The organism is Shinella sp. 20P9.1.1 (genome assembly GCF_057798995.1).
The window spans coordinates 1-56,778 of the sequence record NZ_JBYOLC010000008.1 but is presented as its reverse complement, the minus strand read 5'-3'; the positions used below and the strand labels follow the sequence as shown (position 1 = coordinate 56,778).

The window sequence follows — 56,778 nt, the reverse complement described above, 5'->3', positions numbered from 1 at the left end:
CGCTCGCGCGCCTGGATTTGAGCAAAGATATTTACCCGGCTTTCGAGCCGCATACGCTGGTGGCGCCCGAACTGGGGCAAGATGCCGTCAGGCAATAGATTTTGATCGGAAAGGATCGCAAGACCATGTTGAAAGGCATTCATCCGCTGCTCGGGCCGGAGCTTCTGCACGCGATCAGGACGATGGGCCATGGCGACGATATCGTTATTGCCGATGCCAATTTCCCCTCAAGCTTTTTAGGCCCGAAGGTCATCCGTGCCGATGGTGTCGATGCCGTGGCGATCACCGAGGCGATCCTGACCCATATGCCGCTCGATACGTTCGTGCCTGAGGCGGCCTGGCGCATGGAAGTCGTCGGCGATCCCGCCGCGGTGCCAGAGGTTTGTGTAACGTTCCAGCAGCTGGTGAACCGGCTTGCCGGCGATTTCACCGTTCATTCGGTCGAGCGTTTCGCCTTCTATGAGATGGCGAAGAAGGCGGCCTATATCGTCGCCACGACGGAATTCCGCCTCTATGGCAATATCATTCTGAAGAAGGGTGTTCTGCACCCGCATGAAGTCTTCCGCGTCTAGCAGAATGCGGCTGTCACCGTTTGGGAGGACGGGGGACGATGGACTGGATCATTTGGAAACGTAGCTTTTTGCCTGACCATCATCCGCTTGCCAGGAAACCGGCTCGGGTGTAGCTTGCCGCAGAAAATGTTTTTTATCGATAAAAGGTCGAGTTGTTCGCTTCCTGCAACGCGATCCCCTCAAGGAGGACAGGAAGCATCTGAGAGGAGAAACCTGATGAGCATTGTAAGATCGCTTCTGTCCCGCCGCGCTTTCACGGCATTGGCGGGTGCCGCAGTCCTCGCCACCCTGACACCGGCCGCGTCCTTCGCGCAGGATGTCACCATCCCGATCATCGTCAAGGACACGACGTCCTTCTACTGGCAGATCGTGCTCGCCGGCGCCCGCCAGGCCGGCAAGGATCTCGGCGTCACCGTGCCGGAGCTCGGCGCGCAGTCGGAATCCGACATCAACGGCCAGATCAGCATTCTGGAAAACGCCGTGGCCGGCGGTCCTGCCGCCGTCGTCATCTCGCCGACGGAATTCAAGGCGCTCGGAAAGCCGGTCGATGAGGCAGCGAAATCCGTTCCGATCATCGGCATCGATTCCTCGGCGGATTCCAAGGCCTTCACCTCCTTCCTGACCACCGACAACGTGCAGGGCGGCCGCATCGGCGCCGATGGCCTTGCTGCCGCCGTCAAGGCCGCGACGGGCAAGGAAGAGGGCGAGATCGCCATCATCACCAGCCTGCCGGGCGTCGGCTCGCTCGACCAGCGCCGCGAAGGCTTCCTCGATCAGGTCAAGACCAAATATCCGGGCCTGAAGGTCGTGGCCGACAAATATGCCGACGGTCAGGCCACCACCGGCCTCAACATGATGACCGACCTCATCACCGCCAACCCGAACCTCGTCGGCGTCTTCGCCTCCAACCTCATCATGGCGCAGGGCGTCGGCCAGGCGATCGCGGAAAACAAGCTCGGCGACAAGATCAAGGTCATCGGTTTCGACTCGGATGAGAAGACCGTCGGCTTCCTCAAGGAGGGCGTGCTGGCCGGCCTCGTTGTGCAGGATCCCTATCGCATGGGCTATGACGGCGTGAAGACGGCGCTTGCCGTCTCCAAGGGCGAGAAGGTCGAGGCCTTCGTCGATACCGGTGCCAATCTCGTGACCAAGGACAACATGGCCGATCCGAAGATTGACGCCCTCTTGAACCCGAAGGTCAACTGACGGGAAAACCATGATGGTTTGACCCCGTCCCGCCCGGACGGCATCATCCGGGCGGGACGCTTTCCGCAGTCAGGGAGGAGAAAGCGATGAGCAGCCTCGAAGAGCTCAGCCATCGGCATGACGATCAGGCGAAATTCGCCGAATCCGACACCGTGCCGCGCGGCGCGCCGATCCTCGAACTGCGCGGTCTGCAGAAGAAGTATGGCCTCGTCGAAGCGCTGAAACCGGCGACGGTGACGTTCCTGGCCGGCGAAATCCACGCCATCGTCGGCGAAAACGGTGCTGGTAAATCCACGCTCATCAAGCTTCTGACCGGCGTTATCAGGCGCACGGCCGGCGAGGTCTTCTGGTGCGGCAAATCCGTCCAGCTCGCGACCCCTACCGAGGCGATTTCGCGCGGCATCAATGCGGTGCATCAGGAGGTCGTGCTCTGCGCGCATCTCTCCGTGGCCGCCAACATGTTCCTCGGCGACGAGATGAATCGTTACGGCCTGATGCGCAAGGGCGCGATGGAGCACGCCGCCCAGGCCGTTTTGGACGATCTCGGCTTCCAGCTTCCCGCCGGTGCCCTGCTCGGCAGCCTGACCATCGGCCAGCAACAGCTCGTCGCGACGGCCAAGGCTGCCATGCGCGGCATCCGCTTCCTCATCTTCGACGAGCCGACCGCTTATCTGACACGCCAGGAATCGGCCCAGCTCTTCCGGCTTATTCGCCGGCTCCGCGATCAGGGCGTCACCATCGTCTATATCAGCCACCGCATGGAAGAAGTCTTCGAACTGGCGGACCGCGTCTCGGTTCTGCGCGACGGCACCCATGTCGGCACGCGGCTGATCGGCGAGACCAACGAGGCCGAGCTGATCGCGCTGATGATCAACCGCTCGATCGAGCAGATCTATCACAAGGAGAAGGTCGTTATCGGCAAGCCGATCGTCGAAACGAAGAACCTGTCCGGTCCCGGTTTCGAAGATGTGTCGCTGACGGTGCGATCCGGCGAGATCGTCGGCCTCTATGGTCTCATCGGCGCCGGGCGCAGTGAATTCGCGCTCGGCCTTTATGGCCGCCAGCCGGTGAAATCGGGCGAAATCCTCTGGGAGGGCCAGAGGGTCGAGATTTCCAACGAGCGGGAGGCCATGGACCTCGGCATCGCGCTGGCGCCGGAAAGCCGGCGCGACCAGGGCCTCTGCCTCAACCTGTCGATCGGCCTCAACATCAACCTGCCGGTCTTCAAGCGGCTGAGTTCGGGCCTCATCATCCGCAAGGGCGACGAGGCCGGGAATGCCGACCGGCAGATCCGGGATCTGCGCATCAAGACGCCGTCACGCAGCGTGCTGGCGTCCGCCATGTCCGGCGGCAACCAGCAGAAGATCGTCATCGGCAAGTGGCTGAGCCACGGCGCAAAACTCTTCATTTTCGACGAGCCGACGGTCGGCGTCGATGTCGGCACCAAGGCGGAAATCTACCGGCTGTTCGGCGAACTGCTGAAACGCGGCGCCGGCATCATCCTGATCTCGTCCTACCTGCCGGAAGTCTATGAACTGTCCGACCGGTTGCATGTCTTTCGTAGCGGCCGGCTCGTTGCGAGCCACGACCATCGGGCCGGCACTCATGAAGACGTCCTGACCCAGGCAATTGGTATCTGAGCGCTACGCGAAAAAAGGGAGAAGAAACATGAGCGTGGACACGACGACGGAAAGCGCACCGGCACCGAGGAGGGGCCGGAACATCCTGCTCGGCCTCACCCTGTTCGGGCTCCTGGCCGCGCTCTGGCTGGCGCTCGGCCTGTCCACCCATGCCTTCTGGACTCCGGGTAACATTTCCAACCTGCTGCGCCAGGGCGCGATGACGGCGATCCTCGCCGTCGGCCAGACCTTCGTCATCATCACGGCCGGCATCGATCTCTCGGTCGGGGCGATCGTCGGCTTCACCAGCGTCATCGTCGCCTGGCTGCTTCAGGCAGGCGTGCCGCTCTGGGCCTCGATCATCCTGACGCTCCTGATGGGCGTGGCGATCGGCGCCTTCCATGGCTTCGGTATCGTGCGCATGGGCCTGCCGCCCTTCATCATCACCTTGGCGACGCTGACCTCGCTGCGCGGCATCGGCCTGCTCATCACCAACGGCTCGACGATCTCGATCAACCACGAGGGGTTTACCAACTTCTCCCGCATGGATTTCCTAGGCGTGCCGAGCCTGTTCTGGATGGTCATCCTGGTGGCGATCCCGGCCTTCGTCTTCCTGCATCTCTCCCGCTTTGGCCGCTATCTCTTCGCGGTGGGGTCGAACGGCGAGGCGGCGCGTCTGTCGGGCGTCAATGTCAACCGCACGATCTATCTCGCCTATATCCTCTCGGCCACCTGCGCGGCCTTCGTCGGTCTGTTGCTCGCCTCGCGCATCGGCATCGGCAATGCCACGCAGGCGGAAGGATGGGAATTGCAGGCGATCGCCTCCTCGGTCATCGGCGGCACCAGCCTGTTCGGCGCGGTCGGATCGGTGCATGGCCCGCTGCTCGGCGCCTTCATCCTCGCCACCATCAACAACGGTGCGAACCTTCTGAACGTCAACTCGTTCTGGCAGCGCATCATCACGGGCCTGCTGATCATCGTCATCGTCTATTTCGATCAGTTGCGCCGTCGCGGAAGCCGCTGAGATGAAAGCCGTCGTCTGCGTAGAACCCGGCCGCCTACAGGCGGTCGAACGGGAACGGCCTGCGGTGCCGCACGGCTGGGCACGCGTCGCCGTCAGCCATGTCGGCATCTGCGGCACGGATTATCATATCTTCGAGGGCAAACACCCGTTCCTCGAATACCCCCGCATCATGGGCCACGAGGTCTCCGCGACGGTCATCGAGCCCGGCGCAAGCGGTCTTTCCGCCGGCACGCCCGTCGTGGTGAACCCCTATATTTCCTGCGGTACCTGCGTCGCCTGCCGGAAGGGCAAGCCGAACTGCTGCACCGCGATCCGCGTGCTCGGCGTGCACACCGATGGCGCCTTCTGCGAGGAGATCACCGTTCCCGCCGAAAACCTTTACCCGGCTGAAGGCCTTTCGCTGGAGGCCGCCGCGACCGTCGAATTCCTGGCCATCGGCGCCCATGCCGTGCGCCGCTCGCTGGCGCCGGCCGGTTCCCGTGCCCTCGTCATCGGTGCCGGCCCGATCGGTCTCGGCACCGCCCTTTTCTCGCGCATTGCTGGCCATGACGTTACCTTGATGGACACGTCGCAAGAACGCCTCGCCATGGCGGCGGAGCGTTTCGGTTTCACATCCGGCCTTGTCGCCGGGGCCGCTGCCGCCCATGAGGTCAGCCGGGTAACGGATGGCGACGGTTTCGATGTCGTCTTCGATGCGACCGGCTACGGCAAATCCATGGAAGCGGCCTTCGGCTATGTCGCCCATGGCGGGGCGCTGGTGCTGGTCAGCGTGGTGAAGGACGAGATCCGTTTCTCCGATCCGGAATTCCACAAGCGCGAAATGATGCTGATCGGCAGCCGCAATGCGACGCGGGTCGATTTCGAGCATGTCATGGCAAGCATCCGCGCCGGCCATGTGCCGATCGAGGCGCTGGTGACCCACCGTACCACGCTGGACGCCGTGCCCGCCGATCTCGCCCGCTGGGCGACCGACAAGGCCGGCCTGATCAAGGCGGTCGTTTGCGTTGCGGAATGAAGCCGCCCGCTTGCACGCCCACCGAAGCGGCTGTGCTCCGTTCATGTCCGCGAAAGGTTCGCGGACGTAGGATGTTGGTGTGGAATGTTGCCACGCAGCGAAAACATGTTAGTGTTTTCGCAAGTGCGGAAACCGGGTGACAGGTGCGCGACTTAAGCCCGCGCCACGAAATGGGGTATCGCGTCCGATGTATTATCAGCTTTACGAACTCAATCATGCGATGATGGCGCCCTGGCGCGCTGCGGCGGACCAGATGCGGATCGCCTTCCGCAACCCGTTCAACCCGATCTCGCATACCTACTTCGGCCGCACGATGGCTGCAGGCTTCGAGGTTCTCGAGCGCACCACCCGGCGCTACGGCAAGCCGGCCTTTGATCTGCCCACCACGCCGATCGACGGCAAGAACGTCTCCGTTCACGAAAAGATCGTCTGGCAGCGCCCCTTCTGCAATCTCATCCATTTCGAGCGCTGTCTGCCCGCCGGCCACCGCAAGGACCCGAAGGTCCTGATCGTCGCGCCGATGTCCGGCCACTATGCGACGCTGCTGCGCGGCACCGTCGAGGCGCTCTTGCCGCATGCGGAAGTCCATATCACCGACTGGATCGACGCCCGCATGGTGCCGATCTCCGAGGGAACCTTCGATCTCGACGACTACATCGATTACGTCATCCAGATGCTGCACGCGCTGGGGCCGGATACGCATGTGATCGCCGTCTGCCAGCCGGCGGTGCCGGTGCTGGCCGCCGTTGCCGTGATGGAAGCCGACAACGATCCGCTCTCGCCCTCCACCATGACGCTGATGGGCGGGCCGATCGACACGCGCATCAATCCGACCGCGGTCAATAATCTGGCCAAGGAAAAGCCGCTCGACTGGTTCCGCGACAATGTCATCATGCCGGTTCCGTGGCCGCAGCCGGGCTTCATGCGCCAGGTTTATCCGGGCTTCCTGCAGCTTTCGGGCTTCATGTCGATGAACCTCGACCGCCATGTCGTCGCGCACAAGGAATTCTTCGCCCATCTCGTGAAGAACGACGGCGATGCGGCCGAAAAGCACCGCGATTTCTACGACGAATATCTTGCCGTCATGGACCTGACGGCCGAGTTCTATCTCCAGACCGTGGAAACGGTGTTCATGAAACACGCGCTGCCGAAGGGCGAGATGATGCACCGGTCGCGTCCCGTCGATACGACGGCGATCCGCAAGGTGGCGCTGCTCACCGTTGAGGGCGAGAACGACGACATCTCGGGCGTCGGCCAGACCAAGGCGGCGCAGACGATCTGCACGAACATCCCCGACGACATGCGCATGCACTACATGCAGCCGGATGTCGGCCATTACGGCGTGTTCAACGGCTCGCGCTTCCGCAAGGAGATCGCGCCGCGCATCCTGTCCTTCATCGAGACCCACGGCAAGGCCAACAAGGCAAAGCCGGTGCCGCGCGTCATCAAGGGCGGAAAGGCTGAAGCGGCCTCCTGATTTTTCAGGCTCGTTTCAGGTACTTGCCCGAATTCATGCGCCATCGTCTTGAACGCGGTGGGCGGTCTAACCACATCGAATTCACCGGAAACCGAGGTGGTTTCCGTCGATCGTGAGGAAGATTGCACATGAACCAGTCAGCGCTCATTCGTCCGGACTGGACGCCTGCGACCATCGCCCTGATGGTGCTGGGCTTCGTGGTATTCTGGCCGCTCGGCCTTGCCATGCTTGCCTACATCATCTTCGGCGATCGCCTGAGAAACTTCAAGAAAGACGCCAACGACAATCTCGACGGCATGTTCGCCTCCTGCCGCAGCAAGTTCCGCGGCGGCCGCGGCCACGCGTTCCGCAGCACCACCGGCAACGTCGCCTTCGACGACTGGCGTGACGCCGAACTCGCCCGCCTCGACGAGGAGCGCCGCAAGCTCGACGAGATGCGCGAACAGTTCGACGCCTATAGCCGCGAGCTGCGCCGCGCCAAGGACCAGGAGGAGTTCGACCGCTTCATGCGCGAACGCCGCGCCGAAGGGAAGGGCGACGTGCCCGGCTTTCCGGCGACCTGAGACCGTCAGGACCGATAAAGAAAGAGCCGGCGCCGCGAGCGCCGGTTTTTCGTTGAGGCATTTCAGCCGGCCTCGAATCGGCTATGAAAGGCAGCATGTTCTCCTTGGCTTCCAAGCCCCGAAAGGCCCTGAAGACGCCGCCGCCGCCGGAACGGCGCGAGCTTGACGTCAATGGCCGGCGTTTGCCGCTCACCATCAAGCGGGATTCCCGCGCTACCCGTCTGACGCTGCGCATCGAGCCGGGCGGCCGGGCGCTGCGCATGACGGTGCCGTCAGGCATTGCAGACCGTGAAATCCGCGATTTCCTCGATCGTCATCAGGGCTGGCTGATGACGAAGCTCGCCAAGTTCCGCACGACGAACGAACTGGCCGACGGCGGTTACGTCATGATCCGCGGCATCGCCCACCGCATCGAGGCGACCGGCCGGCTGCGCGGGCTCACCGAGGCTGTCGTTATCGATGACGAGGCGGTGCTGCGCGTCGGCGGCATGGAAGAGAGCATTCCCCGCCGCATCTCGGATTTCCTGAAGAAGGAAGCGCGGCTGGAACTGGACCGGCTGGTCACTGTTCATGCGGGCCGCATCGGGAAAAAGGTCAAATCGCTGACCTTGCGCGATACCCGTAGCCGCTGGGGCTCCTGCTCGGCAGATGGTGCGCTTAGCTTCTCCTGGCGCATTGCCATGGCCCCGCCGCATGTCATCGATTATCTCGCTGCCCACGAAGTGGCGCATCTCGAGGAGATGAACCACAGTTCGGCCTTCTGGGCCCTGTGCGAAAAGCTCTGCCCGGCGACGGAGGAAGCCAAACGCTGGCTGAAGCGCAATGGCAGCCTTTTGCATGCCCTGGATTTTGGCTGAACCAAAACTAACGGCGGTTGCCGAGCGCTTCGCTGATCTTCTTATCCGTATTGTACTGGCTGAGCGCATAGACCGCCCAGATGGCGGCCGGCAGCCAGCCGATCAGCGTGACCTGCAAAATCAGGCAGATAATGCCGGCAATCGGCCGCCCGATGGTGAAAAACACGAGAAAGGGCAGGAGGATGGCGATGATGAGCCGCATGGATGTCTCCGGTCTGTCGTTTCCTTCCATATGGGCAGCCTTGTCGGCCGTGCAAGGGTGGCGTTTCCAGTCCTCTTGCCGCCGTCTTTCGGCTCGACTCTTCCGGTGATTCGTGCGAACCCCTTGCCCATGAAACGCGACATTAAAATCTGCGGGCTGAAGACCGAAGAGGCCGTCGACAAGGCGGTTGCGCTCGGCGCGACCCACATCGGCTTCATCTTCTTTCCGAAAAGCCCGCGCAATATCGAGCCCTCCGACGCCGGCCGTCTGGCCGACCGGGTGCGCGGTCGCGTGAAGATTGTCGCGGTGACGGTAGATGCCGACAGCGACACGCTGGACGAGATCGTCGACCAGCTCTCGCCCGACATTCTCCAGCTGCACGGCAAGGAAAGCCCGGAGCGGGTGCTGACCGTCAAGGCGGTCTATGGCCTGCCTGTGATGAAGGCATTTTCGGTGCGCGAGGCTGATGATCTGAAGAAGATCGATCCCTATATCGGCATCGCCGACCGGTTCCTGTTCGACGCCAAGCCCCCGGCAGGCTCCGAGCTTCCGGGCGGCAACGGTGTCTCCTTCGACTGGGAACTCATGCATTTGCTTGACGGAAGCGTCGATTACATGCTTTCGGGTGGGCTGAACAAGGATAACCTCGCCGAGGCCATTCAACTGACCGGCGCGCCGGGCATCGATACCAGTTCGGGTGTCGAAAGCGCGCCGGGGGTCAAGGACCTCGGCCTGATGGAAGCGTTTTTTGAAGCGGCGAACAAGGCGGACGACAAGACCGCCGTCGCAGGGAGAGGCAAGTGAACCAGTCACCCAACCTGAATTCGTATCGCGAAGGTCCCGATGAGGACGGTCGCTTCGGCATTTTCGGCGGTCGTTTCGTCGCCGAAACCCTGATGCCGCTGATCCTCGAACTTCAGGCGGAATGGGACAAGGCCAAGACCGATCCGGCCTTCCAGGCAGAGCTGAAGCACCTCGGCGCCCATTATATCGGCCGCCCGAGCCCGCTCTATTATGCCGAACGTCTGACGCAGCATCTCGGCGGCGCGAAGATCTATTTCAAGCGCGAGGAGCTGAACCACACCGGCTCGCACAAGATCAACAACTGCATCGGCCAGATCCTGCTCGCCAAGCGCATGGGCAAGACGCGCATCATCGCCGAAACCGGCGCCGGCCAGCATGGTGTGGCCTCGGCCACCGTCGCCGCGCGCTTCGGCTTCCCCTGCGTCGTCTATATGGGCGCGACCGACGTCGAGCGTCAGGCGCCGAACGTCTTCCGCATGAAGCTGCTCGGTGCCGAGGTGAAGCCCGTCACGTCAGGCAGCGGCACGCTGAAGGACGCCATGAACGAGGCGCTGCGCGACTGGGTCACCAATGTCGACGACACCTATTACCTGATCGGCACCGCCGCAGGCCCGCATCCCTATCCGGAGCTAGTACGCGACTTCCAGTCGGTGATCGGCACGGAAGCCCGCGAGCAGCTGATGGCCGCCGAAGGCCGCCTGCCGGACATGGTCATCGCGGCGGTGGGTGGCGGTTCCAATGCCATCGGCATCTTCCATCCGTTCCTCGACGACAAGAGCGTCCAGATCGTCGGTGTCGAAGCCGGCGGCAAGGGCCTCGACGGCGACCTGCACTGTGCCTCGCTGACGGCGGGTTCGCCGGGCGTTCTGCATGGCAACCGCACTTACCTGCTGCAGGATGCCGACGGCCAGATCAAGGAAGGCCACTCCATCTCGGCCGGCCTCGACTATCCCGGCATCGGCCCCGAACATGCCTGGCTGCACCAGATCGGCCGCGCCGAATATGTTCCGATCATGGACGACGAGGCGCTGGAAGCCTTCCAGCTTCTGACCAGGCTTGAAGGCATCATCCCGGCGCTGGAGCCGAGCCATGCCATTGCAGAGGTGATCAAGCGTGCGCCCAAAATGGGCAAGGACCAGATCATCCTGATGAACCTCTCCGGCCGCGGCGACAAGGACATCTTCACCGTCGGCAAGATCCTCGGCATGGAGCTCTGAGAATGACTGCACGCATGGACAAACGCTTCGCGGATCTCGCCGCGGAAGGCCGCCCGGCCCTCGTCACCTATTTCATGTCCGGCGATCCGGATTATGCCTGTTCGCTGGAGATCATGAAGGCGCTGCCGAAGGCCGGCGCCGACGTCATCGAGCTCGGCATGCCCTTCTCCGATCCGATGGCCGACGGTCCGGCGATCCAGCTTGCCGGCCAGCGGGCGCTTGCCGGCGGCCAGACGCTTGCCAAGACGATCCAGATGGCCCGCGACTTCCGCAGGCAAGACGACGCGACCCCGATCGTGCTGATGGGCTACTACAACCCGATCTACATCTATGGCGTCGAGCGTTTTCTCGACGAGGCGCTGGACGCCGGTATCGACGGCCTGATCGTCGTCGACCTGCCGCCGGAAATGGATGACGAACTGTGCATCCCGGCACTCGCCAAGGGCATCAACTTCATCCGTCTCGCCACGCCGACGACCGATGAGAAGCGCCTGCCGGCCGTTCTGAAGAACACGTCGGGCTTCGTCTATTACGTCTCGATGAACGGCATCACCGGTTCGGCCCTGCCCGATCCCTCGCTCATCGGCAGCGCCGTCGGCCGCATCAAGGCCCATACGAAGCTGCCGGTCTGCGTCGGCTTCGGCGTCAAGACGGCTGAACATGCCCGCGCCATCGGCGCTTCGGCGGATGGCGTCGTCGTCGGTACCGCCATCGTCAACCAGATCGCCTCCAGCCTGACGGCGGACGGCAAGGCGAGTGCTGCCACCGTTGCCGGTGTCGAAACGCTGGTCATGAGCCTCGCATCGGGCGTGCGCGCGTCGCGCCTTGCGGCGGCGGAGTAAAGTTCCCACATGGGAACCACCATTATAACGGGAGTCTAGACCGTGAACTGGATCACGAACTACGTTCGGCCGAAGATCAACTCGATGCTTGGCCGCCCTGACCGGGATGTACCGGAAAATCTCTGGATCAAGTGCCCGGAAACCGGCGAGATGGTGTTCCACCGCGATCTCGAGGAAAACAAGTGGGTCATCCCGGCCTCGGGCTACCACATGAAGATGCCGGCCAAGGCTCGCCTCAAGGACCTCTTCGATGACGGCGTCTACGAGGCCCTGCAGCAGCCGAAAGTCGCGCAGGACCCGCTGAAGTTCCGCGATTCGAAGAAGTACAGCGATCGCCTGAAGGACAGCCGCGTCAAGACCGACCTCGAAGACACGATCGTCGCTGGCGTCGGCAAGTCGCGCGGCGTCAAGCTCGTCGCCGTCGTGCATGAATTCAACTTCATGGGCGGCTCCCTCGGCATTGCCGCGGGCGAGGCGATCATCAAGGCCTTCGAACGCGCGATCGCCGAAAAGTGCCCGCTCGTCATGTTCCCCGCCTCGGGCGGCGCGCGCATGCAGGAAGGCATCCTCTCGCTGATGCAGCTGCCGCGCACCACCGTCGCCGTGGAAATGCTCAAGGAAGCGGGCCTGCCCTATATCGTCGTGCTCACCAACCCTACGACCGGCGGCGTCACGGCCTCCTATGCCATGCTGGGTGATATCCATCTCGCCGAGCCGGGTGCCGAAATCTGCTTTGCCGGCAAGCGTGTCATCGAGCAGACCATCCGCGAAAAGCTGCCCGAGGGCTTCCAGACGTCGGAATATCTCATGGAGCACGGCATGGTCGACATGGTCGTCAAGCGCCATGACATTCCCGATATGCTGGCCCGTCTTCTGAAGATCCTCATGAAGAAGCCGGCAGCTGTCTCGGCCACCAACGGCGCCGTCGCCATCGCGGCCCAGTAACATGACCGGCGTGGTGGTCAGCGAAGCGGCAGCGGAGATCGAGAAACTTCTCGGTCTCCATCCCAAGGGCTTCGACCTGTCTCTCGACCGCATCACGCGGCTGCTCGCGGCGCTTGGCGATCCGCATCTGAAACTGCCGCCGGTCATCCATGTGGCCGGCACAAACGGCAAGGGCTCCGTCACGGCCTTCTGTCGCGCCATCCTCGAGGCCCAGGGCCTCAGCGTCCACGTCCATACCTCGCCGCATCTCGTCAACTGGCACGAGCGCTACCGCCTCGGTGTCAAGGGTGGCCGCGGGCAGTTCGTGGAAGACGCGGTTCTGGCGGATGCCGTGCGCCGTGTCGCGGATGCCAATGGCGGCCAGAAGATCACCGTCTTCGAAATCCTGACCGCCGTCACCTTCGTGCTCTTTGCCGAGCATCCGGCCGATGTCGCGATCATCGAGGTCGGCCTTGGCGGGCGCTTCGATGCGACGAACGTCATGCCGCGCCCGGCCGTCTCCATCATCATGCCGATCTCGCTCGATCATCAGGCCTATCTCGGCGATCGTGTCGAGCTGATCGCCGCCGAAAAAGCCGGCATCATGAAGCGCAGCGTGCCCGTCGTCATAGGCTTCCAGACGGAAGACGCCGCCCGCGACGTGCTGATCGAGACTGCCGAGCGGCTCGGCTGCCCGCATGCCGTCTATGGCCAGGACTTCATGGCGCATCAGGAATATGGCCGCCTCGTCTATCAGGACGAATTCGGCCTTGCCGACCTGCCGCTGCCGCGCCTGCCAGGTCGCCACCAATATGCCAATGCCGCTGCCGCGATCCGCGCGGTCAAGGCCACCGGCTTTCCGATTTCCGAACATGCGCTGGAAATGGGCCTCTCCCATGTCGAATGGCCGGGCCGCTTGCAGCGCCTGACGGATGGCGCCTTGGCGCGCATCGCCCCGCGCGCCAGCGAGATCTGGGTCGATGGCGGCCACAATCCCGGTGCCGGCCAGGTGATCGCCGAGACCATGGCGAATTTCGAGGAGCGCGAGGCCCGCCCGCTCTTCCTCGTGACGGGCATGATCAACACCAAGGACCCGGTCGGCTATTTCGAGCCCTTCGGCGGTCTGGCCGAGCGCGTCTTCACCGTGCCGATCCGCGGCTCCGATGCCGGCCTCGACCCGGTGGCGCTGGCCGAGGATGCCGCCCGCGCCGGCCTTGAAGCGGAAGCGTTCTCGACTGTCGCCGAAGCGCTCGCCGAAATCGGCCGCATCACGGCGGAAGATGCCGTGCCGCCCCGCATCCTGATCGGCGGTTCGCTCTATCTCGTCGGTGATGTCTTGGCCGACAATGGAACCCCACCCACTTGAAAACGCAAAAAGCCCGGCCGAAGCCGGGCTTTTTCATGTGGATCAGTCGGGCCGATCAGGCGGCGCTGGAAATCCAGGAGGCGAGTGCCGTCTTGGGCGCGGCGCCAACCTTGATGTCGGCCACTTCGCCGCCCTTGAACATGGCAAGCGTCGGGATCGAGCGCACGCCGAACTGGGCGGCCAGTTCCGGGTTCTCGTCGATGTTCAGCTTGGCGACCTTCACCTTGCCGGCGAGTTCCGTCGAGATTTCCTCAAGCGCAGGCGCGATCATCTTGCACGGGCCGCACCATTCGGCCCAGAAATCGACGACGACCGGCTCTGCGGAATTCAGGACTTCAGCCTGGAAGTTGGACTGGTCGACTTTTACGGTAGCCATGAGGCTCTCCTTGAACGGTGATTGTTGCATGGAATGTGATGCGCCGGGCTCTCGGTTTCAAGCCCTGAATTGCCGGGCCGGCACGATCCGTCCCGCCCGGTATCTCACTTTGCCGTGAGTTCGGCAAGGCTCGCATCGAGCAGCGCCGGCTCCAGCCAGAAGGTTTTCGCCGCCTCCGTATAGATCAGCCCGCAGCGGATTTCCGTCTCCGGATAGAGCGGCGTGAGGATCGCGCGATAGATTGCAAGCTGTGCCCGATGCTCGAACGGGATATCGGAAACGGCGGCCGGCGGCACGCGGTTCGTCTTGAAATCGACGATCTCGACGGCCCCTCTGCTGACGGCCATGCGGTCGATGCGGCCGGAGACCGCAAAATCCCGCCGACCCAAGGACAGCGTGCCCATGATCGACACTTCCGCACGCGCCGAAGGCGAAAAGATCGTTGTTAGGCTCTCGTCGCCGATCACCGCCAGCGCGGCCTCCACGAGCGAGGCACGGGCATGGTCCGGCCAATGCGCCACCGCCCGCTCCAGATAGCGCCGCGCCGCCGCCGGGCGCTCCTCCGGCGCAAAGGACGGCAGGATCTGCAGGAACCGGTGCAGGATGCGCCCGCGCTCCAGCGCCAGCCCGCTACCAGGCGCGCCACCGCCCTTGCGGCCAAATAATGCGGAGGGCACCAGAAGGTCGGCCGTGTCGGTCTCGATGACGGCGGCCGCACCCGAGGGGCTTAAGGGACGCGGCAACGCCTTCTGCGGCGGCAGCGGTTTGCCGAGCGCTTCGGGCAGCACCGCCTTCGCCCGTTCTTCGACGGCGGCCGTCGATACCGCGCCGATATCGGCAGCACCCGCCTCCCGCCAGGAAAGACCCTGCCAGCTTTCACCCGGTGTCGAGAACGCCGTCTCGACGCAACGGCTTTCGCCGGCGGCAAGGGCCGTGGCGATCATGGCATGCCACGTGTCCTTGGCTTCCTGCCGGCCGCGATAGCCGCAGACCACGAGCCGGTCGGCCGCGCGCGTCATGGCCACATAGAGGAGCCGGCGGTATTCCTCTTCCGCACTTGCCTTGATGCGCTCGGCATCGGCCTCCGTCAGTGCGTTGCCGAGGTCCTTCAGCGGCAGCCAGACCGGCAGGCCGCCGGCCAGAGGACCGCCCGCAAGGAAGCGCAGTTTCGGCATATGGTTGGCATTGAAGGGTTTGGAGCCGCCGTCGACGAGAAAGACGACCGGCGCCTCCAGGCCCTTGGCGGCATGCACGGTCATGATGCGGATCTCGCCGCGCGCTTTGTCTTGCTCCCGCTTGACCGTCGGCGCCTCCAGCTCCAGCGTGGAAACGAAGGCTTGCAGGCCGGGCAGGCCGTTTTCCTCCTGCTCCAGCGCGAAGGTCAGGAATTCGTCGATGATCTCGCCCGCCTCCGCGCCGAGCCGGGCGAGGAACGCCCGCCGCCCGCCACCGGCACCCAGAATGCGCGCGTAAAAATCATGCACGGATTGTTCGCGTGCATGGCTGATAAGGTCGGCAAGCCGGCGAACGATCGGGTCGAGTGCAGCATTCGTTTCCGCCATCTCCCGAAGCCGCATCCACAGGCTCTGCCGCTCGCCGCGCCGGGCGGCAAGCTCGAACACGGTCTCCTCGTTCAGGCCGAAGAGCGGGCTCTTCATGAGGGCGGCCAGCGAAAGATCGTCTTCCGGCAGCACGGCGAAGCGGCCGAGCGCCATCAGGTCCTGCACGGCGATATGCTTGGTCAGCACCAGCCGGTCGGCGCCGGCGACGGGCAGGTTGTGGCGCTGCTTCAGCGTGCGCGTCAGCGCATTGACGAAGGCGTCGCGCTTGCGCACCAGCACGATCACGTCGCCCGCCGCCATCGGCCGCGCCTTGCCCTTCTCTGTCACCGTCTCGCGGCCGATCCAGCTGGCCAGCGTATCGGCGATGCGCCGCGCCAGCACGTTGATCGGCGCTTCCTCCGCCACTGCGTCGAAGGGCGCTGTCCAGTCCTCCTCATCGAGACCCGGCGGGGCGGCAATCACCTCCCAGACATCGACCGCACCGGGCTCGCGCCCGCGATTGGAGGCATGCACGATCTCGTCGCCATCGGGCGAGAGGCCGCGCGCATTGGCAGGCTCCAGAAACACCTGGTCCACCGCCGACAGCACGTCGCGCGTCGAGCGGAAGGAGAGCAGCAGCCGGATCGGGCTAAAGGCCGCCTCCGCCATCCGCGTACGGCGGGAAACCTCCCTTCCTTCCTCGGCAAAGCGTTCCGGCCGCGCGCCCTGGAAGGAATAGATCGACTGCTTTTCGTCGCCCACGGCAAAGATCGTGCGCTCCACCCGCCGCGCCGTTTCGCCGGCGAAGAAATCGTCGGTCAAAGCCTTCACGATCTGCCATTGCCGCGGGCTGGTGTCTTGGGCCTCGTCGACGAGGATATGATCGATGCCCTGGTCGAGCTTGTAATGCACCCAGGCGCTCACCTTTTCGCGGGTGAGCAGCGTCGCCGTGCGGTCGATCAGGTCGTCGAAATCGAGCAGGCTGCGCGCCCGCTTCAGGTCCTCGTAGTCGCCGATCAGCCGTTCGGCGATGGTGAGCGCCGCCAGCGTCGCCTCGACCATGCGCAGGCGCCGCAGCCGCTCGGTGCAGGCGACCATATGGTCCTGCGCAGCGGTCAGCGCGTCCTCGAATTGCGGAAACTGTTTTTTCAGCGCAGCGGAGAAGAAGGCGGTGCCGATCTTCTTGGGCGATCCGTCCTTCGTGAAGAACAGTCCGTGAAGCAAGGCGCGGCGGGCTTCCGGATCGGTGAGCCGGCTTACGGACCGCAAACCGGCGGCCGAGGTTTTCACCGTATCGCTGCCTAGCGTCTCCGCCGCCGAGAGATAGGCTTCCAGCGTTGCACCCGAAAGACCGTCGAGCGGCCAGAAGGCGGCGAGGATGGTGTCAGCGGTTTCCGTCGCCGCGATCCCCGTTTCCCGCCGCAGCACGGCGCCCACGCCACCGTCCCGGTCCGCCTCGTCGATGAAGGCGCGGATCGGTCCGCGGGCGGCGACGATATCGGAGATCAGCTTTTCCAGGCCGGTATCGTCGGCGATGTCGAGCACTGTCGCAAAGGCGTCGGCCAGCGCGGGATCGTCCTCGTTTGCCGTCGCGGTCAGGAGCGTGCGGCGCGCATCGGCGAGCAGCACGGCGGCCGCACGGTCGTCGAGCACGGAAAAATGGCCGGCGACGTTGGCCTCCAGCGGAAACTGGTGCAGCAGTGCCTCGCAGAAGGCGTGGATCGTCTGGATCTTCAGGCCACCCGGCGTTTCAAGCGCTCTGGCGAAGAGACGGCGGGCCTCGGCGAGCTTGAACAGGTCCGGCCGCTTACCCTCGATGGCGGCGACCCGGTCGGACAGCTCTTCATCGGACAGCGTCGCCCATTCGGCGAGCCGCTCGAAGACGCGGTTCGACATTTCGGAGGCCGCCGCCTTGGTATAGGTGAGGCAGAGAATGGCCGAGGGCCGGCAGCCGGCGAGCAGCAGCCGGATGACACGCTGGGTCAACACATGCGTTTTGCCCGAGCCGGCATTGGCCGAAACCCAGGCCGAGCGGGCCGGGTCCGATGCCGTCGCCTGCTTCTGCGACGTCCAGCTCAGCCAAGCTGCGGGGTCGGCGGAGGCGGGGCGGTCTTCGGCTTCGCTCTCACGCATCGTCGCCCTCCCCACCGTTTTCCGCGGACGACCATTCGGCGACGCGCGCCAGATGGTCGTATTCGCCGCCATAATCGCGCTCCTGCTCGGGAATGAGCCGCGAGGCGAAGCCGAAACGGCCGTCGATCAGGCCGGTCAGCAGCTTTTCCAACTCGGCTAGAGCATCCTCCGCCAGTTCCACGGCCGATTTCGAATTGGTCTTGGCACCCTCGTTGTTGACCTGCTCTGCCTCGAACCGTTCGCCGGGTTTGAGGCGTACATAGAGAAGGTTTGCCGGCTCGCGCTGGCCGGGGCCGCGGAAGGCACTGCGGCGGATGGCGGCGGCTTCCAGCGCCAATTGCGGATCGAGCAGCGCGCGCGCCACCTTCAGCGACGGCGTGCTACCGGTCTTGTAGTCGAGGATATCGGCGCTGCCGTCGGGCAGGATATCGATGCGGTCGGCAATGCCCGTCAGGCGGATGCCGCCGATGGAAAGATCGAGCGAGGCCGGCACTTCCGTCAGGCTTTCGCGCACCTCAGGCGCGCGGTTCAGGTGCCAGTCGACGAAGGCGCGGGCGACGGCGGCAAAACGCGGCCGCCAGACGGCATCGATATGCGGGGGGAGCGCAATGGCGTCGAATTCCTCGTCGAGGATATGGCCGATAAGGGTCAGCGGCTCTCCGCTCCCCTCCGCACGCACGAAACGATCGACGATGCGGTGGTAGAGCGAACCGCGTTCGGCCGGTCCTGGATCGAGATTGAAGGGCGCGATCGGGTGCAGCCGCAGGATATGGCGGGCATAGATGGCATAGGGATCGCGACGCAGACGACCGATCTCGCTGAACGAGTATTTTTTCGGCTGCAAGTCCGCCGGCGGTTTTGGCGACGGGCGCGGCGCGGTCGACACGCTGGCGCTTTTGTCGATGTCGCCGGCCCAGTCGATGAGGTTTTTGCCGCGGCTGCGCAGGTCGGCGGCCAGCGTCGGCCCGCCGACGGCGAGCAGGCGTTGCAGCCAGCGGGAGGCCACGGTCGGCGCGGTGCCATTGCGCAGCGCCCGCGTCAGGACCAGCTTCGGCGTGGCGGCGGCCATCTGCAAGTCGTGGCCGAGCTGGCCGATGCGCCGCTCCGGCGGCTCCAAACCGATCTCCACCTTCATGATGCGCGAGAGGAAGGCGTCGTTCGCCGCCTGCCCCGGCCAGGTGCCCTCATTGAGCCCGCCGATCACGACGGTATCGACACTTTGCAGGCGCGATTCGAGCGCGCCGAAAATGAAGACGCGCGGATGGCGCATCGAGCGCGGCTTGACGCTTTCGCTCGCCGCCAGCGCCTCGATGATATCGCACCATTGCGGCCCGTCGGCCTCGATCTGCCCGTCCGTCTCCATCACGCTCTTGAGAAGATTGGCGAGGCTGTCGCCGGCCTCGCCCGACCAGAGGGCGGCGAGATTGTCGCGTTCATCCACCGCCACCGCTTCCAGCGCGCGGCCGGTGCGCTCGGCCCAGTCGGAGAGCGGCAGTTTCGAGGAGAAGCGTCGCCCCGTGCGGCTTTGCTGCACCAGCACGCCGGCTAGCGGCTCGACGGCGGCGGCGACGCGGCGCGTCAGATCGCGCGCAAGCGGGATCGCCGTCTCGGGCAGCGCGGTGCGCCAGACCGGCGGATGGCGATCCCCAGCCTGCCGTTCGAGGGCGGTCTCCAGCAGCGGCTCCAGCGCCGAGATGTCGATTTCCGCCGTCCCGCCGCGCAGCGCCGTCAGCTCCAGCGCGGTCACGGCCGCGCTTAGGTCCTCGTTTCGAAGCCCGAACCGGGCAAGCGGATGTTTCAGAAGCGCGACGAGCGGCACCGGGTCGCCGGGGCGCAAGGCTGCGTCGGCCAGAAGCCTGAGCAGGGTGCCTTGCGGGGTGGAGAGCAGCGGCGTGCCGGCCGAATCGTCCGCCTCAATGCCGAACCGGGCGAGTTCGGCGGCAACACGCCGGCCGAGCTTCCGATCGGGCGTGATCAAAGCCGCTTGGGCGTCTTCGCTGTCTTCAAGCGCAAGCCGCAGCGCAATGGCAATCGCCAGCGCTTCCTCGCGCTCATTGGCCGCCTCGACGAGGGAGACGTCGCGGAACGCTGCGACCATCCGGTCGGCATCGAGCGCGCCACGCACCTCGCCCCAGCCGGCCGTCGCCTGCGTCGGCAGGAAGGCGCTGGAGAGGAGTTTCGAGCGGTATTCCAGATGGTCGGGGGGTGAGCCGAGCGGTTCCACGTCGTTGCGCGTAGAGCCCATGCGGGCGAGCAGGCGGTGAAGGCCATATTGCGGATGGCTGCGCGCGGCGGCATCCGGCTTCTGCCCACCCTCCACGCCGCCCTGGTGGCCGACGAGCAGCCATTCGGCGTCCGACATGAAGCGGTCGAGCCCCGGCAGGATCACCACGCCGTTCGGCAGCTTCGCCACGGCGGCGATCAATCCCGCGGTTGCCGGAATGGAGCCGGTCGAACCGGCGATGATGACAGGGCCTGCCGGCGGCGAATGGCTGTAGCGTTCGGTTTCGGCATGCAGCGTCGCATTACGCCGGAGCGACGGAGAGGAGCGGCTAAGCTCCGTCAGGCGCGCCGGCCAGAAGTCGCTGGCGATCTTCAGGAACTCGGCGGTGAGCTGCCACCAGAGCGCATGGTTGGAGACGTCGAGGCTGTCGAACGCCGACCAGTCCAGCTCTTCCGTTTCCATCGCATCGATGATCTCGGCAAGGTTGCGGGCAAGCCAGACGGCATCGGCCGGGCTTGCGGGGGCGACGAGTGGGCTTTCGGCATGTACGGAGGTCACAGCGGCGGGCAGGCTGTTGCGCCAGGCGAGCACGAGGCGGGCAAGCTCGATGAGGCGCGCCGGGCCGGACAGCGGTTCGGCCATGTCGAGAAGCGCGGGCGTCACCTCGTCGAAGAAGCCGCTGTCGTCATCCGTCTCGCCCAGCGCCCGGATGGCCGGCAGGATCGCCGATCTGCCGCCGAAGAGATCGACGAATTCCGAACGCAGCACGCGGGCCGAACGGCGCGTCGGCACGTAGATCGTGACGTCGGCCAGCGCCAGCGGATCGGCCGGATCATAGGAGAAGCCGGGCACGAGGCGGCCGTCGATGAGGCTTGCCGCCACCGTCTTCAGGAAAGGCAGGCTCGCCGGAATCGAAAAGATGCGGCCGCCGCGGGCGCTGGTCACGCCGCCGCCTCGTGAAAACGGCCGATGACGGCTTCCGCCGCATCAATGGCGTCAGGCGTGCCGACGGTGATCCAGTGTCCCGCGAGCATCAGGCCGAAGAGCCGGCCTTTCTCGATGGCGCGGTCGAAATAGATGTTGAGGTTGAAGGCATCGTCGGGTGCATCATCGAACAGGGCCGGCATCATGGCGATAGCGCCGGCATAGACGACCGGATTGCCGCTTTCCGCGCTGTAACGGGTGAGCCGCCCGTCCGCATCCATCGAAAAATCCTTCTTGCCGTTATGGCCCGTCGTATCCTCCAGCCGCACGCAGAGCAGGAGCATGTCCATGCGGTCAGGGTCGAAGGCTTCGGATAGGCGCTGAAGATTGCTCTTTTCGCCGGCTTTTTCGCCGATCCAGAACAGATCGGCATTCATGACGAGCACGGGAGCGCGGCCCAGCAGCTTCAGGCCCTTGGCAAGCCCACCGCCGGAATTCATCAGCTGCGCCGTCTCATCGGACAGGATGATTTCGGGCTCGGTGCGGTTTGAAAGATGCGCCGTCATCTGGTCGGCAAAGTGATGCACGTTGACGACCGCGCGCTTGACGCCCGCTTGCGCCAGCGCGTCCAGCCCATAGTCGATCATCGGTTTGCCCGCGATCGGCACCAGCGGCTTCGGCATCGTATCGGTGATGGGGCGCAGGCGCGTTCCAAGGCCGGCGGCCAGCACCATGGCGTCTTCGATTTTCATCAAGCACTCGCGATTATGATTCGGTCGCGAGGATTCCAGCCTTTTCGCACCAGTCGCGCAAGGGGGCGAGATCGGGATGGGAGAGCGCACGCGTCAGATTGCGGAAGGTGCGCGGCATGTGGCGCATATAGGCCGGCTTGCCGTCGCGCTGCATCAGCCGCACCCAGATGCCGACAAGCTTGCAATTGCGCTGCGCCGCCATGACATGCCAGTCGCGCAGGAAACGGTTCCGGTCGAAACCGGGGTGGTTTGCGCGGAGCGACAGATAGCGGTCGAGCACCTCGTCCGCGACGCCCTCGGGCATATCGACACGCGCATCCTGCACCAGCGAGGCGACGTCATAGGCCGAGGGGCCGATCATCGCATCCTGGAAGTCGATGATGCCGACGCGGTCGGTGCCATCTGCCTCGGGTCGCCAGATGATATTGGGCGAATGGAAATCGCGCAGCAGCAGATTGTGTTCTGCGGCCGAAAGGCTGGCGATCAGGCCATCCCAGATCGCGATATAGGCCTGGCGCTCGCTGTCGCTCGCCGGCGTGCCGCGTTTCCAGGGCAGATACCAGTCGGTGAGCAGGCTGACCTCGATCTGCATCGCATCCCGGTCGAAATCCGGCACATGATGCACGATGCCGCCGGCGACCGGCAGGTCGCGCTCAAAAGCCTGCCCGTGCATATGGGCCAGGCACGCCGCACTCTCGCGGTAGCGCTCGGCAATCGGCACGCCGCTTTCGTCGAGCACGCCGTCGCTGCCGAGGTCCTCGATCATCAGGATGCCTTGTTCGATATCCGTCGCGTAAATTTCAGGCGCACGCAGGCCGCGCGCGACGAGATGTCTGCCGACGGCGATGAACGGTTTCACATCCTCGGCGATGTGGGCGATCTGCTGATAATATTTGCCCTGCACAAGGATCGGTCCCGGCGCGTGGCGCGGCGCGTCCATCAGTACGAAACGCTGGCCACCGGTGTAGACATGCTCGTAAGCTCGCACCGAGGCATCGCCCGTCAGATGGCGGCGCATTGCGGCCGGATAGCCGGCGTTATCGAGAAAGGCGCGGATGGCCAGCGACCGGCGAATCCGGCTCACGGCCGGTGCCGGACCTTCAATGGTGACCCGCCGGCCGTTGCGCTCATGGGTGAAGGTCAGCGTGATGCCATCGGTCGGCAGCGCGCCAAGTCCTTTTTCCGGCCATTCCACGAGGCAGATGCCATCAGACAGCGCTTCGTCGAAACCGAGTTCGTCGATCTCGGCGGCATCGGCGATGCGGTAGAGGTCGAAATGCGCGACCGGCACGCGCAGGTCATAGCTCTGCACCAGCGTGAAGGTCGGGCTCGGCACTTCCAGAAAAGCGTCATCGGCAATCGCGCGAATGAGTGCGCGTGAAAAGGTCGATTTGCCGGCGCCGAGATCGCCGGACAGCGCGATATAGTCGCCGCGCTTGGCCGCAAGCGCCATGTCCTCGCCGAAACGAATGGTCGCGGCTTCGTCGACGAGGAAGATGTCGAGCGCCATGCCGGCCTATTCCGCCGCTGCGAAGGATGTCATCGTCGCCGAGGGAATGCGTACGGTCACGTTGGTGCCGCGGCCCTCCTGGCTGTCGATGGAGACGGTGCCGTGGTGCAGGCTGACGAAGCTTTCGACGATGGAAAGGCCGAGGCCCGCGCCGCCCTGGCGGCCGTGGCTTTCGAAGCGGTTGAACACCGTCTTCAGCACGTCCTGCGGAATGCCCGGCCCGCGGTCAGTGACCGTAAAGACGAGGTCGGCGCCCTCGCGCCAGCAGCGCAGGCCAATGGAGCTGTGCGCCGGGGCGAAATTCGCGGCATTGCCGAGCAGTTTTATGAGGATCTGCTTAAGGCGCTGCTGGTCGGCGACGATGGTGCCGAGATTGTCGGGCGCGGTGATCTCAAGCGTCACCTGCGCTTCGTGCAGCCGGTCGGCGAACTGCATCGACACGTCGTCGAGCAGGTCCGTCAGGTTGATCTCGGTATAGTCGAGTTCCATGATGCCGGCATCGACGGTCGCAAGGTCGAGGATATCGTTGACGATGGTCAGCAGCACGGCCGAGGAGGTCGCGATGTGGTCGACATATTCCGACTGACGGTCGTTGAGTTCGCCCATGGTCGGCGTCTTAAGGAGATCCGCAAAGCCGATGATGTTGGTGAGCGGCGAGCGCAGCTCGTAAGACACGTGCTGGACGAAATCGTTCTTCAGCGCATCGGCCTTGCGCAGCGCATCGTTCTTTTCCGTGAGCGCGCGGCTGACGCGCACGCTGTCGGTGATGTTGACGAAGGTCAGCATCGTCTGGGCATTGGAGAGCGGAATGACGGCGAAATCGAGCACCAGGCCGGTACGCAGCTCCAGCACGCCCTGGCAGGACGGCCGCTCGTCGTCAAAGCTGGTGATGATATGCGCAAAGCGCTTCCAGCCGTCCGGCTTGTCGTAGGAGACCGCACAGGCCTGCTCGATGGCGCGGATATGCGTACCGGATTTCGCCTCCGCCTCGCTGATACCCCAGAGCGCGCGGAAGGCCGGGTTGGAGAGGCGGATGCGCCCGTCGGGGCTGAACACGGCGACCCCTTCGGCGAGATGATCGATCGTCTCGTCCTGTACCTGCACCAGCGTGTTGTAGCGCGTTTCGAGATCGACCTTTTCCGTCAGGTTCTCGAAGACCCAGGTCGCGCCGCCTTGCGGGCGGGCGGTGGCGAAGACGCGCAGCGTCTGGCCGTTCGGCAGGTGCCAGAGGTCGGTCTGCGTCTCGATGGCGCGGTAGACGGCAAGGGCGGTTTCCTTCCACTGCTTCCAATTCAGCTGTTCGGGCAGTTTTCCGGCGGCGCGCAGCTTGTCGAAGAGTTCGCCGTTGCCGGGCTTGCCTTCGAGGAAGGCCATGTCGACCTCCCACATATGCTGGAAGGCCTGGTTGTAGAATTGCAGGCGCTGGTCGCCGTCGAAGATCGCGACGGGTGTGGCGAGATGATCGAGCGTTTCGGCATGGCTTTTCAGCGTGCGCACGAGTTCTTCGCGCACGGCCTCGACATCCGAAACGTTGACGGCGATACCGGCCGAGCCCGTCGGGCTGCGGGCATCGACGACGTCGAAGAAGCCGCGGTTGCCGTGCACGACGGTCGAAACCTTGTCGCGGTAGGGCATGTCATAGGTGCTGGCGGCGCGGATCTTTTCGCGCGCGATGGTCGGCAGCAGTTCGCGGCCTTCATGCACGGCGCTCGCGGCATCCTTCGCCTCGACGGCCTCGGCATAGGCCTCGTTGACCCAGGCGAGCGAGCCATCGGCGGCGCGCTGCCAGACGGGCTGGTCGATCTGGTCGAGCAGGCCCTGAAGGGTGGTGAGAGCCGCGACCAGGCGGTCGCGCTCGAGCTTCAGCTCGGCGGCCTCGGCGCGCAGGTTGTTGAGCGCCACGAAGCGCACGAAGGCCTGTCCGCCGGACACGCGGCCCTGGGCTTCCAGCACTTCGTCGCGGCTGGTTTCCACGACGAGATCGAAACTCTGGGCCTGCGAGCGCAGCTTTTCGACGGCGCGCTCGATCTCGCCGGCCGAGGCGGGTTTCATCCAGCGGCCGAAGGCCAGGAATTCGTTGTCGGCCTGGGGTGCGCCGGTCTCGGCCGGCAGCTGGCCCAAAAATTCCGGTTTGCCGGAGCGGCCGTCCCACACGACGATGCGGCGATCCTTGTCGCCGATCAGCGCCTGCAGGCGGGAAACGTTGTGCCTGGCATCGGAAAGGCTGGCTTTCAGCGCGCTGCTTTCGGCGGCCATCTTCGCGCGTTGGCGGCCCATCCAGAGCGCCGAAACCGTCGCCGCCGACATGACGCCGAGCAGCATGGAGCCCGTGATGATTTCGGTGGTGGCGAAATAGCGACCGGCGGCATGGGCCGGGCTGGCAAAGGCCATCAGCGCCGAGCCTGCCGACAGTGCCGAAACGAGACGGCGCTTGCCGCTCGTTAACCAATGGTTAACCATAAAATTATTTTGCAGCGCAAATCCATGCGCGCAGTCCCGCTCCGGCACGCCAAAAGCATGCCCGGAACGGCCTCGTTTTTCTTCCGACATCATCCCCGGTATGTCTCCGTCCGTTTGCCGCCTGATCGACAAGACATCCCAATCCGGCGCGAAGGTCCGCATCTCTACGCCGAATCAATGCCTTAAACGATACTTGTTTCCCGAATCGACGGGAAGGGACGAGGCCAAAAAAGAGGCGGCGCGCCTGTGTCAAGCGCGCCGCCTCTAGATGTTGTGGATAATCCGGGTAAGGATCAGTACCTGTAGTGTTCAGCCTTGAACGGGCCGGTCGTCGTCACGCCGATATAGCCGGCCTGCTCGTCGGAGAGTTCCGTGAGCCTTGCGCCAAGCTTGGCGAGATGCAGGCGGGCGACCTTCTCGTCGAGCTGCTTGGGCAGGACGTAGACTTCGTTCTTGTAGGCGTCGCCCTTGGTGAAAAGCTCGATCTGCGCCAGCACCTGGTTGGAGAACGAGGCCGACATCACGAAGGACGGGTGGCCGGTGGCGTTGCCGAGGTTGAGCAGGCGTCCCTCGGAGAGAAGGATCATGCGGTTGCCCTTCGGGAACTCGATCAGGTCGACCTGCGGCTTGACGTTCGTCCACTTGAGGTTCTTGAGCGCGGCAACCTGGATCTCGTTGTCGAAGTGGCCGATATTGCCGACGATCGCCATGTCCTTCATCTCGCGCATATGCTCGATGCGGATGACGTCCTTGTTGCCGGTGGTGGTGATGAAGATGTCGGCGGAGGACACGACGTCTTCCAGCTGAACGACTTCAAAACCGTCCATGGCGGCCTGCAATGCGCAAATCGGGTCGATTTCCGTGACTTTTACGCGCGCGCCTGCGCCACGAAGGGAGGCGGACGAACCCTTGCCGACGTCGCCGTAGCCGCAGACGACGGCGACCTTGCCGGCCATCATCACGTCGGTGCCGCGGCGGATGCCGTCGACCAGCGATTCCTTGCAGCCGTACTTGTTGTCGAACTTCGACTTGGTGACCGAGTCGTTGACGTTGATCGCCGGGAAGGGCAGCAGGCCCTTCTGCTGCAGCTGGTAGAGACGGTTGACGCCGGTCGTCGTCTCTTCCGTCACGCCCTGGATGGCGTCGCGCTGCTTGGTGAACCAGCCCGGCGAAGCGGCAAGGCGCTTCTTGATCTGGGCGAACAGGATCTCTTCTTCTTCCGAACCGGGGTTCACCAGCACGTTCTCACCGGCTTCGGCGCGGGCGCCGAGCAGGATGTACATGGTGGCATCGCCGCCGTCGTCGAGGATCATGTTGGAGAAGCCGCCATCGGTCCACTGGAAGATCTTGTCGGTGTATTCCCAGTATTCGGTGAGGGTTTCACCCTTCACGGCATAGACCGGAATGCCGGCGGCGGCGATCGCGGCGGCGGCATGGTCCTGCGTGGAGAAGATGTTGCACGAGGCCCAGCGCACGTCGGCACCGAGTGCGACCAGCGTCTCGATGAGAACGGCGGTCTGGATGGTCATGTGCAGCGAGCCGGTGATGCGCGCGCCCTTGAGGGGCTTGGAAGCGCCGAACTCTTCGCGGCAGGCCATCAGGCCCGGCATTTCCGTCTCGGCGATCTGAATTTCCTTGCGGCCGAAATCGGCAAGCGCGATGTCGGCAATATGATAATCATGCGTGGTGGTCATGAAGAGCTCCAGCCTTCTGGCTTTTGGTGATGGCGCTTCCTATCAGGAAACGACCGTTGGAGCAACCGGACATAAAGAAGTCTTTATATCCTTATATTAACGAGAGACTTACATCTCCTCGCCGAACTTGTCGGCAACAAGTGCGTCGAGCGCATCGAGAACGGCCTGCGCCTGCGCGCCGGTCGCCGTCACGAAGACGGAGCAGCCCGGGCTGGCGGCGAGCATCATCAGGCCCATGATCGAGGTGCCGCCAACCGTCATGCCGTCCTTGGAGACGGTCACTTCCGCGTCGTAGCCGTCGACCGTCTGGACGAATTTCGCCGAAGCGCGGGCGTGAAGGCCGCGCTTGTTGATGATGAGAAGCTCTTTCGAGACCGTCATGGAGGGCAGGGGACCTTACTTGCCGCTGAGGACGCGGCTTGCCACGTTGATATATTTCCGGCCGGCTTCGGACGCGTCGATCAGCGCCTTTTCCATGTTGTTTTCGCCGCGGATGCCGGCGAGCTTGATCAGCATGGGCAGGTTCACACCGGCAATCACCTCGATCTTCTCGCCCGACATCACCGATATCGCGAGGTTGGAGGGCGTGCCGCCGAACATGTCGGTGAGGATGATGACGCCGTGGCCCTGATCGGCGCGCTGGACCGCTTCCAGAATGTCCTGGCGGCGCTGGTCCATGTCGTCCTCGGGGCCGATGCAGACGGTCTCGATCGCCTTCTGCGGACCGACCACATGTTCGAGGGCGTGACGAAATTCCTCCGCCAGCCTGCCATGGGTGACAAGCACCAGTCCGATCATCAGCAATCGCTCCACTTTCCCAACTCGAAACGGTCGGCCGAATACCGCAATGCAACAATTCCGTCCACCGCTGGGGTGGCCATCTTGTCAATGAAAAGGCCAAGTGCAAGCCCTAAATGGCCGATTTTCTGTTTTGAAGGGGCTTTTGCGATCAAGATCGCAGCAATTCCGGGTGAATTGCGAGCAGAGTCGAAAACGCCGTGGCACACATAAAGAGCGGAAGGCGGGTCATGGGCAGGAAGCAGGCGGGCAGAACCTCGAGGCGTTCCTCCTCCGGCGGCAACCGCTCGGCAAAGGGCGCCTCAATCGGCCTGACGGCCCGGTTCAGCACCGCAGCCTCGATGGTTTTTACGGAAACGATACCGGCGCCGCGTATTTCCGCCAGTCCGGCAATGCTTTGGGGTGCGCGCGCGATCAGGCGGCCATTGGCTTCGGATATCAGCACCTGGTCGTCGCTAACGAGAGCGGCAAACAGGCCTCGCGCCCGGGCTTCCTCGATGCAATGGAGGGCGATCGCGCTCTTGCCGGTGCCGGAGGGGCCTGTGAAAAGAAGTCCCGTCGTGCCGATGACGATTGCCGTCGCGTGCACGTTGGCGGGGTCGCTCATTTCTGCGCGCCGGCCGGCAGCGACAGCGTGAAGCGTGCGCCGCGCACCGCACCGGTCGCTTTGTCGACGATGTTTTCCGCTTTCAGCGTGCCGCCATGCGCTTCGGCGATCTGCCGCGAAATGGAGAGGCCGAGGCCGGAATTCTGGCCGAAGTCCTCGCTGGCAGGCCTGTCGGTATAGAACCGCTCGAAGATGCGGTCGATGTCCTCGGCCTGGATGCCGGGGCCGTTATCCTCGATCTGGATGATGCAGCGGTCATTACGGCCGCGCGACAGCCGCGCCACGATGCGCCCACCCGGATCCGGCACGAAGGAGCGGGCATTTTCGATGAGATTGGTGACGATCTGGCCGATGCGCAGCTCGTAGCCCGAAATCTCGAACTTGACCTTGGGATTGTCCTTGCGGTCGACGACGAAATCGAGGCTGACAGGTTTCTTGCGCGTGTTGACCTGGCGGGAGATGTCGATGAGGTCGCCGAGCAGCTTTTCGAGGTCGACGGTGCGGGCATCGCTGCGCGCCAGTTCCGCATCGAGCCGCGAGGCATCCGAGATATCGCTGATCAGGCGGTCGAGACGACGCACGTCATGCTGGATGATGTCGAGAAGGCGCTTCTTCGATTCGTCCGTGCGCGCCAGCGGCAGCGTTTCCACGGCGCTGCGCAGCGAGGTCAGCGGGTTTTTCAGCTCATGGCTGACATCGGCGGCAAAACTCTCGATCGCGTCGATGCGGTCGTAGAGCGCATTCGTCATCTGGCGCAGCGCGATGGACAAGTTGCCGATCTCGTCCTGGCGCACCGAGAAGTCTGGGATTTCCTCGCGCTCCTTGGCCCCGCGCCGCACGCGGATCGCGGCGGCCGAAAGACGGCGCAACGGATTGGCGATGGTCGAGGAGAGCAGCAGCGACAGCGCGATGTTGACGAGGCCCGCGACACCGGCGACGCGCATGATGGCGAGACGTTCGGCATGCACGATCTTGTCGATATCGCCCGCCTGCGTCGACAGCAGCAGAACGCCGAGCACCGCACGAAAACGCTGCACGGGCACGGCGACCGAGACGATGAGCTCGCCCTTGTCGTTGACGCGCACGACGGCGCCGCGCACACCCGTCAGCGCGTTCATCACTTCCGGATAGATCGAGCCGTCGCCGCCGGGCGCTTCCTTGTATTGCGGCAGATTGCCCGGCTGGAGCATGCGGTTGAACCAGACGTTCAGCCGCTCGACGATGCCTGTGCTTTCCGGCTCCACCGGCGGCAAGTCGAAGCGCAGCACCTGGCCCTGCGTATAGAGATGGCGCGAATCGAGCAGCAGGTTGGCGTCGGTATCGTAGATGCGGGCGCGGGTGCGGGTGGGCGAGATCAGCCGCCGCAGGACCGGGGCGATACGCTCCGGATTGATCGGAAATTCCAGGTCCTCGTCATTCGGCAGCGGCGTGATGCTCTGGCCGGCCTGCAACTCCAGCAGCTTTTCCGGATCGATAGTGATCGAGTTCGTATCGACGGAGGCAGAAGCCGAAATCGCCCCGGCGATGATTTCGCCCTGCGTCAGCAGGCTTTCGACGCGTGCATCGATCAGTCCCTCGCGGAACTGGTTGAGATAGAGGATACCTGCGACGAGCACGACCAGCGCGACGAGATTGAAGAACAGGATGCGGCGCGTGAGGCTGGAAAAGACGGCATTGCCGAAGATGCGGCGCGCGATCGTGAAGGGATGCGTCCAGCGGCGGCGCAGCGAGCGCGGCGCGGGCTTGCCCTCGACGTCGTCTCCATCCCTGTCCGGCACGGTCTGCAACACCTGATTCTGTCCCTCATGCGGACGACATCACGCCGCCGACCGCGGCATGCCATCGCTGCCGCGGTTCATGCAAGCGATTTTACGCCTGGGACTCCGTCTGGTTCTGGATGAGCCAGACCGAGTCCCAATTTCTTTGTTTCCGTTTGCCTTGTCGAGAAAACCGGTTCCCACTTTTCCTGGCAAACTTTAAGCCGCTTCGCGGAAACGGTAGCCGACGCCGTAGAGCGTTTCGATCATGTCGAAATCGGTATCGACCATCTTGAACTTCTTGCGAAGCCGCTTGATGTGGCTGTCGATGGTGCGGTCGTCGACATAGACTTGCTCGTCATAGGCGGCGTCCATCAGCGAATCGCGGCTCTTCACCACGCCGGGGCGCTGGGCGAGCGAATGCAGGATGAGGAATTCCGTGACCGTCAGCGTCACCGGCTCGCCCTTCCAGGTGCAGGTATGACGCTCCTGGTCCATGACGAGCTGGCCGCGCTCCAGCGAGCGGGCGGTCACTTCGCCGGCCTTGGCCGGTGTGCCGGCGGTGCCACCGCCGGCCGAGGCAGCGGCCTCGCGGCTGGACGCGCGGCGCAGGATCGCCTTGACGCGCTCGACCAGCAGGCGCTGCGAGAACGGCTTGGTGATGAAGTCGTCGGCTCCCATCTTGAGACCGAACAGCTCATCGATCTCTTCATCCTTGGAGGTGAGGAAGATGACCGGGATGTCCGATTTCTGGCGGAGCCGCCGCAGGAGTTCCATGCCGTCCATGCGCGGCATCTTGATGTCGAAGATGCCGAGATGCGGCGGGCGGGCGAGAAGGCCGTCGAGCGCGGACGCACCGTCCGTATAGGTCTCGACCTTGTAGCCCTCGGCCTCCAGAGCGATCGACACGGATGTGAGAATATTCCGGTCGTCGTCGACGAGTGCGATCGTCTGCATCCTGTTAGTCTCCATATTCATCGGCGCCTTTCCCGACCTCGGATCCGAGTTCCTGTCCTGGATGTGATGTGCCTTCCTGGGGGTAAAGGTGGAACAAATTGTGGCAGAGATAAAGGATGACGTTTCAGGCCGGTTTTCCAATGGGCTTTTAAATCGATTATTCAACCGATTAAAAAAGTCAGACAAATATTTAAATCGATTAATTAATTGATATTATTGCCTAATTTCCGATTGCCTCTTGTTTTTATGACAGGAGCAGATTAGCTTCCGGCAAAATTCACCATGGGTCTTCGTCCACGGAGGAAATCTGGACCATGCAGGAAATCGGCGTTCGCAACCCCGCTCTGGGGCTCACCGCGATGGGTATCAACACCAACGGCACGGTTCGGTATAACTTTGCAGCAGAGGCCCTCTATGAAGAGGCGCTCGGTCGCGGCGAAGCTGTGAAGACCGCCCACGGCGCCCTTCGCGCCCTGACCGGCCAGCACACCGGCCGCTCGCCGAAAGACAAGTTCGTCGTTCGCGACGAAAACACCGAAAACGCCATCTGGTGGGACAACAACAAGGCCGTGTCGCGCGCGCATTTCGATGCGCTGCATGCCGACATGCTGGCCCATGCCGGCAGCCGCGATCTCTTCGTGCAGGACCTCATCGGCGGTGCGGACGCGGATTATGCGCTTCCGACCCGCGTCGTCACCGAGCTTGCCTGGCACTCGCTGTTCATCCGCAACCTGCTCATCCGTCCGGAAGAGAAGGATCTTGCCGGCTTCGCCCCGAAGCTCACGATCATCGACCTGCCGACCTTCAAGGCTGATCCGGCCCGCCACGGCGCGCGCACCGAGACGATGATCGCCTGCGATTTGTCGCGCGGTATCGTGCTCATTGCCGGCACCTACTATGCCGGTGAGATGAAGAAGTCGGTCTTCACCGTTCTGAACTGGCTGCTGCCGTCGGAAAAGGTCATGCCGATGCACTGCTCGGCCAATGTCGGCCCGGATGGCGACGCTGCCGTGTTCTTCGGCCTGTCGGGCACCGGCAAGACGACGCTCTCGGCCGATCCGAACCGCACGCTGATCGGCGATGACGAGCACGGCTGGGGCGAAAACGGCATCTTCAACTTCGAAGGCGGCTGCTACGCCAAGACGATCCGTCTTTCAGCCGAAGCCGAGCCGGAAATCTACGCGACGACCCAGCGTTTCGGCACCGTTCTCGAAAACGTCGTGCTCGACGCCAACGGCGTTCCGGATTTCAACGACGGCTCGCTGACGGAAAACACCCGTTGCGCCTACCCGCTGCATTTCATCCCGAATGCCAGCGAGACCGGCCGTGCGCCGCATCCGAAGACGATCATCATGCTGACGGCCGATGCCTTCGGCGTCATGCCGCCGATCGCCAAGCTGACGCCCGATCAGGCCATGTACCACTTCCTCTCCGGCTACACCGCCAAGGTTGCCGGCACGGAGCGTGGCGTGACCGAGCCGGAAGCCACTTTCTCGACCTGCTTCGGCGCTCCATTCATGCCGCGTCACCCGACGGTCTACGGCAACCTGCTGAAGGAACTCATCGCCGAGCACGGCGTCGACTGCTGGCTGGTCAATACCGGCTGGACCGGCGGTGCCTATGGTGAAGGCCGCCGCATGCCGATTAAGGCGACGCGCGCTCTGCTTGCCGCCGCCCTCGATGGCTCGCTGAAGAGCGCGCTCTTCCGCCGCGATGACAATTTCGGCTTCCAGGTTCCGGTCTCGGTTCCCGAGGTCGATACCAAGATCCTCGACCCGCGCTCGACCTGGGCCAACGGTGCCGCTTACGACAGGCAGGCCCAGAAGCTCGTCGACATGTTCATCGCCAACTTCGAGAAGTTCGAGGATCAGGTGGACGGTAGCGTGCGCGACGCGGCACCCGGCCTCAAGGCCGCCGCCGAGTAAGCTTTCGGTCATGATTCACGTGAAACCCGGCTCACAAGGCCGGGTTTTTCGTCTGTGCAACCGGCTTTCCGTTTGTCTGTTTGCCCGCTAAAACGGCCCGGAAAGGAATTTCCATGGCCAGCGACCCTCTCTATATCAGCAACACGATCACCATTGCCGGCTGGGAACTGACCGAGCAATTCGTGCTGGCGGGCGGTCCAGGTGGGCAGAACGTCAACAAGGTCTCGACCGCGGTCCAGCTGTTCTTCGACCTGCGCAATTCCCCCTCCCTGAACGAGCGGGTCAAGGCGAACGCCGAAAAGCTCGCCGGACGCCGGGTCTCCAAGGAGGGCGTGCTGCTGATCGAGGCGAACCGCTTCCGCAGCCAGGAGCGCAACCGGGAGGATGCGCGCGAGCGGCTGAAGGAGCTGATCCTCAAGGCGGCCGCGCCGCCACCGCCGCCGCGGCGGAAAACCAAGCCGACGAAAGGCTCGATCGAACGCCGGCTCAAGGAAAAATCCGGCCGCTCGGACGTGAAACGTATGCGGGCCAAGCCCGGTGGCGAATGATTGCCGCAACTTGGCCGTTAATCGATGGGAATGAAACGAAACCTTTCCTTTGCGGGAAGGCTCTGCTTAGAGTTTGACAGGGAAAAGTGGAAACCGGTTTTCCCGAAAGGGCAAACGAAAATAAAGAAATCTGGAACCGGATAGGTTCCAGTTCGGAAAAACCAGGGAGGTAGGCATGGGTCTCTTCAGCTTTATCAAGAACGCCGGCAAGAAGCTCGGCATCGGCGACGACGAGGATGCGCCGGCAGCCGAAGCGGTCAAGAAGGAACTCGATTCCTTCGATCTCGGCACCAAGAACGTTGAAGTCTCCGTCGAAGGCGACAAATGCGTGCTGAAAGGCGTCGTGGCCGACCAGACCGCCTTCGAAAAGGCCGTCATCGCCGTCGGCAACACGCTCGGCATTTCCAAGGTGGAAGCCGCTGAGCTCAAGGTTGCTCCCGAATCCGGCTTGAAGCTCGAAAAGCTTGACCTGACCGAACTCCTGAAGACCTCGACGCCGGCCGCTGCCCCCACGCTCTACACCGTCAAGAAGGGCGACAATCTCTGGAAGATCGCCGAGGCGCATTACGGCAAGGGCAAGGGCACCAAGCATACGGTGATCTTCGATGCCAACCGGCCGATGCTGTCCCATCCGGACAAGATCTATCCCGGCCAGGTGCTGCGCATTCCGGACCTCTCGGAAGCGTAAGTGGCGACGTCCGGGCGCGGCCTCGCTCCGGGGCTGCGCTATTTCCCCGATCATTTCGACCGCGCGGCGCAGGAGGCCCTCGCCGCCGCCATAAGGCAGGTCGTGGCCGAGGCACCGCTCTTCGTGCCGCGCATGCCGAAGACGGGAAAACCCATGTCGGTCCGCATGACCAACTGCGGATCGCTCGGCTGGGTGACGGACAAGGAGCGCGGCTATCGCTACCAGCCCACCCATCCCGAAACCGGTCGCCCCTGGCCGGCCATTCCCGAGGCGCTTCTCTCCCTGTGGAACGATGTTTCCGGCTTCGACAGGCCGCCGGAAGCCTGCCTCGTCAATTTCTACGATCCCGATGCTAAGATGGGCCTGCATCAGGACCGCGACGAAAACGAATTCGCCGCGCCCGTCGTTTCCGTCTCGTTGGGCGATCAATGCCTGTTCCGCGTCGGCGGCGTTTCGCGCAACGATCCGACGCGGTCGTTCCGGCTGTCGAGTGGTGATGTCTTCGTCTTTGGCGGGGAAAGCCGGCTTATCTTTCACGGCGTCGACCGGATCTATCCCGATACCTCGACGCTTCTGAAGAATGCCGGCCGGATCAATCTCACGCTTCGCCGCGTCAATCCGTAGAGGATGTCTAGCGCAATCCCAGCAAAACCGCTTCGCGGTTTTGCTGGGATTGCTTGAATCCGGCTACAGTTTGCGCAACACCACCGTCTCGATGAGGTGATTCCTGCCCTTTTGCAGGATCAGGTCGGCGCGCGGGCGGGTGGGAAGAATGTTCTGGTGCAGGTTCTTCAGGTTGATGTTGCGCCAGAGGTTTTCCGCAATACCCAACGCCTCGGTCTCGCTGATCGTCGCATAGCGGTGGAAATAGGAATCCGGGTTGCGGAAGGCCGTTTCGCGCAGGCGCATGAAACGATCGACGTACCAGGTGTGGATCAGCGCCTCCTCGGCGTCGATATAGATCGAGAAATCGAAGAAATCCGAAACCATCGGCACGACCTTGCCGTCGGCCGGCAGGTTGCGCGATTGCAGCACGTTGATGCCCTCGAAGATCAGGATATCCGGGCGGTCGATCGTGCGGAAGGCATTGGGCAGCACGTCATAGGTCAGGTGCGAATAGGTCGGCGCCTTGACGTCCTTCTTGCCGGCCTTGATCGCCGAAAGGAAACGCAGGAGCGCGCCGATATCGTAGCTTTCCGGAAAACCCTTGCGCTCCATCAGGTTCTCGCGCTGGAGCACGGCATTCGGATAGAGGAAGCCGTCGGTCGTCACGAGATCGACCTTGGGGCTGGAGGGCCAGCGCGACAGGAGTTCCGCAAGGATACGCGCCGTGGTCGATTTGCCGACCGCGACCGAGCCGGCAATGCCGATGACGAAGGGCGTCTTGGCTTCGTCCGAGAGGGTCAGGAAGCGCTTGCGCTGCTCGAACAGCATCTGCGAGGATTCGACATGGGCCGACAGCAGGCGCGACAGCGAGAGATAGATGCGCCGGACTTCATCGAGGTCGATCGGGTCGTTCAGCGAGCGCAGCCGCTGAACCTCGTCGGCCGTCAGGGTGAGCGGCGTGTCGGCGCGGAAATGGGCCCATTCGTCTGCCGTGAAAAAGCGGTAGGGCGAATAATCCCGGTTGCCGAAATCATCCGGAATATCCGGCTGGTCCTTGTCGCGCGCTGCCTGAATCATCAGCTTTTCCGGCTGGCCTTCTCCACGAGACCGGATTGGCTCGTGCGCCGTTCCAGCTCCCCCATCACATCTTGTAACGCCACCCCGCCGATTTTCAATACGACCATCAGATGATAGAGCAAATCGGCCGTTTCGCTCGTCAGGGCGGCCTTGTCGCCCTCGATCGCCGCGATAACGGTCTCGACGGCCTCCTCCCCGAGCTTTTTTGCTGCCTTTTGCTGTCCGGCCGCAACAAGCTTGGCCGTCCAGCTTTCCGACGGATCGGCCTTCGAACGGGCGTCGACGATCTCGACGAGGTCGGCAAGGGTGAAGGTGCTCATCGCTCTCTCCTCAGTCGAGCCGCATGGCAATGCCATGCTCGGCCATGTAGCGCTTGGCTTCGCCGACCGTGTAGGTGCCGAAATGGAAGATCGAGGCGGCCAGCACCGCCGTCGCATGGCCGTCGCGCACGCCCTCGACGAGATGATCGAGCGTGCCGACGCCGCCGGACGCGATGACCGGTACGGAGACGCGGTCGGCGATGGTGCGGGTCAGGGCGATGTCATAGCCGCCCTTCTGGCCGTCGCGGTCCATGGAGGTTAGCAGCAATTCTCCGGCCCCGCGCTCGACCATCTTTTCGGCGAAAGCGACGGCGTCGATGCCGGTCGGCTTGCGGCCGCCATGGGTGAATATCTCCCAGCGGTCCTCCTCGCCTTCGGCCGAGACCTTCTTCGAATCGATCGAGACGACGATGCACTGGTTGCCGAACTTGTCGGCCGCCTCGGCCACGAAATCCGGGTTGGAGACGGCCGCCGAGTTGATCGACACCTTGTCGGCCCCGGCGAGCAGCAGCTTGCGGATGTCGGCCACGGTGCGCACGCCGCCGCCGACGGTCAGCGGCATGAAGCAATGATCGGCGGTGCGCGCCACGACGTCGAAGATCGTGTCGCGGTTGTCGGAGGAGGCGGTGATGTCGAGGAAGCAAAGCTCGTCGGCACCGGCCGCATCATAGACTTTCGCCGATTCGACGGGATCGCCGGCATCGACGAGATTGAGGAAGCTGACGCCTTTGACGACACGGCCGTCCTTCACGTCGAGGCAGGGAATGACACGGGCTTTCAGGGTCATGCGGCTTCTCCCCGCGCTGCACGGATGGCAGCCAGCGCTTCGGTCGGATCGATCCGGCCGTCATAGAGCGCCCGGCCGGAAATCGCGCCTTCGAGCTTGCGGGCATCGGGGGCGACGAGGCGGTGGATATCGTCCATCGAGGCAAGCCCGCCCGAGGCGATGACGGGGATGGAAACGGCCCCGGCGAGCTCCAGTGTTGAGGCCCAGTTGATGCCGGCCAGAATGCCGTCGCGGTCGATGTCGGTGTAGATGATCGCGGCGACGCCCGCACCCTCGAACTTCTTCGCGAGCTCGATCACGCCGAGCTCGGAGGCTTCCGCCCAGCCCTCGACGGCGACCTTGCCGCCCTTGGCGTCGATGCCAACGGCGACCTTGCCGGGAAACTGCTTGCAGGCCTCGATAACGAGCGCCGGATCGCGCACCGCAACGGTGCCGAGGATGACACGGGAGAGGCCACGCGACAGCCAGTTTTCGATATGATCGAGCGTGCGGATGCCGCCGCCGAGCTGCACCGGGTTCTTCGTGGCTTTCAGGATCGCATCGACGGCGGCGCCGTTGACGCTCTCACCGGCGAAGGCGCCGTTGAGGTCGACGACGTGCAGCCATTCGAAACCTTGGTCCTCGAAGGCTTTCGCCTGAGCGGCCGGGTCGGGATTGTAAACGGTGGCCTGGTCCATGTCGCCAAGCTTGAGGCGAACGCACTGGCCGTCTTTCAGGTCGATGGCGGGAAAGAGGATCATTTTATGGCTTCCAGCGCAGGAAATTGGTGATGAGGGCGAGGCCGAGCGTCTGGCTCTTTTCCGGATGGAACTGCGCGCCGGCCTTGTTGCCGTTGGCGACGAAGGCGGTCATCGGGCCGCCGTAATCGACGGTCGCGACCACATCCTCGGGGTTTTCGGCGGCGAGGTGGTAGGAATGCACGAAATAGGCGTGCAGCGTTTCCGGGATGCCATCGAAGAGCGGGTGGGCTTGGTTGCGGTCGAGCGTGTTCCAGCCGATCTGCGGGATCTTCAGGCTCTGGTCGCGGGGTGTCATCTTGACGACGTCGCCCTTGATCCAGCCGAGGCCTTCGGTCGTGGTTTTTTCGAGGCCGCGCGAGGACATCAGCTGCATGCCGACGCAGATGCCGAGGAAGGGCCGGGCCTTGGCCTCGACCGTCTCGCGCAGCGCCTCCACCATGCCGGGCACGGCATCGAGGCCGCGGCGACAATCGGCATAGGCGCCGACGCCGGGCAGCACGATGCGGTCGGCGCTCGCGACGCGCTCAGCCTTGTCCGTCAGGTCGATCTCGGCGGCGATGCCGGCCTCGCGGGCGGCGCGTTCAAAAGCCTTGGTGGCCGAGCGCAGGTTGCCCGAGCCGTAATCGATGATCGCAACGCGCATGTCAGCGTCCTTCCTTGAAACCGACGAGGCCGAGCATGGGAGCGTGCCGGCGCGCGGAGGTTTCGGAGGCCGGGAGGGAAACGCTGTCTCGCGCTTCCGCCTCGCCGGCCGGGGTTTCCATATAATAAATCTCTTCCGCCGTTGCGCGGTCGTCGGCCGAAACCACGGCATCGACCGTCCAGCCCCGGCGCTCAAGGCCGGCGACGACCATCGCAGGGCCTTCCAGCGCGACGATGAGGCTGGTGGCAAGGCAGATGCCGAGGCCGGAAAGGCCAAAGACGGGATGGTCCGCAATTGCTGCGCCGAGCGCCTGGACGGCGAAGGCGAGTGCCGCGGCAAGCCAGGCGCGATGCCAGAGCAGCCAGATCACGGGCAGGACGAACGCGACCCAGGAAAAGCGGTCACGGATGATGCGGGCTTTTTCGTCACCGGATTTTGCGCCGGGCGGTATCAGAAAGAGGAACGTGGCCATCAACAGGCCTCCAGCTTTGCCTTTGTTAGGCCAGCGAACCCTTCGTCGAGGGAACGCGGCCCGCCTGGCGGGGATCGATCTCGGTCGCGGTGCGCAGCACACGCGCGACGGCCTTGAAGCACGTCTCCGAGATATGATGGTTATTGGCGCCGTAGATGTTCTGGATATGCAGCGTGATGCCGGCATGCTGGGCAAGCGCGTTGAAGAATTCACGCACCAGTTCGGTATCGAACGTGCCGATCTTCGGGGCCGAGAACGCGACGTTCCAGACGAGGAAGGGACGGCCGGAGACATCGACGGCGGCGCGCGTCATCGTTTCGTCCATGGCAAGGTCGAGCGAGGCATAACGCGTAATGCCGCGGCGGTCGCCGAGTGCCTTGGCGATGGCCTGGCCGATGGCAATGCCGGTGTCTTCCACCGTGTGGTGGTCGTCGACATGCAGGTCGCCTTCGGTCTTGATGTCCATGTCGATGAGCGAATGGCGCGACAGCTGGTCGAGCATATGATCGAAGAAACCGACGCCCGTCGAAATGCGCGACGCGCCGGTGCCGTCGATGTCGACGGTGACCGATACGGAGGTCTCGTTCGTCTTGCGCGAAACGCTGGCGGTGCGGCTCATGGCAGTCTCCGGTAATTTGACCGCCGCTCCTTAACAGGGCTCTTCAAAAAACGCCAGTCTTTCGAGGGCTTTCGGCGCATGCGGGAGCGGCCCGCACGGCTTGCCGTCGGGATTATGGAGGGATCCGGAGAACCGCGCGAAAGCGTCGCCTCTGGAATGGGTGTGTGGGTGGCTTCGCTTTCGCGCGGCCCAGGCGTTCTTCGGAGGCGGTCTAATCCTCCTTCAGGCATGGCAAGGCTTCGCTGCGCATCGTCTTCGCATGAGCCTTGTCCGAAAACCGCTTGGCAGAGGTTCCGGGGTCATGCGTGGCAATGCTTGCATGGCGGACCCAAGCCGACCCCGCGACCCGGGGAAGGGGGAAGCCTCGCACGCCGGGGGACGTCACGCCCCCGATGCTCCACGCCTCTTTCGCGCCTGCCGTACGTTTCGGCGGGACACGAAAGCGCCTCCTCCCGCCCGCATCGACACGTTACGCGATCCGTCCGGCGGTGGAAGGATATTCAGGATAGTGCGGGTTTGGCGAGCGGGGAAAATGGGGGTGCGAAAAATGCGGTGGGGTGGGGATCGAGGCCATTTTTTTGGCAAGCCCACCCGGCCCCTCGACGCAGGAGGGGGCGGAAAGAAGAGGGGAAGAGAGGGATGCGGGCGTGCCGGCATCCCCCTGCGTCGCGTCATTTCTTCTTCGTCGCACTCTCGCTGTTCTTCACCTGCGATCCCAGAGTCGGGGGGGCCTTTTCGGCCACCTTGTCCTTCTTGGGTTTGCGCGTTTCCTTGTTGCTGCGAACCTGCCCTTTTGCCATTGCCGTAACCCCTTTGCGTTGCTGGGAGACCATAACCGCCTCATCAAGTGGGGAAAGCAAGGCTTATTTTGGACGGCGGCGTTCTTGTCCCGCTTTCCTTGCGCGCGGGCCGGGGAGCGACCCGATGGCGGCGTTTGCAATTGGCGAAACGCCGCTTACATAGGACACAACGAGGCCGCCTCGCTGGCGGTGCCATTGCCCGGGATGCCGGGTTTTCGAAGGTATGCTTATGAGTGAACACAACCCCTACGCTTCCATGCACGCCACGACGATCATCACCGTCCGCAAGGACGGCAAGGTGGTCATGGCGGGCGACGGCCAGGTGAGCCTTGGCCAGACCGTGATGAAGAGCAATGCGCGCAAGGTGCGCCGTATCGGCAAGGGCGACGTGATCGCCGGTTTTGCCGGTGCCACGGCGGACGCCTTCACGCTGCTCGAACGGCTGGAAGCCAAACTCGAACAATATCCCGACCAGCTGATGCGGGCTTCCGTGGAGCTTGCCAAGGACTGGCGCACCGATCGGTATCTTCGCCGGCTCGAAGCCATGATGCTCGTCGCCGACAAGACCGTCACGCTGGCGCTGACCGGCAATGGCGACGTGCTGGAGCCGGAACATGGCACGATGGCGATCGGTTCGGGCGGCAACTACGCCTATGCCGCGGCGCGCGCGCTGATGGACAGTGACAAGTCGGCGGAAGAGATCGCCCGCAAGGCCATGCAGATCGCCGGCGACATCTGCGTCTATACCAACCACAATTTCGTGGTGGAGACGCTGGATGCCGACCGCTGAGGCCGTCCTGCCCGCGCCTTTCGACAGGGCGGGCGGAGTATTACACGATGATCCTTCCCCAAGGGGCGGCCGGGCGCTGATCATGGCCCGGGAACGCTGCCAGAAAACGGAAAGCCAATGACCAATTTTTCCCCCCGCGAGATCGTCTCCGAACTCGACCGTTACATTATCGGCCAGCACGATGCCAAGCGCGCCGTGGCCATCGCGCTCAGGAACCGCTGGCGTCGCCACCAGCTGGAACCGGACCTGCGCGACGAGGTGATGCCGAAGAACATTCTGATGATCGGCCCTACGGGTGTCGGCAAGACGGAGATTTCCCGCCGCCTGGCAAAACTCGCCGGTGCGCCCTTCGTCAAGGTCGAGGCCACCAAGTTCACCGAGGTCGGCTATGTCGGCCGCGACGTCGAGCAGATCGTGCGCGACCTCGTCGAGGTCGGCATCGGCCTGGTGCGCGAGAAGAAGCGCGCCGAGGTGACGGCCAAGGCCCATGCCAATGCCGAGGAACGCGTGCTCGACGCGCTGGTCGGCGCCACGGCCTCGCCGGCGACGCGCGATTCGTTCCGCAAGAAGCTGCGCAACAACGAGCTGGATGACAAGGAAATCGAAGTCGACGTCGCCGATAGCGGCACGCCGGGCGGTTTTGAGATCCCCGGCATGCCGGGCGCCAATATCGGCGTGCTGAACCTGTCGGAAATGTTCGGCAAGGCGATGGGTGGGCGCACCAAGAAGGTCAAGACGACGGTCAAGGATAGCTACAAGATCCTGATCGACGACGAATCCGACAAGCTGCTCGACAACGAGCAGATCCAGCGCGAGGCGATCCACTCGGCCGAAAACGACGGCATCGTGTTCATCGACGAGATCGACAAGATCGCCGCGCGTGATGGCGGCATGGGGGCGGGCGTTTCGCGCGAGGGCGTGCAGCGCGACCTGCTGCCGCTCGTCGAGGGCACGACGGTGGCGACGAAATACGGGCCGGTGAAGACCGACCATATCCTCTTCATCGCCTCTGGCGCCTTCCATGTCTCGAAACCCTCGGACCTGCTGCCGGAATTGCAGGGCCGCCTGCCGATTCGCGTCGAACTGAAGGCGCTGACCAAGGAGGATTTCCGCCGCATCCTGACGGAGACGGAGGCGAGCCTCATCCGCCAGTACAAGGCGCTGATGGAGACCGAAAGCGTCGAGCTGGATTTCACCGAGGATGCGCTGGATGCGCTGGCCGACGTTGCGGTCCAGCTCAACAGCAGCGTCGAGAATATCGGCGCGCGCCGCCTCCAGACGGTGATGGAACGGGTGCTCGACGAGATTTCCTTCGAAGCGCCGGACAAGGGCGGCAACAAGCTGGTCATCGATGCCGACTATGTGAAGGCGCATGTCGGGGTGCTGGCGGCCAATACGGATCTGTCGCGCTACATCCTGTGACCTTTCGGCACCGGCGGCCCATCAGGTGCCGCCGGTGCCGCTTTTTTGCTCGACAGGAAAGGCGGCGCGGCCTAGGCCTTTGCCCGCGCCTGGCATCATTCCGACACGATTGTCTTGCATCGGTCCCGCCATCCGCCGAGAGATTCGACCAGACAGGAACCGCAACCGTGCGTCAGCTCATCCCTGTGTTTGCCCTTGCCGCCACGCTCGTCTTCCAGAGCCAGACCACGGCCCTGGCGATGGACGTGGTGCCCGAAGGCAACCGCAATGCCGAGCAGCCGGCCATTCCCGGCGCCTCCGTGCGCCGCACCAAGGCGGGCAAGACCTCCTTCGATGCGAAATACGAGAAGGTGCGCGATCTCCTGGCGAGCGATCGCCAGCTGACCAGCAAGATCAAGGCGACGGCGGCGAAATACGGCATTGCCCCAATCCACATGGTCGGCGCCATCGTCGGCGAGCACACCTACAATGTTGACGCCTATGACCGGCTGCAGAGCTACTATGTGAAAGCGGCGTCCTATACGGGCAGCTTCCGCTTCGCCTATGACGGCGAGAATGTCGCCGATTTCGTCGCGCGGCCGGAATTTGCCAAATGCGCCGACAAGAAGGGCTCCTATGCGCTGTGGACGTGCCGCGAGGGCGTCTGGAACCGGACGTTCAAGGGTGAGACGGTCGGCGGTACGTCCTTCCCGAACAACCGCTTCAGCGCGGTGTTCTTCCAGCCGTTCTATGCCGGCCAGACCTTTGGTCTCGGCCAGATCAACCCGCTGACGGCGTTGACGCTGACCGACGACGTCTCACGCATCTCCGGTTACGACAAGCTGGACGAAAACGATGCGGCCGGCGTCTATCAGGCGATCATGGATCCCGATATGTCGCTCGCCTATATGGCGGCGTCCATCCGCCGCTCGATCGATGCCTACAAGAAGATCGCCGGCGTCGATATTTCGAAGAATCCGGGCCTGACCTCGACACTTTACAATATCGGCAACCCCGATGCCCGCGCCGCCGCCTTTGCTGCACGCCGGGCCGCCGGCGAAGTGACTTGGCCGGAAGAGAACTATTACGGCTGGCTGATCAACGACAAGCTGGCAGAGCTTCAGTCTCTTCTCTAACCTCCGCCTCTATATCGGCCCAGTCTTCCCGTAAGACGTGCCGATAACAAGGAGGCAGATAATGGACATGCGTCCCGAGCCGTTCGAACCGCCGGCCCCGATCCCGCGCACCGTGCCGCCGTCGAAGCTGGAGATCATCCGCACTGTCTTCCGCAATCCGCTGGAATTGTGGGGCGAGCCGTCCTATACGCTGCCCTGGATCATGACGAGTTTCTTCGGCGAGAAGACGCTGATCGTCAACGATCCCGGCCTGATCAAATACCTGCTCGTCGACAATGCCCAGAACTACAAGATGGCGGTGGTGCGCCAGCTCGTGCTGCGCCCGATCCTGCGTGATGGGCTTTTGACGGCGGAGGGCGCGGTGTGGCGCCGCTCGCGAAAGGCCGTGGCACCGATCTTCACGCCGCGCCACGCCAAGGGTTTTGCGACGCAGATGCTGGCGCAATCCGAGCTTTATGCAAAGAAGTATGAAGGCGCAGACGGCGAGGTCTTCGATATCGGCAACGACATGACGGAGCTGGCCTTCGCGATCCTCTCGGAAACGCTGTTTTCCGGCGAGATCGTCACGTCCTCCGACAAGTTCGCCGACGACGTGGACGACCTCCTGCATTCGATGGGCCGGGTCGATCCGATGGATCTGCTGCGGGCGCCCGCCTGGGTGCCGCGCGTGACGCGCATCGGCGGGCTCAAGGTGTTGAGGAAATTCCGCAAGATCGTGCGCGATACGATGGACCTGCGCCTCAAGCGCATGAAGGCGGACGACGGCAGCGCGCCGAACGATTTCCTGACGCTGCTGTTGCGGGCGGCGGGGCCGGACGGGCTGACCATGGAGGAGGTGGAGGACAATATCCTCACCTTCATCGGTGCCGGCCATGAGACGACGGCGCGTGCGCTGGCCTGGACGCTCTATTGCGTCGCCAATTCCCCGCATGTGCGCGACGCGATGGAGGAGGAGATCGACCGGGTCGTCTCAAGCGGCGCCGATCCCGTCGACTGGCTGGACCTCATGCCCTGGACGCGGGCGGCCTTCGAGGAGGCGATGCGGCTCTATCCGCCGGCCCCTTCTATCAACCGCGAGGCGATCGCCGACGATCGCTGGACGAGCCCGTCCGGCGAGGTGGTCGAGATCCCCCGCGACGTCACCATCCTCGTCATGCCCTGGACGCTGCATCGCCATGCGCTGCTCTGGCAGAAGCCGCGTGCCTATATGCCGGAGCGTTTCCTGCCGGAGAATCGCGAAGCGATCCACCGCTTCCAGTATCTGCCCTTTGGTGCGGGGCCGCGCATCTGCATCGGTGCGACCTTCGCCATGCAGGAGGCGATCATCGCGCTCGGCGTGCTGATGCATCGCTTCCGCTTCGACATGACCGAGGATACGAAGCCCTGGCCGGTGCAGCGCCTGACGACGCAGCCGGCTAACGGGCTGGCGTTACGGGTGCGGGCTCGTCCCCACGCTTCTTCGGCTTCTTGATCGTCTTGATCGAGGCGCAGGTCGCTTCCGGATTCTTGCAGGGCTGGTAGATGACGATCTCGCTGCCGCTGCCGTCGTCCCACACCGCCTGCACGGCGATCGTCTTGGCCTCACCCGGTTTCAGGTTGAGGTAGAGCCAGTTCTGGCTGTCGTCCGACGGCAGGTTGAAGGGCAGTTCCGGGTCGCATTTTGCCATAGGGAAGGTCTTGTCGAGCGTATCCGAGTTTATCGAGTAGCGCACTTCCTTCAGCCGGCAATGCATGGTCTGCAAGGCGGTGAAATAGATGAGCTGCTGGCCCGAGAATTCGCGGAACTGCACCCAGCCGGTCTGCTTGTTGGCGTCCAGCATCGCCTTGTAGATCGCGACGTCCGGGATCTGCGCCTTGTATTCCTCCTCGTCCGTTTCCTGGGCATGGGCGGGCAGGCTGCCGGCAAGAAGCGCGGTGCCGAGAAGAAGACGCGCCAGAAGCGGCCGAATGGAGAATGGGATCAAGGGAAGGCTCCTCGTTCTTTCATCTGATGTCGCCGGCAGGATGGTGGCATTTGGCCTGGACATGCAATAACACCATTCCAGACCCGCTTTGAAAAGAGATGGCGGGAAGTCCGGAAGAATTCTCGTGGCAGACCATTTGTTACTCGGCATCGATACCGGCGGCACCTATACGGACGCCGTGCTCTACAGTGAAACCCGGGGCGTCGTCGCCCGCGCCAAGGCGCTGACCACGCGCCACGACCTCGCGGTCGGTATTTCCGGCGCGGTGGAGGCGGTGCTGACCGAGGCGCAGGTGCCGGTCGCGGCCATCGGCCTCGTCTCGCTGTCGACGACGCTTGCCACCAACGCTCTCGTTGAAGGGCAGGGCGGGCGCGCCGGCCTCGTGATGATCGGCTTCGGACCCGACGATCTCAAGCGCGACGGGCTCGCCGATGCGCTCGGCAACGACCCCGTCATTTTCCTGCCCGGCGGCCATAACGTACATGGCAACGAGACGCCGCTCGACATGGCCGCACTCGACGAAGCCCTGCCGGTGCTGTCGGAAACCGTCTCCTCCTTCGCTGTCGCCGGCTATTTCGCCGTGCGCAACCCGGCGCATGAGCAGCGCGTGCGCGACCGCATCCGCGCGGTCTCGCATCTGCCCGTTACCTGCAGCCACGAACTCTCCTCGAAACTCGGCGGCCCGCGCCGGGCGCTGACGACGCTCTTGAACGCTCGCCTCGTCTCGATGATCGACCGGCTGATCGGCGCCTGTGAGGATTATCTCCAGCGCCGGGGCATCCATGTGCCGATGATGGTGGTGCGCGGCGACGGTGCGCTGATTTCGGCGGCGGAAGCGCGGCTGCGGCCGATCGAGACCATTCTGTCCGGTCCGGCGGCGAGCCTTGTCGGCGCGCGTCATCTGACGGGTCTCGATAATGCCGTTGTCTCCGATATCGGCGGCACGACGACGGATGTGGCGGTGCTCGACAACGGCCGGCCCAAGCTCGATGCTGAAGGTGCCGTCGTCGGCGGCTATCGCACCATGGTGGAAGCCGTCGCCATGCGCACCTTCGGGCTGGGCGGCGATTCGGAAGTGCGCATCAACGACCGGGGCCTCAAGGCGAAGATCGATCTGGGGCCGCGCCGCTTCATGCCGCTCAGCCTTGCTTCGCAGCTGCATCCCGAGGCGGTGGTTCCCGTGCTGGAACGACAGCTGCGCGCGCCGCATATGGGCCGCCACGATGGGCGTTTTGCCGTGCGCACCGGCGTGCCGGAACGGCTGGCGAGCGGCCTGACGGCACAGGAGCAGGCGCTTTACGAAAAGATCAGCGCCACGCCGCTGCCGCTCGACGGCCTGCTGGTCTCCACACCACAGAAGGCAACGCTCGACCGGCTGGTCGCGCGCGGCCTCGTGCATATCTGCGGCATCACGCCATCGGATGCCATGCATGTGCTGGGCGGACAGGGGCAGTGGGATGCCGTGGCCGCGCGCCTTGGCCTCGAACTTGCCGCCCGCACCAAAGATGGCTCCGGCCGGGCGATCGCGGAGTCGCCGGAAGCGCTGGCCCGCACGCTGGTCGACCGGCTGACGCGGCAATCGGCCGATGTCATCCTCTCCGCCTGCCTAGCCGATGACGGCGTGGGCGCGCTCGATCCGGCCAATTCGATCTCCATCGACCGGGCGCTGCACCGGGTTCCCGGCATCGTGGCGTTCCGCATCGCGCTCGACCGGCCGCTGGTCGGCCTCGGCGCCTCGGCGCCTGTCTATTATCCCGATATTGCCGACATGCTGGGCGCGGAATCCTCCATTCCCTCGGATGCCGGCGTGGCGAATGCCGTCGGTGCCGTCGTCGGTCAGGTGCGCAATGCCGTGACGGTCTTCGTGACTCAGCCGGAAGAGGGCATCTTCATCGTCAACGGTGCGGGCGACAGCCTGCGCCTGATCAACGAGGACGAGGCCTTCTCGCTGGCCAAGGAGCGGGCGATGACGGCGGCACTCCACGCGGCGCGCGCCAACGGTGCGGACGAGCCGGTCGTCAGCCTTTCGGAGGCGATCGATGCACCGGAAGTCGAGGGGTCGCGCAAGCTGATCGAGGCGCGGTTTACCGCCACCGCCAGCGGCCGGCCGCGCATCGCGGAAGAGGTATAAGTAAGATTTATTCCCGAGCGGAATAAATTCTTTATGCCCTTGCCGAATTGACTATGAATGAAACCTCCGGAAAGTGGGACCATTCGGGATACTCCCCCTTGTCCCGCCCATTCGGAGCCTTTCAGATGTCTTATACCGAAAAAGCCGGTCTTTCGATCGACAGCGCCCTTTATGATTTCATCGTCACGGAAGCCCTTCCCGGCACGGGCGTGGATGCGGAGCGCTATTTCGCCGATTTTTCCGCCATCGTGCATGATCTGGCTCCGGAAAACCGCGCGCTTCTCGCCAAGCGTGACGCGCTGCAGGAAAAGCTCGACGCCTGGTATCGCGCAAACGGCGCCCCGGTCGATATGGCGGCATATGAGGCCTTCCTGCGCGAGATCGGCTATCTCCTGCCCGAGGGCGGCGACTTCTCCGTCACGACAGACAATGTCGATCCGGAGATCGCAAGCCTTGCCGGCCCGCAGCTCGTCGTTCCCGTCATGAATGCGCGTTATGCGCTGAACGCCGCCAATGCGCGCTGGGGCTCGCTCTACGACGCGCTCTACGGCACCGACGCCATCCCGGAAACCGACGGCGCGGAAAAGGGCAAGGGCTACAATCCCGTGCGCGGCGCCAAGGTCATCGCCTGGGCGCGCGGCTTCCTCGATGAGGCCGCACCGCTTGCCGGCACGTTCTGGCGCGAGGCCGCGGGCCTTTCCGTTGAAGACGGCAAGCTCGTCGTCGCGCTGATCGGCGGCGGCAAGACGGGTCTCGCGGATGAGACGAAGTTCGCCGGCTATGTCGGCGAAGCCGCAGCACCCACGCATCTTCTCCTGCGCAACAACGGCCTGCATATCGAAATCCGCATTGATGCGACCACGCCGACCGGCAAGGACGATGCGGCGCATATTTCCGATGTCGCGATCGAATCGGCGCTGACCACGATCATGGACTGCGAGGATTCCGTCGCCGCCGTCGATGCCGAGGACAAGGTCGTCGTCTATCGCAACTGGCTCGGTCTGATGAAGGGCGATCTGTCTGAGGAGGTTGCTAAGGGCGGCAAGACTATTACGCGCCGCCTCAACCCCGACCGTGCCTTTACCGCGCCGGATGGTTCGGCCGGCTCGCTGCGCGCGCGCTCGCTGATGCTGGTGCGCAATGTCGGCCACCTCATGACCAATCCGGCGATCCGCGACCGCGACGGCAACGAGGTGCCGGAGGGCATCATGGACGCCATGGTTACCGCGCTGATCGCGCTGCATGATGTCGGCGTCAACGGCCGCCGGCAGAATTCGCCTGCCGGCTCAATGTATGTCGTCAAGCCGAAGATGCACGGCCCGGAAGAGGTCGCCTTCGCGTCCAAACTGTTCGGCCGCGTCGAGGCCGCCGTCGGCATGGCGCCCAACACGATGAAGATGGGCATCATGGATGAGGAGCGCCGCACGACCATCAACCTCAAGGAGGCGATCCGCGCCGCCAAGGACCGCGTCGTCTTCATCAATACCGGCTTCCTCGATCGCACCGGTGACGAGATCCACACCTCGATGGAAGCGGGTCCGATGATCCGCAAGGGCGACATGAAGCAGGCCGCCTGGATTTCCGCCTACGAGAATTGGAACGTCGATATCGGGCTTGAATGCGGCCTGTCCGGCCATGCGCAGATCGGCAAGGGCATGTGGGCCATGCCGGACCTGATGGCTGCGATGCTGGAGCAGAAGATCGCCCATCCCAAGGCCGGCGCCAACACCGCCTGGGTTCCCTCGCCGACGGCGGCGACGCTGCATGCGACGCACTATCATAAGGTCAATGTCGCCGCGGTGCAGGCCTCGCTGCGCACGCGTCCACGCGCAAAGCTCACCGACATCCTCTCCGTTCCGGTCGCGGTGCGGCCGAACTGGACGCCGGAGGAAATCCAGCGCGAGCTCGACAACAATGCGCAGGGCATCCTCGGTTATGTCGTGCGCTGGATCGACCAGGGCGTCGGCTGCTCGAAGGTTCCCGATATCAACGATGTCGGCCTGATGGAGGACCGTGCGACGCTGCGCATCTCCGCCCAGCACCTCGCCAACTGGCTGCACCACGGCGTCATCACCGAGGCGCAGATTCTCGAAACGATGAAGCGCATGGCCGCCGTCGTCGACGGGCAGAATGCCGGCGATTCGCTCTACCGCCCGATGGCCGGCAATTTCGACGGCTCGATCGCCTTTAAGGCCGCCGTCGAGCTCGTGCTCGAGGGTCGCGCGCAGCCGAACGGCTATACCGAACCGGTCCTGCACCGCCGCCGCCTCGAGCTGCAGGCCGCTGCGGTCTGATTTGTCTTGCGGCAAGGCGGCTCACGCCTTGCCGTTCAATGCCCCAAACGAAAGAAGCCGCCGGAGCGATCCGGCGGCTTCTTCTCTATATAAAGACTGTCCTGTGCTTACTGCTGGACGACGACGCGGGCGCCCTTGCCGGGACGGACGCGGCTGTAGAGGTCGATGATGTCCTGGTTCATCAGGCGGATGCAGCCCGACGAGGCGGCCGTGCCGATGGATGCCCATTCCGGCGTGCCGTGCAGGCGGAACAGCGTGTCCTGGCCCTTCTCGTTGAAGAGATACATGGCGCGAGCGCCGAGCGGGTTTTTCAGGCCCGGACCCATGCCGTCCTTGACGTAGCGCGCGACGTCAGGCTTGCGGTCTGCCATTTCCTTCGGCGGATGCCAGGTCGGCCATTCCTGCTTCCAGGCGATGTAGGCTTCACCCTGCCATGCGAAACCGGACTTGCCGACGCCGATGCCGTAACGCACGGCCTTGCCGCCGGGCAGCACATAATAAAGGAAGCGGTTCGGCGTGTTGACGACGATCGTGCCGGGCTTCTCGCTGGTGGCGTAATCGACGATCTGGCGGTGGAACTTGGTGTTCACCTTGCTGATCGGGATCGCCGGCAGGGCATAACCGTTGTCCTCGACGGCGCCGTAATCCGACGTGAAGATAGCATTGGTCGCCACCTTCTCGCCCGGAAGGGAGGTCGAGGACGAGGAGCAACCAGCGAGCGTGACGGCTGCTGCGAGGCCGCACAGGAGGAGGGCATTGCGGAAGCGCATGAGGGTCTCTTGTAAAGGAATTAAGATGTTCCGGGACGCGGGAACTTTCATCGATTATGGTTTATTTTCGATTAACCCAGTCAATGCAAGTGTGTGCGCTGCGGCATGGGCTTATGCGAAAGCAAAAAGCTGCCGGATTGTTTTTTTGCAACAACAATGCCGGTATCTCGCCACTTTCGCTCGGCCCCGACACTGCCAAGCACGCCGCAGCGCGCCGTTCAATGGCCTTGGAGCCCAGAGCGCCCAAGCCGCACAAGAACAGTCTCGCGCAGTTAATAGAACCTTTTTCTCGCCGCAGTTTTGCCCGCTGTCTTAACGTTTTCCGGCATGGCCGCATCGATTTCGCGGGATCGGCGGCTAGAATGTGATTCGCGAGGTGTTGACCGATGACGATCGTTTCCCTTCACAACGACAATCCGCTGCTCGACGGTCGCCAGTCCGACCGTGCCATGATGGTGCGCCGCGGCGTGCAGCGCATGCTGATGGAAATGCGCCATGCGGTGCTGCCGGAACTGACGCTGGCAAGCGGCCGGCGCGCCGATCTCATCAGCCTGTCGGACAAGGGCGAGATATGGATCGTCGAGATCAAGACGTCGGTCGAGGATTTTCGCGTCGATCGCAAATGGCCCGACTACCGTCGCCACTGCGACCGGCTGTTCTTCGCCACCCACAAGGACGTACCACTCGATATCTTTCCGGAAGAGTGCGGGCTCCTCCTCTCCGACGGCTATGGCGCGCACATGCTGCGCGAGGCGCCGGAGCACAAGCTGGCGGCCCCGACACGCAAGGCGGTCACCTTCGCCTTCGCCCGCGTCGCGGCGGGCCGGCTGCTTCTGGCGGAGTTTGCGATGGATTCGCGCCGCGACGGGCCTGATATGTCGGCGATCGTCTCGGGGCGGCGCGACGAGCCCGCTTGATTTTTACTTTGGCGCGCGCTTGGCCAGGATGCGCTGGAGCGTGCGGCGGTGCATGTTGAGGCGGCGGGCCGTCTCGGAAACATTGCGGTCGCACATTTCATAGACGCGCTGGATATGTTCCCAGCGCACGCGATCCGCCGACATCGGGTTTTCCGGCAGCTCGACCTTTTCGCCGGGGCGCTGCGTCAGTGCGGCAAAGATGTCGTCGGCATCGGCGGGCTTGGCGAGGTAATCGACCGCGCCGAGCTTCACGGCGTTCACGGCGGTGGCGATGTTGCCGTAGCCGGTCAGCATGATGATGCGTGTGTCGTCGCGGCGCTGGCGGATGGCGGAGATGACGTCGAGGCCGCTGCCGTCGCCGAGGCGAAGATCGACCACGGCATATTTCGGCGGGTTGGTCTTGGCCTTGGCAATGCCCTCGGCGACCGATTCGGCCGTATCGACGGCAAAGCCGCGGGTTTCCATGGCGCGCGCCAGACGGCGCAGGAAGGGCGCATCGTCATCGACGAGAAGAAGCGAGGGATCCGGCCCGATATCGTCGGATGCGGTCTGCGGTTCGATGTTTTCAGCCATTTTCGTCTTCCGTCGCGGATATCGTCCAGTCTTGATCGGGATCAGCTTATCACCCCTAAGGCTGTGCCGGTAAAGTCATTTCACGCCCTTGGTCTCCATGCGGGCCCGCGGCCAATCGACCGAGACGCGCGCCCCCGGCTGGTCGCCCGTGCGGTTGGCGAAGGTCAATTTGGCGCCGGACCGCTCCAGCAGCGTCTTGGCGATGAAGAGGCCGAGCCCCAGCCCGCCCGCCCGCTCGTCCTTCTGCCGCTTGGTGACGTAGGGATCGCCGATGCGCTGGAGAACGTCGGCCGCATAACCGTCGCCGTCGTCCTCGATGACGATCGTCACCTTGTCGGGCGTGTGGCCGACGGTGACGGTCACCGCCTCGCGGGCATGGTCGACAGCGTTTTCCAGGAGATTGCCGAGGCCATAGAGAATGCCGGGATTGCGGTTGCCGACCGGCTCGCCGTCGCGCCCGCCCTCTTCGACGAGGTTGAGCGTGATGCCGAATTCACGGTGCGGCGCCAGCACCTCCTCCATCAGCGAGGAGAGCGGCAGCACGCGCATATGCGCTTCGTCCTCCGTCGAAAGCGTGGTCAGCCGGCGCAGGATATCGCGGCAACGTTCGCTCTGGCTGCGCAAAAGCTGCACGTCTTCCTTGAACCGCTCGTCCGTGCCGAGTTCACGCTCCATTTCACGCGCCACCACGCTGATCGTGGCGAGCGGCGTGCCGAGCTCATGGGCGGCGGCGGCGGCGAGGCCGTCGAGCTGCGACAGATGCTTTTCGCGCTGGAGGATCAGTTCGGTCGCCGTCAGCGCGTCCGAAAGTTCCTTGGCCTCCTGCGACACCCTATAGGAATAGAAGGCGGCGAAGGCGGTGGTCGAAACGATGGCGAACCAGAAGCCGGCCGTCAGCACCGGCGGCACGACGAGCAGCGTGCCGACATACCAGGGCAGCGGGAAGGGTGTGAAGGCGAGCGCCGTGATGCCGGCGACGGCAAGGCCGCCGAGCGTCAGGCTGAAGCGGATCGGCTGGAGCGACGACGAGATGATGACGGGCACGCAGACCAGCGGTGCGAAGGGATTGGCAAGGCCGCCCGTAATGAAGAGCAGCGCCATCAGCTGGCAGAGATCGAAGGCAAGAAGCGTGAAGGCGGAGGCGGGCGTCAGCCGGTGTGCCGGGGCAAAGCGCACGGCGAGGAAGAAGTTGACCGCCGCAAGCAGCGCGATCAGCACCGCCGCCGGCAGCAGCGGCAGCGGGAACTTCAGCCAGAAGGCGACGACGAGGACGCTGATCGACTGGCCGGCGACGGCAAGCCAGCGCAGGCGGATCAGCGTTTCCAGGCGCAGCCGTCGGCCGGAGGCCTCGAAGTCGATATCCTGATAGAATGCCATGATATGTCCCTTCTCTTCCGTCATGTGCCGCGCGGCTTGGCGCGCGTCGTCGGCATGGCCTCGGCCGGGTCCTCCGGCCAGGGATGTTTGGGATAGCGCCCGCGCATGTCGGCGCGCACGTCCCGCCACGAGCCCGCCCAGAAGCCGGGCAGGTCGCGCGTCGTCTGGATCGGCCGATGGGCCGGCGAAACCAGTTCCAGCAGCAAGGGCAGACGCCCGCCGGCCACGGACGGATGCTGCTTCAGCCCGAACAGCTCCTGCACGCGGATCGACAGCACCGGCTCGTCGCCATCATAGCGGATCGGATGGCGCTGCCCCGTCGGCGCCTCGAAATGGGTGGGCACGAGCTTGGCGATATCGCGCTGCAACTCATAGGGCACCAGCGCCATCAGGCCATCGTGCAGGCTCGCCGCCGTGATGTCGTCGATCCCGCGGGTGTTTTCCTGGAAGGGCGTGAACCAGGTGTCGAGCGCGGCAAGCAGGGCATCATTGCTCGTATCGGGCCAGGGCGCGCCGAGCGAGCGGTACAGGAAGCCGATGCGGTCGCGCAACTGCGCCGCCTCGCGCGAAAACGGGATGGCTTGCAGGCCGAGCTCGCGAACGCCGTCGGCCAGCGCCTGCGCAGCCTTCGGCCCGGTCGGGCGCTTGAGCGGCGCCTCCTCGAGGATCATCGCGCCGAGGCGCACCACGCGGCGTGCGCGCACCTGCCGGCTTGCCCGGTCGAAGATGCACTGGTCCTCGCGCACGATCTTGTCGGTAAGCTCGGCCTCGACGGTGGCGCGGTCGATCTCGGCGGCGGCGAGGATGCGCTGCCGCCCGGCTTGGCCGGTGAGATCGGCGACGACGATCATGTCGGCGCCCGCCAGTCGCTCGGTCTCCGGCACTTCGCCGCCGCGGCCGTTCGCCATGAGGAAGCGCCCCCGGCCGCCGCGCTGCAGGGCGATGCGATCGGGAAAGGCATGCAGCAGCAGCGCGCCCGGCGTGCTCGTCGTTCCACCCCTGGCCGTGCCAAAACCCTCGGCCATGCGCTGGGCAAGTTTTCGCGCCGCATCCGCCCGTTCGCCGCGCTCCTGGGAGAAGCGGCGCAGGCGCTCCTCGATATCCACCGAGGGTCCGCCCAGCCCCTGTTCGGTGAGAAGCACGGCCAGCCGCGCGGCGGCACCCTGCTCGCCCGTTTCGGCGGCGGACAGGATCATCGCGGCGAGCCGCGGCGGAAGCGCCAGTTCGCGGATGCGCTTTCCCGCCGGCGTCAAAGCGCCGCCGCCATCCAGCGCGCCGAGCAGACGCAGCAGGTTGCGGGCCTCCTCCACTGCCGCCGCCGGTGGCGGATCGACCAGCCGCAAAGACGCAGGATCGGAAACACCCCAATGGGCGGCATCGAGCATGAAGCCGGAGAGATCGGAGGACAGGATCTGCGGCGGCGTGAAGGCCGGCAGCGCCGCCGTCTGGCCGGCGTGCCACAGACGGATCGCCACGCCCGGTTCCGTTCGCCCGGCGCGGCCGGCGCGCTGGTCGGCCGAGGCGCGGGAGACGCGTACGGTCTCCAGCCGCGTGATCCCGGTCGCCGCCTCGAAGACCGGCAGGCGCTGCAAACCGCTGTCGATGACGATACGGACGCCGTCGATGGTGATCGACGTTTCGGCAATCGAGGTCGCCAGCACGATTTTTCGCGTGCCTGCGGGCGCGGGGCGGATCGCCGCGTCCTGCTCCTTCTGGCCGAGATTGCCGTAAAGCGGCACCACCGTCGTCTCCGGCCCGAAGCGCCCCTCAAGCCGCTCTGCGGTGCGAAGAATCTCGGCCTGCCCCGGCAGGAAGGCGAGGGTCGATCCGCTTTCCGCGCGATGCGCTTCTATGATGGCGCGCGCCATACTGTCTTCTATACGTTCGCCGGCCGGTCGGTCCTGATGGCGGATCTCGACAGGATAGCTGCGGCCCTCGCTGACGATGGCGGGCGGATGATCGAGCAGCGCGGACACCCTGTCGACATCGAGCGTTGCCGACATGACGACGATCCTCAGGTCCTCGCGCAGGGCCGCCTGCACGTCCAGCGCCAGCGCCAGCCCGAAATCCGCGTCGAGCGAGCGCTCATGGAATTCGTCGAAGAGAACGGCGGAAACACCCGCCAGCTCGGGATCGTCGAGGATCATCCGGGCGAAGACGCCTTCCGTCACCACCTCGATGCGCGTCTTCGCCGAGACGCGATTGTCCAGCCGCATGCGATAGCCGACGGTCTCACCCACTTTCTCGCCGAGCAGGGACGCCATGCGGCCAGCCGCTGCGCGCGCCGCAAGACGCCGGGGTTCGAGCAGAACGATCTTGCCATCGCCGCGCCAGGTTTGCTCCAGCAAGTAGAGGGGCACCAGTGTCGTCTTGCCGGCTCCAGGCGGCGCCGAGAGCACCGCGCGCGCGCCGCCGGAAAGAACGGCTCCGAGATCGGGCAACACATCCGTGATAGGTAGTTTGGGCAGTGTCTCTGATATCGACGCCATGATTGGTCTGCGTATCCATATATAGAGGAGAAAGGCGCCAGCGATGCCGGAGCCGCTCTGTTCCCGTCTGAATAGCCCGCTGGGGAGGACCGGAAAAGGGCTGAGAGGATGTCTCGGTCGTCCGAAAGCACGCTATGCGGTGGCAGTAAGAAATTTTACCACCTGGACAAGATTTTGAATTGCGGAATCGCAGGTTCGATCGGCGCTCTGGGGTCCTACTCTTGGCTTCACTCGAAATATCACAACAAAACCAATCACTTGTCGATTTTCTCTATTTTTATGAAAAGGGG

The 56,778-nt window shown here is 64.1% G+C and carries 51 protein-coding genes (1 of these 51 only partly in view); 25 read left to right on the top strand and 26 right to left on the bottom strand.

Annotated elements, in window-relative coordinates; genetic code table 11:
* The 9 genes from AC27VQ_RS15235 to AC27VQ_RS15195 form a co-directional block, all read left to right on the top strand.
* A protein-coding gene (locus AC27VQ_RS15235) for an aldo/keto reductase (RefSeq protein WP_488716922.1) crosses the window boundary here: on the top strand, positions 1–98 show its 3' end. It extends 919 nt beyond the left edge of the window; only the last 98 of its 1,017 coding nucleotides appear in the window; the start codon falls outside the window, past its left edge; it ends in the stop codon at positions 96–98.
* A gap of 27 nt (positions 99–125) precedes the next feature.
* The gene (locus tag AC27VQ_RS15230) at positions 126–572 is read left to right on the top strand and encodes an RbsD/FucU family protein (RefSeq protein WP_488716921.1); all 447 of its coding nucleotides are present in this window, start codon (positions 126–128) and stop codon (positions 570–572) included.
* A gap of 216 nt (positions 573–788) precedes the next feature.
* Positions 789–1,778: an ABC transporter substrate-binding protein gene (locus tag AC27VQ_RS15225; protein ID WP_313523932.1), complete on the top strand. Its 990-nt coding sequence runs from the start codon at positions 789–791 to the stop codon at positions 1,776–1,778.
* 86 nt (positions 1,779–1,864) lie between these two features.
* Positions 1,865–3,418: a sugar ABC transporter ATP-binding protein gene (locus AC27VQ_RS15220; RefSeq protein WP_488716920.1), complete on the top strand. Its 1,554-nt coding sequence runs from the start codon at positions 1,865–1,867 to the stop codon at positions 3,416–3,418.
* 28 nt (positions 3,419–3,446) lie between these two features.
* The gene (locus tag AC27VQ_RS15215) at positions 3,447–4,421 is read left to right on the top strand and encodes an ABC transporter permease (RefSeq protein WP_313523926.1); all 975 of its coding nucleotides are present in this window, start codon (positions 3,447–3,449) and stop codon (positions 4,419–4,421) included.
* Between the two features lies 1 nt (position 4,422).
* The gene (locus AC27VQ_RS15210; RefSeq protein ID WP_488716919.1) at positions 4,423–5,436 is read left to right on the top strand and encodes a zinc-binding alcohol dehydrogenase family protein; all 1,014 of its coding nucleotides are present in this window, start codon (positions 4,423–4,425) and stop codon (positions 5,434–5,436) included.
* A gap of 187 nt (positions 5,437–5,623) precedes the next feature.
* Positions 5,624–6,913: a polyhydroxyalkanoate depolymerase gene (phaZ, locus tag AC27VQ_RS15205; protein ID WP_488716918.1), complete on the top strand. Its 1,290-nt coding sequence runs from the start codon at positions 5,624–5,626 to the stop codon at positions 6,911–6,913.
* Positions 6,914–7,041: 128 nt separating this feature from the next.
* Positions 7,042–7,476: a DUF2852 domain-containing protein gene (locus AC27VQ_RS15200; protein ID WP_244763444.1), complete on the top strand. Its 435-nt coding sequence runs from the start codon at positions 7,042–7,044 to the stop codon at positions 7,474–7,476.
* A gap of 95 nt (positions 7,477–7,571) precedes the next feature.
* A complete protein-coding gene (locus tag AC27VQ_RS15195) occupies positions 7,572–8,333 on the top strand; it encodes a M48 family metallopeptidase (RefSeq protein WP_488716917.1) in 762 nt (253 codons plus the stop codon).
* A gap of 7 nt (positions 8,334–8,340) precedes the next feature.
* Here the strand turns inward: AC27VQ_RS15195 and AC27VQ_RS15190 are convergent, their stop codons facing one another.
* Complete coding sequence (locus AC27VQ_RS15190; protein ID WP_298101535.1) at positions 8,341–8,535, bottom strand: YqaE/Pmp3 family membrane protein; 195 nt, start codon at positions 8,533–8,535, stop codon at positions 8,341–8,343.
* Between the two features lie 129 nt (positions 8,536–8,664).
* On the opposite strand from AC27VQ_RS15190, the gene AC27VQ_RS15185 reads away from it, so the two are divergent.
* The 5 genes from AC27VQ_RS15185 to AC27VQ_RS15165 are packed head-to-tail and all read left to right on the top strand — an operon-like array spanning position 8,665 to position 13,688.
* Positions 8,665–9,339 (top strand): phosphoribosylanthranilate isomerase, encoded by a 675-nt coding sequence (locus AC27VQ_RS15185; protein ID WP_488716916.1) that lies wholly within the window; start codon positions 8,665–8,667, stop codon positions 9,337–9,339.
* Positions 9,336–10,556, top strand: coding sequence for a tryptophan synthase subunit beta (gene trpB, locus AC27VQ_RS15180; RefSeq protein ID WP_313523907.1), 1,221 nt, complete (start codon positions 9,336–9,338; stop codon positions 10,554–10,556). The genes AC27VQ_RS15185 and trpB overlap by 4 nt, the downstream gene beginning before the upstream one ends.
* 2 nt (positions 10,557–10,558) lie before the next feature.
* Positions 10,559–11,398, top strand: coding sequence for a tryptophan synthase subunit alpha (gene trpA, locus AC27VQ_RS15175; RefSeq protein ID WP_488716915.1), 840 nt, complete (start codon positions 10,559–10,561; stop codon positions 11,396–11,398).
* 42 nt (positions 11,399–11,440) lie between these two features.
* Complete coding sequence (gene accD, locus AC27VQ_RS15170) at positions 11,441–12,343, top strand: acetyl-CoA carboxylase, carboxyltransferase subunit beta (protein WP_488716914.1); 903 nt, start codon at positions 11,441–11,443, stop codon at positions 12,341–12,343.
* A 1-nt stretch (position 12,344) separates the two neighbouring features.
* Positions 12,345–13,688: a bifunctional folylpolyglutamate synthase/dihydrofolate synthase gene (locus tag AC27VQ_RS15165; RefSeq protein ID WP_488716913.1), complete on the top strand. Its 1,344-nt coding sequence runs from the start codon at positions 12,345–12,347 to the stop codon at positions 13,686–13,688.
* A 55-nt stretch (positions 13,689–13,743) separates the two neighbouring features.
* On the opposite strand, the gene trxA is transcribed toward AC27VQ_RS15165, so the two are convergent.
* The 12 genes from trxA to AC27VQ_RS15105 all read right to left on the bottom strand — a co-directional run bounded on the left by trxA (position 13,744) and on the right by AC27VQ_RS15105 (position 31,421).
* A complete protein-coding gene (gene trxA / locus AC27VQ_RS15160) occupies positions 13,744–14,064 on the bottom strand; it encodes a thioredoxin (RefSeq protein WP_117372247.1) in 321 nt (106 codons plus the stop codon).
* Between the two features lie 104 nt (positions 14,065–14,168).
* A complete protein-coding gene (gene addA / locus AC27VQ_RS15155) occupies positions 14,169–17,738 on the bottom strand; it encodes a double-strand break repair helicase AddA (protein ID WP_488716912.1) in 3,570 nt (1,189 codons plus the stop codon).
* Positions 17,731–20,907, bottom strand: coding sequence for a double-strand break repair protein AddB (gene addB / locus AC27VQ_RS15150; protein WP_488716911.1), 3,177 nt, complete (start codon positions 20,905–20,907; stop codon positions 17,731–17,733). The genes addA and addB overlap by 8 nt, the downstream gene beginning before the upstream one ends.
* A complete protein-coding gene (locus tag AC27VQ_RS15145; protein ID WP_488716910.1) occupies positions 20,904–21,638 on the bottom strand; it encodes a nucleotidyltransferase family protein in 735 nt (244 codons plus the stop codon). Before AC27VQ_RS15145 ends, addB begins: the two co-directional genes overlap by 4 nt.
* 13 nt (positions 21,639–21,651) lie before the next feature.
* Positions 21,652–23,148: a tRNA (adenosine(37)-N6)-threonylcarbamoyltransferase complex ATPase subunit type 1 TsaE gene (gene tsaE, locus AC27VQ_RS15140; protein WP_488716909.1), complete on the bottom strand. Its 1,497-nt coding sequence runs from the start codon at positions 23,146–23,148 to the stop codon at positions 21,652–21,654.
* A 6-nt stretch (positions 23,149–23,154) separates the two neighbouring features.
* Entirely contained in the window at positions 23,155–25,608 is a 2,454-nt protein-coding gene (locus AC27VQ_RS15135; RefSeq protein WP_488716908.1) for a PAS domain-containing sensor histidine kinase, read from the bottom strand.
* Between the two features lie 293 nt (positions 25,609–25,901).
* On the bottom strand, positions 25,902–27,302 hold the full coding sequence (gene ahcY, locus AC27VQ_RS15130) for an adenosylhomocysteinase (RefSeq protein ID WP_488716907.1): 1,401 nt from the start codon (positions 27,300–27,302) through the stop codon (positions 25,902–25,904).
* Between the two features lie 108 nt (positions 27,303–27,410).
* Positions 27,411–27,683 carry an HPr family phosphocarrier protein gene (locus tag AC27VQ_RS15125; RefSeq protein ID WP_117372253.1) on the bottom strand — a complete coding sequence of 91 codons (273 nt, stop codon included), beginning with the start codon at positions 27,681–27,683 and terminating at the stop codon, positions 27,411–27,413.
* A gap of 15 nt (positions 27,684–27,698) precedes the next feature.
* Complete coding sequence (locus tag AC27VQ_RS15120) at positions 27,699–28,100, bottom strand: PTS sugar transporter subunit IIA (protein ID WP_117372283.1); 402 nt, start codon at positions 28,098–28,100, stop codon at positions 27,699–27,701.
* 151 nt (positions 28,101–28,251) lie between these two features.
* Complete coding sequence (locus AC27VQ_RS15115) at positions 28,252–28,707, bottom strand: HPr kinase/phosphorylase (protein ID WP_488716906.1); 456 nt, start codon at positions 28,705–28,707, stop codon at positions 28,252–28,254.
* Positions 28,704–30,485 carry a stimulus-sensing domain-containing protein gene (locus AC27VQ_RS15110; RefSeq protein WP_409530392.1) on the bottom strand — a complete coding sequence of 594 codons (1,782 nt, stop codon included), beginning with the start codon at positions 30,483–30,485 and terminating at the stop codon, positions 28,704–28,706. The genes AC27VQ_RS15115 and AC27VQ_RS15110 overlap by 4 nt, the downstream gene beginning before the upstream one ends.
* Before the next feature lie 198 nt (positions 30,486–30,683).
* A complete protein-coding gene (locus AC27VQ_RS15105) occupies positions 30,684–31,421 on the bottom strand; it encodes a response regulator transcription factor (protein WP_488716905.1) in 738 nt (245 codons plus the stop codon).
* A 314-nt stretch (positions 31,422–31,735) separates the two neighbouring features.
* Here AC27VQ_RS15105 and AC27VQ_RS15100 point away from each other — a divergent pair, with 314 nt between their 5' ends.
* The 4 genes from AC27VQ_RS15100 to AC27VQ_RS15085 all read left to right on the top strand — a co-directional run bounded on the left by AC27VQ_RS15100 (position 31,736) and on the right by AC27VQ_RS15085 (position 35,206).
* On the top strand, positions 31,736–33,346 hold the full coding sequence (locus AC27VQ_RS15100; RefSeq protein ID WP_488716904.1) for a phosphoenolpyruvate carboxykinase: 1,611 nt from the start codon (positions 31,736–31,738) through the stop codon (positions 33,344–33,346).
* Between the two features lie 113 nt (positions 33,347–33,459).
* Complete coding sequence (gene arfB / locus AC27VQ_RS15095; protein WP_313530120.1) at positions 33,460–33,894, top strand: alternative ribosome rescue aminoacyl-tRNA hydrolase ArfB; 435 nt, start codon at positions 33,460–33,462, stop codon at positions 33,892–33,894.
* Positions 33,895–34,069: 175 nt separating this feature from the next.
* Positions 34,070–34,582, top strand: coding sequence for a peptidoglycan-binding protein LysM (gene lysM, locus AC27VQ_RS15090; RefSeq protein ID WP_313530123.1), 513 nt, complete (start codon positions 34,070–34,072; stop codon positions 34,580–34,582).
* A complete protein-coding gene (locus tag AC27VQ_RS15085; RefSeq protein WP_313530126.1) occupies positions 34,583–35,206 on the top strand; it encodes an alpha-ketoglutarate-dependent dioxygenase AlkB in 624 nt (207 codons plus the stop codon). It abuts the gene before it with no gap.
* 63 nt (positions 35,207–35,269) lie between these two features.
* Here the strand turns inward: AC27VQ_RS15085 and coaA are convergent, their stop codons facing one another.
* The 8 genes from coaA to AC27VQ_RS15045 all read right to left on the bottom strand — a co-directional run bounded on the left by coaA (position 35,270) and on the right by AC27VQ_RS15045 (position 40,646).
* Positions 35,270–36,265 (bottom strand): type I pantothenate kinase, encoded by a 996-nt coding sequence (gene coaA, locus AC27VQ_RS15080; RefSeq protein WP_488716903.1) that lies wholly within the window; start codon positions 36,263–36,265, stop codon positions 35,270–35,272.
* Positions 36,265–36,585 (bottom strand): phosphoribosyl-ATP diphosphatase, encoded by a 321-nt coding sequence (locus AC27VQ_RS15075; protein WP_244763466.1) that lies wholly within the window; start codon positions 36,583–36,585, stop codon positions 36,265–36,267. Before AC27VQ_RS15075 ends, coaA begins: the two co-directional genes overlap by 1 nt.
* Positions 36,586–36,595: 10 nt before the next feature.
* Positions 36,596–37,372: an imidazole glycerol phosphate synthase subunit HisF gene (hisF, locus tag AC27VQ_RS15070; protein ID WP_134648624.1), complete on the bottom strand. Its 777-nt coding sequence runs from the start codon at positions 37,370–37,372 to the stop codon at positions 36,596–36,598.
* Positions 37,369–38,112 carry a 1-(5-phosphoribosyl)-5-[(5-phosphoribosylamino)methylideneamino]imidazole-4-carboxamide isomerase gene (hisA, locus tag AC27VQ_RS15065; protein WP_313530133.1) on the bottom strand — a complete coding sequence of 248 codons (744 nt, stop codon included), beginning with the start codon at positions 38,110–38,112 and terminating at the stop codon, positions 37,369–37,371. Before hisA ends, hisF begins: the two co-directional genes overlap by 4 nt.
* A gap of 1 nt (position 38,113) precedes the next feature.
* Positions 38,114–38,755, bottom strand: coding sequence for an imidazole glycerol phosphate synthase subunit HisH (gene hisH / locus AC27VQ_RS15060; protein WP_488716902.1), 642 nt, complete (start codon positions 38,753–38,755; stop codon positions 38,114–38,116).
* A 1-nt stretch (position 38,756) separates the two neighbouring features.
* Positions 38,757–39,227, bottom strand: coding sequence for a DUF2628 domain-containing protein (locus AC27VQ_RS15055; protein ID WP_488716901.1), 471 nt, complete (start codon positions 39,225–39,227; stop codon positions 38,757–38,759).
* Between the two features lie 25 nt (positions 39,228–39,252).
* A complete protein-coding gene (gene hisB, locus AC27VQ_RS15050; RefSeq protein ID WP_488716900.1) occupies positions 39,253–39,846 on the bottom strand; it encodes an imidazoleglycerol-phosphate dehydratase HisB in 594 nt (197 codons plus the stop codon).
* A 671-nt stretch (positions 39,847–40,517) separates the two neighbouring features.
* The gene (locus tag AC27VQ_RS15045; RefSeq protein WP_314095326.1) at positions 40,518–40,646 is read right to left on the bottom strand and encodes a hypothetical protein; all 129 of its coding nucleotides are present in this window, start codon (positions 40,644–40,646) and stop codon (positions 40,518–40,520) included.
* Between the two features lie 229 nt (positions 40,647–40,875).
* On the opposite strand from AC27VQ_RS15045, the gene hslV reads away from it, so the two are divergent.
* The 4 genes from hslV to AC27VQ_RS15025 all read left to right on the top strand — a co-directional run bounded on the left by hslV (position 40,876) and on the right by AC27VQ_RS15025 (position 45,444).
* Positions 40,876–41,436: an ATP-dependent protease subunit HslV gene (gene hslV / locus AC27VQ_RS15040; protein ID WP_421594518.1), complete on the top strand. Its 561-nt coding sequence runs from the start codon at positions 40,876–40,878 to the stop codon at positions 41,434–41,436.
* A 117-nt stretch (positions 41,437–41,553) separates the two neighbouring features.
* On the top strand, positions 41,554–42,858 hold the full coding sequence (gene hslU / locus AC27VQ_RS15035; RefSeq protein WP_488716899.1) for an ATP-dependent protease ATPase subunit HslU: 1,305 nt from the start codon (positions 41,554–41,556) through the stop codon (positions 42,856–42,858).
* 179 nt (positions 42,859–43,037) lie between these two features.
* Positions 43,038–43,973 (top strand): DUF1402 family protein, encoded by a 936-nt coding sequence (locus AC27VQ_RS15030; protein WP_488717061.1) that lies wholly within the window; start codon positions 43,038–43,040, stop codon positions 43,971–43,973.
* Positions 43,974–44,034: 61 nt separating this feature from the next.
* On the top strand, positions 44,035–45,444 hold the full coding sequence (locus AC27VQ_RS15025; RefSeq protein WP_488716898.1) for a cytochrome P450: 1,410 nt from the start codon (positions 44,035–44,037) through the stop codon (positions 45,442–45,444).
* On the opposite strand, the gene AC27VQ_RS15020 is transcribed toward AC27VQ_RS15025, so the two are convergent.
* Positions 45,389–45,937, bottom strand: coding sequence for a hypothetical protein (locus AC27VQ_RS15020; protein ID WP_488716897.1), 549 nt, complete (start codon positions 45,935–45,937; stop codon positions 45,389–45,391). The genes AC27VQ_RS15025 and AC27VQ_RS15020 overlap by 56 nt on opposite strands.
* Positions 45,938–46,061: 124 nt before the next feature.
* Between AC27VQ_RS15020 and AC27VQ_RS15015 the strand changes: the two genes are divergently transcribed.
* Both AC27VQ_RS15015 and AC27VQ_RS15010 read left to right on the top strand, forming a co-directional pair.
* Positions 46,062–48,068 (top strand): hydantoinase/oxoprolinase N-terminal domain-containing protein, encoded by a 2,007-nt coding sequence (locus tag AC27VQ_RS15015; protein ID WP_488716896.1) that lies wholly within the window; start codon positions 46,062–46,064, stop codon positions 48,066–48,068.
* Between the two features lie 125 nt (positions 48,069–48,193).
* Positions 48,194–50,362 (top strand): malate synthase G, encoded by a 2,169-nt coding sequence (locus AC27VQ_RS15010; protein ID WP_488716895.1) that lies wholly within the window; start codon positions 48,194–48,196, stop codon positions 50,360–50,362.
* 107 nt (positions 50,363–50,469) lie between these two features.
* Here AC27VQ_RS15010 and AC27VQ_RS15005 read toward each other — a convergent pair whose 3' ends face one another.
* Positions 50,470–51,132 carry a L,D-transpeptidase gene (locus AC27VQ_RS15005; RefSeq protein WP_313532565.1) on the bottom strand — a complete coding sequence of 221 codons (663 nt, stop codon included), beginning with the start codon at positions 51,130–51,132 and terminating at the stop codon, positions 50,470–50,472.
* 386 nt (positions 51,133–51,518) lie between these two features.
* Here AC27VQ_RS15005 and AC27VQ_RS15000 point away from each other — a divergent pair, with 386 nt between their 5' ends.
* Entirely contained in the window at positions 51,519–52,049 is a 531-nt protein-coding gene (locus AC27VQ_RS15000) for an MmcB family DNA repair protein (RefSeq protein ID WP_488716894.1), read from the top strand.
* A gap of 3 nt (positions 52,050–52,052) precedes the next feature.
* Here the strand turns inward: AC27VQ_RS15000 and AC27VQ_RS14995 are convergent, their stop codons facing one another.
* The 3 genes from AC27VQ_RS14995 to hrpB all read right to left on the bottom strand — a co-directional run bounded on the left by AC27VQ_RS14995 (position 52,053) and on the right by hrpB (position 56,488).
* Positions 52,053–52,622, bottom strand: a complete 570-nt coding sequence (locus AC27VQ_RS14995) for an ActR/PrrA/RegA family redox response regulator transcription factor (RefSeq protein ID WP_488716893.1) — start codon at positions 52,620–52,622, stop codon at positions 52,053–52,055.
* A 75-nt stretch (positions 52,623–52,697) separates the two neighbouring features.
* Entirely contained in the window at positions 52,698–53,999 is a 1,302-nt protein-coding gene (locus AC27VQ_RS14990) for an ActS/PrrB/RegB family redox-sensitive histidine kinase (protein WP_488716892.1), read from the bottom strand.
* Between the two features lie 20 nt (positions 54,000–54,019).
* The gene (gene hrpB, locus AC27VQ_RS14985) at positions 54,020–56,488 is read right to left on the bottom strand and encodes an ATP-dependent helicase HrpB (RefSeq protein WP_488716891.1); all 2,469 of its coding nucleotides are present in this window, start codon (positions 56,486–56,488) and stop codon (positions 54,020–54,022) included.
* Positions 56,489–56,778: the final 290 nt, after the last annotated feature.

What these genes read in the sequence shown, in the direction of transcription:
- AC27VQ_RS15230 (WP_488716921.1), top strand. Translation starts at nt 126, where the DNA reads ATGTTGAAAGGCATTCATCCGCTGCTCGGGCCGGAGCTTCTGCACGCG.
- AC27VQ_RS15225 (WP_313523932.1), top strand. Translation starts at nt 789, where the DNA reads ATGAGCATTGTAAGATCGCTTCTGTCCCGCCGCGCTTTCACGGCATTG.
- AC27VQ_RS15220 (WP_488716920.1), top strand. Translation starts at nt 1,865, where the DNA reads ATGAGCAGCCTCGAAGAGCTCAGCCATCGGCATGACGATCAGGCGAAA.
- AC27VQ_RS15215 (WP_313523926.1), top strand. Translation starts at nt 3,447, where the DNA reads ATGAGCGTGGACACGACGACGGAAAGCGCACCGGCACCGAGGAGGGGC.
- AC27VQ_RS15210 (WP_488716919.1), top strand. Translation starts at nt 4,423, where the DNA reads ATGAAAGCCGTCGTCTGCGTAGAACCCGGCCGCCTACAGGCGGTCGAA.
- phaZ (WP_488716918.1), top strand. Translation starts at nt 5,624, where the DNA reads ATGTATTATCAGCTTTACGAACTCAATCATGCGATGATGGCGCCCTGG.
- AC27VQ_RS15200 (WP_244763444.1), top strand. Translation starts at nt 7,042, where the DNA reads ATGAACCAGTCAGCGCTCATTCGTCCGGACTGGACGCCTGCGACCATC.
- AC27VQ_RS15195 (WP_488716917.1), top strand. Translation starts at nt 7,572, where the DNA reads ATGTTCTCCTTGGCTTCCAAGCCCCGAAAGGCCCTGAAGACGCCGCCG.
- AC27VQ_RS15190 (WP_298101535.1), bottom strand. Translation starts at nt 8,535, where the DNA reads ATGCGGCTCATCATCGCCATCCTCCTGCCCTTTCTCGTGTTTTTCACC.
- AC27VQ_RS15185 (WP_488716916.1), top strand. Translation starts at nt 8,665, where the DNA reads ATGAAACGCGACATTAAAATCTGCGGGCTGAAGACCGAAGAGGCCGTC.
- trpA (WP_488716915.1), top strand. Translation starts at nt 10,559, where the DNA reads ATGACTGCACGCATGGACAAACGCTTCGCGGATCTCGCCGCGGAAGGC.
- AC27VQ_RS15165 (WP_488716913.1), top strand. Translation starts at nt 12,345, where the DNA reads ATGACCGGCGTGGTGGTCAGCGAAGCGGCAGCGGAGATCGAGAAACTT.
- trxA (WP_117372247.1), bottom strand. Translation starts at nt 14,064, where the DNA reads ATGGCTACCGTAAAAGTCGACCAGTCCAACTTCCAGGCTGAAGTCCTG.
- addA (WP_488716912.1), bottom strand. Translation starts at nt 17,738, where the DNA reads ATGCGTGAGAGCGAAGCCGAAGACCGCCCCGCCTCCGCCGACCCCGCA.
- AC27VQ_RS15145 (WP_488716910.1), bottom strand. Translation starts at nt 21,638, where the DNA reads ATGAAAATCGAAGACGCCATGGTGCTGGCCGCCGGCCTTGGAACGCGC.
- tsaE (WP_488716909.1), bottom strand. Translation starts at nt 23,148, where the DNA reads ATGGCGCTCGACATCTTCCTCGTCGACGAAGCCGCGACCATTCGTTTC.
- AC27VQ_RS15135 (WP_488716908.1), bottom strand. Translation starts at nt 25,608, where the DNA reads ATGGTTAACCATTGGTTAACGAGCGGCAAGCGCCGTCTCGTTTCGGCA.
- ahcY (WP_488716907.1), bottom strand. Translation starts at nt 27,302, where the DNA reads ATGACCACCACGCATGATTATCATATTGCCGACATCGCGCTTGCCGAT.
- AC27VQ_RS15125 (WP_117372253.1), bottom strand. Translation starts at nt 27,683, where the DNA reads ATGACGGTCTCGAAAGAGCTTCTCATCATCAACAAGCGCGGCCTTCAC.
- AC27VQ_RS15120 (WP_117372283.1), bottom strand. Translation starts at nt 28,100, where the DNA reads ATGATCGGACTGGTGCTTGTCACCCATGGCAGGCTGGCGGAGGAATTT.
- AC27VQ_RS15115 (WP_488716906.1), bottom strand. Translation starts at nt 28,707, where the DNA reads ATGAGCGACCCCGCCAACGTGCACGCGACGGCAATCGTCATCGGCACG.
- AC27VQ_RS15105 (WP_488716905.1), bottom strand. Translation starts at nt 31,421, where the DNA reads ATGCAGACGATCGCACTCGTCGACGACGACCGGAATATTCTCACATCC.
- AC27VQ_RS15100 (WP_488716904.1), top strand. Translation starts at nt 31,736, where the DNA reads ATGCAGGAAATCGGCGTTCGCAACCCCGCTCTGGGGCTCACCGCGATG.
- arfB (WP_313530120.1), top strand. Translation starts at nt 33,460, where the DNA reads ATGGCCAGCGACCCTCTCTATATCAGCAACACGATCACCATTGCCGGC.
- lysM (WP_313530123.1), top strand. Translation starts at nt 34,070, where the DNA reads ATGGGTCTCTTCAGCTTTATCAAGAACGCCGGCAAGAAGCTCGGCATC.
- coaA (WP_488716903.1), bottom strand. Translation starts at nt 36,265, where the DNA reads ATGATTCAGGCAGCGCGCGACAAGGACCAGCCGGATATTCCGGATGAT.
- AC27VQ_RS15075 (WP_244763466.1), bottom strand. Translation starts at nt 36,585, where the DNA reads ATGAGCACCTTCACCCTTGCCGACCTCGTCGAGATCGTCGACGCCCGT.
- hisF (WP_134648624.1), bottom strand. Translation starts at nt 37,372, where the DNA reads ATGACCCTGAAAGCCCGTGTCATTCCCTGCCTCGACGTGAAGGACGGC.
- hisA (WP_313530133.1), bottom strand. Translation starts at nt 38,112, where the DNA reads ATGATCCTCTTTCCCGCCATCGACCTGAAAGACGGCCAGTGCGTTCGC.
- hisH (WP_488716902.1), bottom strand. Translation starts at nt 38,755, where the DNA reads ATGCGCGTTGCGATCATCGATTACGGCTCGGGCAACCTGCGCTCGGCC.
- AC27VQ_RS15055 (WP_488716901.1), bottom strand. Translation starts at nt 39,227, where the DNA reads ATGGCCACGTTCCTCTTTCTGATACCGCCCGGCGCAAAATCCGGTGAC.
- hisB (WP_488716900.1), bottom strand. Translation starts at nt 39,846, where the DNA reads ATGAGCCGCACCGCCAGCGTTTCGCGCAAGACGAACGAGACCTCCGTA.
- AC27VQ_RS15045 (WP_314095326.1), bottom strand. Translation starts at nt 40,646, where the DNA reads ATGGCAAAAGGGCAGGTTCGCAGCAACAAGGAAACGCGCAAACCCAAG.
- hslV (WP_421594518.1), top strand. Translation starts at nt 40,876, where the DNA reads ATGAGTGAACACAACCCCTACGCTTCCATGCACGCCACGACGATCATC.
- hslU (WP_488716899.1), top strand. Translation starts at nt 41,554, where the DNA reads ATGACCAATTTTTCCCCCCGCGAGATCGTCTCCGAACTCGACCGTTAC.
- AC27VQ_RS15025 (WP_488716898.1), top strand. Translation starts at nt 44,035, where the DNA reads ATGGACATGCGTCCCGAGCCGTTCGAACCGCCGGCCCCGATCCCGCGC.
- AC27VQ_RS15010 (WP_488716895.1), top strand. Translation starts at nt 48,194, where the DNA reads ATGTCTTATACCGAAAAAGCCGGTCTTTCGATCGACAGCGCCCTTTAT.
- AC27VQ_RS15005 (WP_313532565.1), bottom strand. Translation starts at nt 51,132, where the DNA reads ATGCGCTTCCGCAATGCCCTCCTCCTGTGCGGCCTCGCAGCAGCCGTC.
- AC27VQ_RS15000 (WP_488716894.1), top strand. Translation starts at nt 51,519, where the DNA reads ATGACGATCGTTTCCCTTCACAACGACAATCCGCTGCTCGACGGTCGC.
- AC27VQ_RS14995 (WP_488716893.1), bottom strand. Translation starts at nt 52,622, where the DNA reads ATGGCTGAAAACATCGAACCGCAGACCGCATCCGACGATATCGGGCCG.
- AC27VQ_RS14990 (WP_488716892.1), bottom strand. Translation starts at nt 53,999, where the DNA reads ATGGCATTCTATCAGGATATCGACTTCGAGGCCTCCGGCCGACGGCTG.
- hrpB (WP_488716891.1), bottom strand. Translation starts at nt 56,488, where the DNA reads ATGGCGTCGATATCAGAGACACTGCCCAAACTACCTATCACGGATGTG.